The sequence below is a fragment of the Nostoc sp. DedQUE04 genome, from assembly GCF_034530995.1.
In the GTDB taxonomy this organism is placed as follows: Bacteria; Cyanobacteriota; Cyanobacteriia; order Cyanobacteriales; family Nostocaceae; genus Nostoc.
In genome coordinates, this window is record NZ_JAVRCA010000023.1 from 63617 (window position 1) to 115346 (window position 51730).

At 41.0% G+C, this 51730-nt stretch carries 47 protein-coding genes, 1 tRNA gene and 3 pseudogenes; 18 read left to right on the forward strand and 33 right to left on the reverse strand.

The features are described 5' to 3' along the window. On the forward strand, positions 1-227 hold a 227-nt coding region (locus RM049_RS17575), incomplete at its 5' end, for a hypothetical protein (protein WP_322705076.1). Positions 228-262: 35 nt separating this feature from the next. Here RM049_RS17575 and RM049_RS17580 read toward each other — a convergent pair. Beyond that, positions 263-772, reverse strand: a pseudogene (locus RM049_RS17580) (XDD4 family exosortase-dependent surface protein); the annotation flags it as partial. Between RM049_RS17580 and RM049_RS17585 the strand changes: the two are divergent. Next, positions 738-1043 carry a hypothetical protein gene (locus RM049_RS17585; protein WP_322705077.1) on the forward strand — a complete coding sequence of 102 codons (306 nt, stop codon included), beginning with the start codon at positions 738-740 and terminating at the stop codon, positions 1041-1043. The pseudogene RM049_RS17580 and the gene RM049_RS17585 sit on opposite strands and share 35 nt — an antisense overlap. 478 nt (positions 1044-1521) lie before the next feature. Here the strand turns inward: RM049_RS17585 and RM049_RS17590 are convergent, their stop codons facing one another. The 7 genes from RM049_RS17590 to RM049_RS17620 all read right to left on the reverse strand — a co-directional run bounded on the left by RM049_RS17590 (position 1522) and on the right by RM049_RS17620 (position 10805). Next, positions 1522-2403 carry a 2OG-Fe(II) oxygenase gene (locus RM049_RS17590; RefSeq protein ID WP_322674394.1) on the reverse strand — a complete coding sequence of 294 codons (882 nt, stop codon included), beginning with the start codon at positions 2401-2403 and terminating at the stop codon, positions 1522-1524. A 434-nt stretch (positions 2404-2837) separates the two neighbouring features. After that, positions 2838-4583 (reverse strand): GTPase HflX, encoded by a 1746-nt coding sequence (gene hflX, locus RM049_RS17595; RefSeq protein ID WP_322674430.1) that lies wholly within the window; start codon positions 4581-4583, stop codon positions 2838-2840. Positions 4584-5013: 430 nt separating this feature from the next. Continuing rightward, positions 5014-6732: a tetratricopeptide repeat protein gene (locus tag RM049_RS17600; protein ID WP_322705078.1), complete on the reverse strand. Its 1719-nt coding sequence runs from the start codon at positions 6730-6732 to the stop codon at positions 5014-5016. Then, positions 6713-8074: an ATP-binding protein gene (locus RM049_RS17605; protein ID WP_322705079.1), complete on the reverse strand. Its 1362-nt coding sequence runs from the start codon at positions 8072-8074 to the stop codon at positions 6713-6715. The genes RM049_RS17600 and RM049_RS17605 overlap by 20 nt, the downstream gene beginning before the upstream one ends. 352 nt (positions 8075-8426) lie before the next feature. Then, positions 8427-9407, reverse strand: a complete 981-nt coding sequence (cofG, locus tag RM049_RS17610) for a 7,8-didemethyl-8-hydroxy-5-deazariboflavin synthase subunit CofG (protein WP_322705080.1) — start codon at positions 9405-9407, stop codon at positions 8427-8429. Between the two features lie 113 nt (positions 9408-9520). Continuing rightward, positions 9521-10282 carry a beta-carotene ketolase CrtW gene (crtW, locus tag RM049_RS17615; RefSeq protein WP_322705081.1) on the reverse strand — a complete coding sequence of 254 codons (762 nt, stop codon included), beginning with the start codon at positions 10280-10282 and terminating at the stop codon, positions 9521-9523. A 331-nt stretch (positions 10283-10613) separates the two neighbouring features. Then, complete coding sequence (locus tag RM049_RS17620; RefSeq protein WP_322705082.1) at positions 10614-10805, reverse strand: chlorophyll a/b-binding protein; 192 nt, start codon at positions 10803-10805, stop codon at positions 10614-10616. A gap of 350 nt (positions 10806-11155) precedes the next feature. Here RM049_RS17620 and RM049_RS17625 point away from each other — a divergent pair, with 350 nt between their 5' ends. Further along, positions 11156-11974 carry an SDR family oxidoreductase gene (locus tag RM049_RS17625; RefSeq protein WP_322705083.1) on the forward strand — a complete coding sequence of 273 codons (819 nt, stop codon included), beginning with the start codon at positions 11156-11158 and terminating at the stop codon, positions 11972-11974. A gap of 28 nt (positions 11975-12002) precedes the next feature. On the opposite strand, the gene RM049_RS17630 is transcribed toward RM049_RS17625, so the two are convergent. The 11 genes from RM049_RS17630 to RM049_RS17680 all read right to left on the reverse strand — a co-directional run bounded on the left by RM049_RS17630 (position 12003) and on the right by RM049_RS17680 (position 22898). After that, a complete protein-coding gene (locus RM049_RS17630; protein ID WP_322675667.1) occupies positions 12003-12446 on the reverse strand; it encodes an SRPBCC family protein in 444 nt (147 codons plus the stop codon). A 19-nt stretch (positions 12447-12465) separates the two neighbouring features. Beyond that, the gene (locus RM049_RS17635; protein WP_012411100.1) at positions 12466-12654 is read right to left on the reverse strand and encodes a CPXCG motif-containing cysteine-rich protein; all 189 of its coding nucleotides are present in this window, start codon (positions 12652-12654) and stop codon (positions 12466-12468) included. Between the two features lie 11 nt (positions 12655-12665). Then, positions 12666-14312: a radical SAM protein gene (locus tag RM049_RS17640; RefSeq protein ID WP_322705084.1), complete on the reverse strand. Its 1647-nt coding sequence runs from the start codon at positions 14310-14312 to the stop codon at positions 12666-12668. 21 nt (positions 14313-14333) lie between these two features. Beyond that, positions 14334-14588 (reverse strand): SemiSWEET transporter, encoded by a 255-nt coding sequence (locus RM049_RS17645; RefSeq protein ID WP_322702654.1) that lies wholly within the window; start codon positions 14586-14588, stop codon positions 14334-14336. Between the two features lie 112 nt (positions 14589-14700). After that, complete coding sequence (locus RM049_RS17650; protein WP_322705085.1) at positions 14701-16563, reverse strand: hypothetical protein; 1863 nt, start codon at positions 16561-16563, stop codon at positions 14701-14703. A gap of 128 nt (positions 16564-16691) precedes the next feature. After that, entirely contained in the window at positions 16692-17780 is a 1089-nt protein-coding gene (aroC, locus tag RM049_RS17655; protein ID WP_322705086.1) for a chorismate synthase, read from the reverse strand. A 168-nt stretch (positions 17781-17948) separates the two neighbouring features. After that, positions 17949-19031, reverse strand: coding sequence for a photosystem II q(b) protein (gene psbA, locus RM049_RS17660; RefSeq protein WP_322689587.1), 1083 nt, complete (start codon positions 19029-19031; stop codon positions 17949-17951). 255 nt (positions 19032-19286) lie between these two features. Further along, entirely contained in the window at positions 19287-19958 is a 672-nt protein-coding gene (locus tag RM049_RS17665) for a hypothetical protein (RefSeq protein ID WP_322705104.1), read from the reverse strand. Positions 19959-20149: 191 nt separating this feature from the next. Then, positions 20150-20827, reverse strand: coding sequence for a DUF2834 domain-containing protein (locus RM049_RS17670; protein WP_322705087.1), 678 nt, complete (start codon positions 20825-20827; stop codon positions 20150-20152). Positions 20828-20948: 121 nt separating this feature from the next. Next, a complete protein-coding gene (locus tag RM049_RS17675; protein ID WP_322682479.1) occupies positions 20949-22100 on the reverse strand; it encodes a heat-inducible transcriptional repressor HrcA in 1152 nt (383 codons plus the stop codon). Positions 22101-22565: 465 nt separating this feature from the next. Beyond that, positions 22566-22898: a rhodanese-like domain-containing protein gene (locus RM049_RS17680; RefSeq protein WP_322673985.1), complete on the reverse strand. Its 333-nt coding sequence runs from the start codon at positions 22896-22898 to the stop codon at positions 22566-22568. 158 nt (positions 22899-23056) lie between these two features. On the opposite strand from RM049_RS17680, the gene RM049_RS17685 reads away from it, so the two are divergent. From RM049_RS17685 to cysE, 3 genes are all read left to right on the forward strand, one after another. Next, entirely contained in the window at positions 23057-24718 is a 1662-nt protein-coding gene (locus RM049_RS17685; protein ID WP_322705088.1) for a DUF3352 domain-containing protein, read from the forward strand. Positions 24719-25035: 317 nt separating this feature from the next. Further along, positions 25036-25527 (forward strand): hypothetical protein, encoded by a 492-nt coding sequence (locus tag RM049_RS17690; RefSeq protein ID WP_322673983.1) that lies wholly within the window; start codon positions 25036-25038, stop codon positions 25525-25527. Positions 25528-25688: 161 nt separating this feature from the next. After that, the gene (gene cysE / locus RM049_RS17695) at positions 25689-26453 is read left to right on the forward strand and encodes a serine O-acetyltransferase (RefSeq protein WP_322705089.1); all 765 of its coding nucleotides are present in this window, start codon (positions 25689-25691) and stop codon (positions 26451-26453) included. Positions 26454-26616: 163 nt separating this feature from the next. Here the strand turns inward: cysE and RM049_RS17700 are convergent, their stop codons facing one another. After that, positions 26617-27201, reverse strand: coding sequence for an Npun_F5749 family FMN-dependent PPOX-type flavoprotein (locus tag RM049_RS17700; protein WP_322705090.1), 585 nt, complete (start codon positions 27199-27201; stop codon positions 26617-26619). Positions 27202-27435: 234 nt separating this feature from the next. Here RM049_RS17700 and RM049_RS17705 point away from each other — a divergent pair, with 234 nt between their 5' ends. Continuing rightward, positions 27436-28716: an AAA family ATPase gene (locus tag RM049_RS17705; protein WP_322705091.1), complete on the forward strand. Its 1281-nt coding sequence runs from the start codon at positions 27436-27438 to the stop codon at positions 28714-28716. Continuing rightward, the gene (locus tag RM049_RS17710) at positions 28673-30352 is read left to right on the forward strand and encodes a tetratricopeptide repeat protein (protein WP_322705092.1); all 1680 of its coding nucleotides are present in this window, start codon (positions 28673-28675) and stop codon (positions 30350-30352) included. Before RM049_RS17705 ends, RM049_RS17710 begins: the two co-directional genes overlap by 44 nt. 447 nt (positions 30353-30799) lie before the next feature. Here RM049_RS17710 and RM049_RS17715 read toward each other — a convergent pair whose 3' ends face one another. Continuing rightward, positions 30800-31561 carry a Uma2 family endonuclease gene (locus RM049_RS17715; protein WP_322705093.1) on the reverse strand — a complete coding sequence of 254 codons (762 nt, stop codon included), beginning with the start codon at positions 31559-31561 and terminating at the stop codon, positions 30800-30802. A gap of 96 nt (positions 31562-31657) precedes the next feature. Here RM049_RS17715 and RM049_RS17720 point away from each other — a divergent pair, with 96 nt between their 5' ends. Further along, the gene (locus tag RM049_RS17720) at positions 31658-31858 is read left to right on the forward strand and encodes a hypothetical protein (RefSeq protein ID WP_322705094.1); all 201 of its coding nucleotides are present in this window, start codon (positions 31658-31660) and stop codon (positions 31856-31858) included. Positions 31859-31899: 41 nt separating this feature from the next. Further along, on the forward strand, positions 31900-33243 hold the full coding sequence (locus RM049_RS17725; protein WP_322705095.1) for a TMEM143 family protein: 1344 nt from the start codon (positions 31900-31902) through the stop codon (positions 33241-33243). 85 nt (positions 33244-33328) lie between these two features. On the opposite strand, the gene RM049_RS17730 is transcribed toward RM049_RS17725, so the two are convergent. The 9 genes and pseudogenes from RM049_RS17730 to RM049_RS17770 all read right to left on the reverse strand — a co-directional run bounded on the left by RM049_RS17730 (position 33329) and on the right by RM049_RS17770 (position 40117). Continuing rightward, positions 33329-33637 carry a KGK domain-containing protein gene (locus RM049_RS17730; protein WP_322705096.1) on the reverse strand — a complete coding sequence of 103 codons (309 nt, stop codon included), beginning with the start codon at positions 33635-33637 and terminating at the stop codon, positions 33329-33331. A gap of 299 nt (positions 33638-33936) precedes the next feature. Continuing rightward, on the reverse strand, positions 33937-34998 hold the full coding sequence (gene ccsB / locus RM049_RS17735) for a c-type cytochrome biogenesis protein CcsB (protein WP_322705097.1): 1062 nt from the start codon (positions 34996-34998) through the stop codon (positions 33937-33939). A 241-nt stretch (positions 34999-35239) separates the two neighbouring features. Then, positions 35240-37009: a DUF3352 domain-containing protein gene (locus RM049_RS17740; RefSeq protein ID WP_322705098.1), complete on the reverse strand. Its 1770-nt coding sequence runs from the start codon at positions 37007-37009 to the stop codon at positions 35240-35242. Between the two features lie 434 nt (positions 37010-37443). Then, positions 37444-37551: pseudogene (locus tag RM049_RS17745) on the reverse strand (IS5/IS1182 family transposase); the annotation flags it as partial. 59 nt (positions 37552-37610) lie between these two features. Further along, positions 37611-38174 (reverse strand): Uma2 family endonuclease, encoded by a 564-nt coding sequence (locus tag RM049_RS17750; RefSeq protein WP_322687107.1) that lies wholly within the window; start codon positions 38172-38174, stop codon positions 37611-37613. Positions 38175-38267: 93 nt separating this feature from the next. Continuing rightward, positions 38268-38831 carry a Uma2 family endonuclease gene (locus tag RM049_RS17755; protein ID WP_322687107.1) on the reverse strand — a complete coding sequence of 188 codons (564 nt, stop codon included), beginning with the start codon at positions 38829-38831 and terminating at the stop codon, positions 38268-38270. 42 nt (positions 38832-38873) lie between these two features. Continuing rightward, the gene (locus RM049_RS39310) at positions 38874-39026 is read right to left on the reverse strand and encodes a hypothetical protein (protein WP_409883748.1); all 153 of its coding nucleotides are present in this window, start codon (positions 39024-39026) and stop codon (positions 38874-38876) included. Positions 39027-39230: 204 nt separating this feature from the next. Next, positions 39231-39854, reverse strand: a complete 624-nt coding sequence (locus tag RM049_RS17765) for a chorismate lyase (protein ID WP_322705099.1) — start codon at positions 39852-39854, stop codon at positions 39231-39233. A gap of 182 nt (positions 39855-40036) precedes the next feature. After that, a tRNA-Leu gene (locus RM049_RS17770) sits at positions 40037-40117 on the reverse strand. Positions 40118-40593: 476 nt separating this feature from the next. Here RM049_RS17770 and accC point away from each other — a divergent pair. Then, positions 40594-41937, forward strand: a complete 1344-nt coding sequence (gene accC, locus RM049_RS17775; protein ID WP_322673968.1) for an acetyl-CoA carboxylase biotin carboxylase subunit — start codon at positions 40594-40596, stop codon at positions 41935-41937. A gap of 63 nt (positions 41938-42000) precedes the next feature. On the opposite strand, the gene RM049_RS17780 is transcribed toward accC, so the two are convergent. After that, positions 42001-42294: a YggT family protein gene (locus RM049_RS17780; RefSeq protein ID WP_094350101.1), complete on the reverse strand. Its 294-nt coding sequence runs from the start codon at positions 42292-42294 to the stop codon at positions 42001-42003. Positions 42295-42582: 288 nt separating this feature from the next. Between RM049_RS17780 and psbX the strand changes: the two genes are divergently transcribed. The 4 genes from psbX to RM049_RS17800 all read left to right on the forward strand — a co-directional run bounded on the left by psbX (position 42583) and on the right by RM049_RS17800 (position 45090). Beyond that, positions 42583-42702 carry a photosystem II reaction center X protein gene (psbX, locus tag RM049_RS17785; protein ID WP_174709687.1) on the forward strand — a complete coding sequence of 40 codons (120 nt, stop codon included), beginning with the start codon at positions 42583-42585 and terminating at the stop codon, positions 42700-42702. A gap of 248 nt (positions 42703-42950) precedes the next feature. Continuing rightward, positions 42951-43868 carry a Ycf66 family protein gene (locus RM049_RS17790; protein WP_322705100.1) on the forward strand — a complete coding sequence of 306 codons (918 nt, stop codon included), beginning with the start codon at positions 42951-42953 and terminating at the stop codon, positions 43866-43868. A 47-nt stretch (positions 43869-43915) separates the two neighbouring features. Further along, positions 43916-44476 (forward strand): hypothetical protein, encoded by a 561-nt coding sequence (locus RM049_RS17795; RefSeq protein ID WP_322673966.1) that lies wholly within the window; start codon positions 43916-43918, stop codon positions 44474-44476. Between the two features lie 89 nt (positions 44477-44565). Then, positions 44566-45090 (forward strand): Tol biopolymer transporter periplasmic protein, encoded by a 525-nt coding sequence (locus RM049_RS17800; RefSeq protein ID WP_322673965.1) that lies wholly within the window; start codon positions 44566-44568, stop codon positions 45088-45090. Positions 45091-45224: 134 nt separating this feature from the next. Here RM049_RS17800 and RM049_RS17805 read toward each other — a convergent pair whose 3' ends face one another. Further along, positions 45225-46232, reverse strand: coding sequence for a succinate dehydrogenase/fumarate reductase iron-sulfur subunit (locus tag RM049_RS17805; RefSeq protein WP_322705105.1), 1008 nt, complete (start codon positions 46230-46232; stop codon positions 45225-45227). A gap of 1472 nt (positions 46233-47704) precedes the next feature. Between RM049_RS17805 and RM049_RS17810 the strand changes: the two genes are divergently transcribed. Both RM049_RS17810 and RM049_RS17815 read left to right on the forward strand, forming a co-directional pair. Continuing rightward, positions 47705-48142 (forward strand): AbrB family transcriptional regulator, encoded by a 438-nt coding sequence (locus tag RM049_RS17810; protein WP_094350106.1) that lies wholly within the window; start codon positions 47705-47707, stop codon positions 48140-48142. Positions 48143-48290: 148 nt separating this feature from the next. Next, the gene (locus RM049_RS17815; protein WP_322705101.1) at positions 48291-49166 is read left to right on the forward strand and encodes a type II CAAX endopeptidase family protein; all 876 of its coding nucleotides are present in this window, start codon (positions 48291-48293) and stop codon (positions 49164-49166) included. Between the two features lie 127 nt (positions 49167-49293). Here RM049_RS17815 and RM049_RS17820 read toward each other — a convergent pair whose 3' ends face one another. Then, the gene (locus RM049_RS17820) at positions 49294-50256 is read right to left on the reverse strand and encodes a M48 family metallopeptidase (protein ID WP_322705102.1); all 963 of its coding nucleotides are present in this window, start codon (positions 50254-50256) and stop codon (positions 49294-49296) included. A gap of 167 nt (positions 50257-50423) precedes the next feature. Between RM049_RS17820 and RM049_RS17825 the strand changes: the two are divergent. Further along, positions 50424-51680, forward strand: a pseudogene (locus RM049_RS17825) (ATP-dependent DNA helicase); the annotation flags it as partial. Between the last annotated feature and the right edge of the window lie 50 nt (positions 51681-51730).

Here is a 51730-nt window from a genome sequence, read left to right on the forward strand (position 1 = left end):
CTGGAGCAGGTGCTGGAGCAGGTGCAGGTGCTGGCGCAGGTGCTGGAGCAGGTGCAGGTGCTGGAGCAGGTGCGGGTGCTGGAGCAGGTGCTGGCGCAGGCGCGGGTGCAGGTGCTGGTGCTGGAGCAGGCGCGGGTGCTGGCGCAGGTGCTGGCGCAGGCGCGGGTGCAGGTGCTGGTGCTGTGGCAGGTTTTATACTAGTTTCGCTTAGTGATGTACCGTACTGAAAACGGATGTTGCCAATCTTAGTGATGTCAAAGTCGGAGGCTAGCCCTGATAGCAGGAAAGTAGCTGAACTTTGAACAAAAGTCCCCGAACTCACGGCTGGATTTGCATCATTAGCGTAACCACTGATGATGCCGTAATTGAATTGCTGTCCACCGCCACCTTGGAAAATGCCTAAGCCAGCTGTACCCAGACCGTAGTGTTGGTCAATGCCAGGAAGTCCTCCAGTATTACTCGTGTTTGGCAATTTCCATTCCTTTAGAGCTAGAAGATCAACATTCTTTGTAGTGGTAGAGCCTGCGCTTGAGGTTACTGTCGGAGCTAGAGCCGAAACCAGCGATAAGTTGTTTAGGGGAGAACCAGCATAGTCCCAGAAAACTGAGGTCAGAACATCAGAAGGATTTGAGATTCCTACAGAAGATTTGTTAGTCAGGGTCAGTGACAATAAACCATTGTCTAGGTAATTAAAAAGAACCGACGCTGCCAGAGGATCGTTAGATTTGTCGTAGGTATTGGTTCCTGTAGCTGAAAAACTTATAGAACCCAAACTCTTGGGTGCAGGTGCTGGAGCAGGTGCTGGAGCAGGTGCTGGAGCAGGTGCTGGAGCAGGTGCTGGCGCTGGCGCTGGCGCTGGTGCTGGCGCTGGTGCTGGCGCAGGAGCAGGTGCTGGCGCTGGCGCAGGTGCTGGTGCTGGAGCAGGTGCTGGTGTATTTTTGTTGCCGTTGCCGTTACCATTACCGTTACCGTTGCCAGCCTGTGCTTGGGGTAGTTGTGACCCTAAAGCTAAGGTGAATGATAATAGACCACAACTTATATAACCAATTACTTTTTTTGAATAAGCTTGAGACATGTAAATTAAACCTCTTTGTCTTAAACAAGATATGAAAAAGCTTCCTAATAATGATGTTTATACGAGCATCATGGACATCATTTTCTTATCTAAATTGACATAAAAAAAAAGATTTAGTACTGCTTTTTTTAAGCTTTATCAAAAATTTAATACACGATCAAAAAATGACTTGTTTTTAACTAATTATACTTATTAAGTATTTATACTGTGAGAAAAGTTTTATTATAATTACGTAATAATTCTAGTTTTAATTAGAGAATTAAATCTTTATTTAAAAATAATAAATAAATTACTTAATCAATATTGATAAACTATTTATAAGTCAATGAAAGATATTACTTAGAAAATCGATTAGCTATGAGTTTGTAAGAAATTAGGGAAGGCGATCGCCTTCCCTAAAGTTAAATATTCATTGTGGTAGTGTATAGTGATTATACTGAATTCGCTTATCGACGCACCCAGCCATTGATAGTAAATCGACTATCTCCAAAAGCTTGAGAGGGACAATTCACAGGCAGTACTTCGTGCATATAACGGCTGAGAAAGAATACAATGCTGTTGTTGCGAGGTTCAACTGTTTTGAACGTCTCAGCATTTACATATACGTTATTTTCAATTTTGCTGTCGTAGATCAGCAACTCTCCACCAGAAAATGATTTTGGTTCTTGATAAAAGTAATAAACGTATGTTAGCTCTCTAGTAGCAGTATCTGAACTGCCATTATCATTATGAAGTTTGTAATAGTTACCATCATTATGTGCAGTGAGTTGACTTTCAATTTGTGATACAGAAAATGATGGTAAGTTTAATTTGCTCAAGATATCAGGAATCATTGCTTGAATTCTCTTTAATATCAGTTCTGAAAATTCAGGGAATGAGTAGATAACCATTGATTGGCGATAATTAATGTCGTTGGTAGAAGTATTGCTTGGCAAAAAATCCGACTCTTTTTTAAGGATGTATTCAACTAAATTCTTGTGTTCTTCTGGTTTAAGAAAATTATCTATTTGTATATAATCAGAAGCCAAAATATAATCATTTTGCAGTTGTATTTTATCTGATTGCTGTACAAAAATTGGGGGTTCTGTAACTACGCCTATAAGATGTTCGCTAGGAAAACACAAAACCGAGCGACCTTCATTGATGGGAATTTGGAATAAATTCTGTAACTCAGATTCTTGTTTGTAAGCACGAGCCACAACTGTTGTTAAAAGGCTATGCAGTATAGGTGCATCTGATTTTAAATAAACGGTGTATTGATGTCCTCCAGTTAAAAGAACCTGTACTTTGACATCTTTTGACTCAAATTGCTGTGAAGCTAATTGCATATACCTCTCTTTCTATAATGTTGATAAATGAGATAACTCTAAAAGTCATACTGAAAGGTTAATAGAGTACTTATAGCAGATTTAAAGTTGTGAGATAGACAAGCTAAATCTGTTACCCAGATATAAAGCATGTTTTACTCCTAAATTCTAAATTCTGCTGTATAAAATTAAGTAAGAACAAGTTCAATGCTTAAATCTTTATATGTAATTGAGTTTATTTAGTGATAAATTCAATTACTGTATCAGCTACGAAACAGAAAAATACCATTAATCAATTGTTCTAGCACGTCTTTTATAATATTGTCATTCAGCAAATTCCACATAAACCGATAAAGCTTTAGTAAAGTATAAATATCTATTATTTCAATAAAAAATGCCATAGTTACTATTAACTACGGCATTTTCAATTAGAAATTAAAAATTTATTTCAGTATTTACTGGGAATCAACGGCGTATTCAATGAGCTTGGCAAGGCGTTGACGTAGGGTTTCTAATCCCAAACGCTGACTCGCAGAAATAAATACCGCGAGAGGGAATTCTTCTCTAGCTAGGGCTAGTGTCTCACTATTGGCTTGATCGATCTTATTAAAAATCACTAGCGCCGGACCAGGAGTTATTGGCATTTGTGCCAAAATTTCCCTGACTGAGCGAATATGACGCAACCAAGCAGGGTGAGATAAGTCCACCAAATGTAGTAGGGCATCGGCTTCTGTGACTTCCTCTAAAGTGGCACGGAAGGCATCCATTAACGATGCAGGCAGTTCGTGTATAAACCCTACTGTATCTGTAATCAGAATTTCCTGATGTTCATTAGTTTCGCCATAAGGAATCGCCAAACGGCGGGTAGTCGGATCGAGAGTGGCAAATAACTGGTCGGCTGTATAAACTTCTGCATTAGTGAGAGCATTCAGCAAAGTGGACTTACCAGCGTTGGTATATCCAACTAAAGCAACTGAAGGAACTTCTCGATGCTGTCTTCGTTGCCGTAACCGCGAACGATGAGCTTGCAACTGAGTTACTTCTTTTTGCAGTCGAGAAATGCGCTGCCCAATTGCACGGCGCTCAGTTTCCAGTTTGGTTTCACCAGGGCCACGAGTCCCAATACCACCACCCAATCGGGACATGGTGCGACCTCTACCAGCTAGTCGCGGTTGCATGTATTCTAACTGTGCTAGTTCTACTTGCAACTTACCGGCACGGGACTGAGCGCGTTGGGCAAAAATATCCAAAATTACTTCGGTGCGGTCAACCACCCGGATACCAATTTGCATTTCTAAGTTGCGGACTTGGGAGGGTGAGAGGTCGCGGTCAAAGACAACAAGGTTGACTCCTAGTGTTTGGGCGGTTAGGGCAATTTCTTGCACCTTACCTTCGCCAACTACGGTTTGGGGATGAACGCGCGATCGCTTTTGTTGTATTGTTTGTAATACATCTCCCCCAGCAGTATCAACTAAACGTGCCAATTCTAATAGGGTGTCTTGGAATTGTAGGGGAGTCATTTCACTAGTCATCAGCCCCACAATCAGCACGCGATCGTGGTCAGCATCTACTTCCTGGGCGATAAATTCACGCTGGAATTCCGCTTCCAGATTTTCTACCAAGTCTACTAAATCCTGGTCTGCCAGATCGTCCAAGTCCAAAGGTGGCGATATATTCCAACTTGGGGATTGGATTTGGCTTTCGCCTATCTTGGGAGCCGCAGGACTAGTAATCAGGGTGCGAGACTCTTGGGGTGTCAGATGAGCTAGATAAGCTTCTTTGACATATCCAGTCGAACCGCCTCCCCGCCGTGTAAAGCCGGTTCCGGTAATATTTAGGACAACTAGGGCATCTAAGCGTTGCAGTGCCATAGCCGTGAGTGCCGCTTCGTTGGGCGGTTCTGGCTTTAGATGGGTGGCAATACAACGAATACCACTGAGTCGTTCTGCACCGTAACGGGGCAATTCCATCGGTGGTATTTGCGTTTGGCGTGGTGTGCCTACCCCGACGCGAATCACTTGTCCGCGACGGTTGATGTAGGCGCACACAGGCTGATTGACTTCTGTGCTAATTGCTGCCAGACGCTGGGAAAACTCAGGCGTGGTGATGCGATCGCCTGGTATGCGCTGGTGATACAGCCGCTGTAGTTGCTTCAGCTGGCTGGACTTCAGACCTTGGAGATTTCCAAAAATAGTTTCTATAGGCGTTTATGACCAGTTAGATGGCCCCCCGAATCCTTATATGTCTATTTTACAACAGGGTTTAGGCTCCTATCTCTCTCCTTTGAGGGATGCGTTAGGAATTAGTTCACGGTGGGTATTTATTTGAAGCTATTTTGGCGATAGTAACTCACAAATCGAGCAATGGTAACAACACGTGCCGCCTCAGAACAAAACTTAAGAATCTATTTCACCAGTTTGTTGAAGTGCAAAATTGATAATAGTTTCACTTAGCCTAATTCCACGAGCAATCATTCTACCAATTGCTTGTTTAATATTAATAGGATATCCTTCTCGGTGTCTGTCCACACAATAAAATACCGATAGTACCCGTAACAGAAAGACCGCTTAACCTGGCAACTCGTCTACCAGCTGCTTCATGAATGTAAACTTTAATAGCAAGGTCGCTCAATCAACGTCTAAATCCAATTAGCCTCAAAAAACTTATCCAAATCCGAACTACCTTTTGTAATCCCAATTTTTGCTGAAACCAATTGATAATGTGTTTCTTCTGTATATCAAACAGAGCGTTCATAAAATCTGGATTAATTTCAATAGCCTTGCTAATACTATTATTTCCTTCTCTCCAGCGACTTAATTTAATTAATGCAACCCCCTTATAATACAAAGCTTTGTAGTCATCTGGTTTAATCTTTAGTGCTTGGTCGTAAGATGCGATCGCTTCTTCATAACGTTGTAAATTTAATAGTAGATTACCCATTTCATTCCATCCGCTTTGACAGCTTGAGTCAATTTTTTGAGCTTTGTTGTAGCTAGCTAACGCCTCCTCACAACGTCCTTGACTGTACAATAAATTGCCATGATTATGCCACACCTGATGATAATCAGGTAAAAACTTCAGTGCTTGCTCGTAGGATGCGATCGCTTCTTCATTGCGTCCTAAAGCAAATAGGGCATTACCTTTACCGTTCCAAGCTTCGTAGTCATCAGATTTAATTTTCAGTGCATGGTCATAAGATGCGATCGCTTCTTCATTGCGTCCTAAATTGCGTAGCGCAATAGCCCGGTTATACCAAGCATGAGGATGGTTGGGATTAAGGGCAATGGCTTGGTCATAACAAATTATTGCTTCTTCTGATTGGCCTAGTTTATCTAAAGCATTTCCTAGCCAGTTTAAAGTTGAGTTGTCATTTGGTTTTATTTCTATCGCTTTTTTCCAGCTAGCGAGAGCTTCCTTCCATTTACCTAAGTCCTTGAGCGCGATACCTCGGTGATACCAAGCTAAGTGATAATCTGGTTTAATTTCTATCGCTTTGTCGTAGGATGCTATTTCTTCCTCGTAGCGTTCTAAACTGCCCAGCCCAACACCTCGCCTATCCCAAGCTTGGTGTAAATCTGGTTTCAATTTCAGTGCTTGGTCGTAGGATGCGATCGCTTTTGTATAATCTTGTTCACTAGAATGCAAATTTCCCAGTTCAAACAGTAATTCTGCTTGGCTACTAATTACTTGATGATTTTCTGCAAGCAATTCCTGAATTTTTAGTATTTTTTGAGTTCTTTCTTTTGGTGTTAGCGTGAGATATTTTTCATAGTCTCCATCCTGGAGTATACGTGATGATTCCTGCTTGAGAGTTTCTGCATCTATAGGAAAGTCAAATAACCCCGAACGCCAGTCAAAGAAGTCTGGGGCGCGTTGAATAAAATATTTAATAGCAAATAGAGGTAGAAAGAAAACAAAACAAATATTAAAGCTATCTCTAAAACGTTCTCGCTGTTGATTCAGGTTAATTAAAACAGGCGGTACACTCTTCCAACTATATGAGTAAATATCTCTAGTATTCCAGCCTGTCAATCTTTTAGACTCTTCATATTCATAAAATGAATGCTCTAAACCTGTAATAAATAAAATATCTATCTGCTCTTTATTATCTAATTTATCTATAATTTCATATAAATTATTAACAGCTTGCTTTAATTGCAAAACCTCAATATTTTTATTATTAATTTCTTCTTTAACTTTGCCAATTAACTGCTCACCCTCAGCCGGAGAACAACGAGCAAATAACAAGCCAAAGCCTTCTGTAAAGTTAAGAGTACGGACTAAGGCTTGATATTCTTCATCTGGTTCCAGTGGTAAATCTTTATCCCAATCAGTCAGTTCCAGTTTCATCAAGCTGTGTCTCACTAAGGTTCAAATTATCAAAAGCATCCTGAAATTCTTTAATTCCTTTAATTAAAGGATGAATATCATACCAACATTGAATTTGTTCTTCTTTATCACGGTGGCGATATTCCAAAATACAGCGATTGAATAATAAGTTACGGTGTTGTTCATCATTTACTATTCGTTTAGAATGATAAACTTTGGCTAGTGCTTGCCATTCATCTGCATAAACTGTATTGCGGTAGGTAATTCTAGTTTCGCTAATTGACCGTTGTAAAGCTCTATTCGTAATGGGTAGATTATTAGTATATTTAATTGCTTCCTTCATTAATAATAGCAAATTGCGTACATGACCTCCACTCATTAAGCATAGTTGCTGTAAAGCTTCCGGCTGCTCAAACATATTTGAGATAGAAAGGTTAGGGTCAATCTGACTCACCCGCTTTTGCAACAATTCCTGGACTTTATTAATTCCTCGTTGATAACTTTTATTTTCAGGAGTTTGCACCATAATCATTGGTAAAACTTGAGCATCACTACCATAGATATCTCGTAAATCTGTAGCGCGGTTAGAGAACACCAATGAAATCGGTACTGTATAAATTAGATGGCAATTTAAAGCTTTGAGTTGTTCGCTACGATCTAAAAAAATATGTTCGTGATTGCTGCGTCCATCTTCTTGGGGTATGGGTACAATCCGATCTAGATTATCAGCGATGACTACTAGTTGAGAATATTCGGAAGGTAAGCGTTTTTTTGCATCTTCAACAAATTGATTCAAAGCCAAAATCAAAGTTGTGGTGTGCGGGTTAACTCTTTCGCGGATTTTGTGGCGGAGACTAGGTTCGGTTCTCAATTTGGCTGTGATTTTGGCAAAAAGAGGAATTTCCTTCTCTACCTCCAGACCTTCTAAAGATACGTCAGGTAGCAAATCTTTTAAATCATGCCAGCGGCTTTTCAACCATGACACCAAAGGTTCAGGATTAGCGTTATCTTTTAATGCTTCTAATAAACGTCGTGTACAAGCAAGGAGAATATCTGTATATTGGGCATCTTCTGGCTCGATATCTTGTTCATCAGCCGCAAAATAGACAACAAAACAACCTTGTTCATTTAAATATTTCTGAAGACGCAGCAATTCTGTTGATTTACCTGCACCACGATGACCGGCATAAAGTTGACAAGTCTTTCTGTCTGAGTACAAAATCTCTCTACCCACCTCTACCAAAATGTCGCCATCTCCTCGCACTTCCTGACAATCGACATAAACCGGATCTCCTGCGGGCAAGGGTCGAAATGGGTCAAAAGCGTTGTATATCTTTTTTAAAGTTGCGAAATCCTGAGCCATAGGTAGAATTTACTAGATTAGTGCGATAATAACGCAAGTTTACATAGGGATTGGGTAATCAGCAGCCCTAAAATTCATTAATGAAGCTCAAAGACTCGTCGGCGAGTATCAAAGACTCATTCACGAGTAAAAAAGACTCGTCGGCGAGTATCAAAGACTCATTCACGGGTAAAAAAGACTCGTCGGCGAGTATCAAAGACTCATTAACAAAAACACTAAGCTAAAAAACATCTAACTTCTATAATCGAGTTAAGTATAACTCTTGTGGGGTGGGCATCTTGCCCGCCCAGTATATGCAATTTAAATGTGGAGCAGCTTAACAGGGAAGAAAAAAATCTTTACTTCTTTGTCATTACACAAGAAAAGCCGGAGTTAAAGTTTTTCGCCACCGATTCACCAATTTTTGCAACTCCCCCGACAACCAGCCATCAAACTGGGGATATACTGGTAAACGCGCCATCAACTCCCACCCCGCAGGCTGTAAAATTTCTCTCAATGTTTGCTCCTGAACATGAGGATAATCGGGATTCACCTCATCTTTTGGCCCGATTCCGCCCAAATCTCGCGCACCAGCTTCGATACAAGCGAGTAACCATCGGTCATCTTTAACTAAATTCGGCGGAATTTGAATAGTAATATCTGGCGGTAAAATCTGACGTGCTTTAGCAATTACTTCTGGTAACTGATGAGGGTCAAAAGGTGGTGCATCAAAGGTTTGCTGATGTCCTGGACTATGAGGTTGTAAAATAACTTCTTGAATGTGGTGATAACGTTGATGCAGTTCAGATATAGCTGTTAATGTTTCCCACCAATCATCAACTGTTTCCCCAATTCCTAACAGTAACCCAGTTGTAAAAGGGATCTGCAACTCTCCCGCCCATTGCAATTGCTGTAAACGGACTTCTGGTAATTTACTCGGTGCGTGCCGATGTACACTATTTAACAATGTTGGCGTTAACTGTTCCAACATCAGCCCCATCGAAACATTTACACGCTTGAGCTTTTGCATTTCTTCAAAACTCAGTGGCCCCGCGTTTGTATGAGGTAAAAACCCCATTGAAAGCGCTAATTCACACAAATCATAAATCCGCTCAAACCACGCCTGACGCTTTGGCGAATGGGGATGCACTTCACCACTGAGTATAAGAATTTCACAGACTTTTTCGTTTTGAAGTGGTTTTAAAATACTGTCTGCATCTGAAATACTCATCCACGGGCTTTTACCCGGTTCGCTGCGAAAGTTGCAGTAACTACAGCGATTAAAGCACTCGTAAGTGGGAACGATTGTATAAGCAGGGCTATAAGTGACAAGACGAGAATTATTAATTGGCATAAGCAGAACAAATTTGCTCTTAGTAGGCAGCCCCAGACTTATTTTAATAGCTGGAGACACTGACTACAAACCTTTAGTTATTCACGTCCACTTATTTACTAGATGAATAAGAACTATTTTGCTTTGTAAATTTCTGGTAACTGCCACCAAGAAACATGAGGATACTCGTGATGTTCTTCGTGATAGCCGAAATGATAGCATGTGAGAAATGACCACCAAATTGGACGGCTAATCGTTTGGGCACAATGAGGCTGAATATACCCTACGATTGGTTCGCTATGTGGAAGGAAAGTACCAAAATAAAATAATTGGAATGAACTTAAAAGCGAAGGAAGTACCCAAAAAGTTATTAGATTAGCATGGGGTATATGAAGGATGCGATTAGCAAACTGATATATAAGAGTTAAAGCAATAACTTGTCCCCAACTCCAGTAACCTTTCATAAAATGGAAATACCAAGCAAAGAAGTTTTTGTGTATACCATTATGAAAATCTGGGTCGATTTGAGTTGCTGGATTTTGGTGGTGTAACCAATGCTTTTTTAATAATTTTTTATATGGTAAAAGACCATAAAGAGATAGAGTTAATGTCCCAATAAAATGATTAATCTTATTGTTTTGGGAAAACACTACCCCATGCATGGCATCATGAGATGTAATAAATAATCCCGTATATAAAAATGTTTGCCATAGTATAACGGGCAATAGCATCCAAAATTTTAACTTGGAGATATCAAGGGAAAGCAATAAACTCAGGCTAATGATCCATGCGCTAACAATGACAATAGCAATCAAAAGTCCTTTAAAGTGAGATTTACTTTTCACTACTAAAGTTAATTTTGTTTGATGACTGGGTGGTTGTTCTAACTCGATCACACTTTTACTCCGCCTAACATTCAGATGAAAATTCCAAAAAGAAAATATAGTAATTACATAAACTACTAACTACTAGCCGGAAAACTGTATTAGTGGTAAATGTTTTACACTGGACAATGCCAACAAACAAAAATATGTATAAATATTGAGATACTTTAACTATTATTACACAAGCCGATACTATTCTAAAAACCGTTTTCAGTTAAAAGGTTGGGTGATATGGATAAAGACACTGGTAAGATTAGTATTTCTTATAACCAGTGCCTTGTATTTGATACTTTCGGATAGAATCTAAGCCTGCAACAAAGACGCTCAATAATTAACGGGGAGTTTAAGAAATCAGGTGAAGTACGTCCCGCACGACGCTATAACCATTTAGATCCCAAAGTAGGTAAGCTAGAAAACCGATCATAGCCAAGCGACCGTTCCAAAGTTCAGACTGAGGAGTTAGCCCAAGTTCACCAGCATTGCGGTCTTTGCCATTGTATGCAGTTTCAGTTTGATCGCTAGGATAATTTGCCATTGTGAAGTTTCCTTAAGAAGCTAATTACATTGTTCATATTACTTAAATTACCCATGTGAAGCTATCTGTCTCTAGTCCTAAAGTAGAAACAACTCTAAAGAATGAGATTTTGAAGATGTTTAGGAAATACTTATCTAGCAAAAGTTCAATAATAGTTTTTATTACCCTTTAGAGTAGAGGTATTTTTACCAAACAACTGCGAATGAAAACTTATAATCTCGCTAAATAACTATTTTGGATATCATAAAAAATCTAACGAAAGTTAGAAGGTTTCTGGAATGTTATTGCTCAAAATAATAATAAAGAAAGAGCAAATAATATTTTTAAATTTACTACTTATATATAATAGTATGGCTCCTACGGTATTGATTACAGGTGCTTCTGAAGGTATTGGTAAAGCAACAGCTCTTTTATTTTCTCAGCAAGGATATGACCTTGTAATTACAGCTCGTCATGCTGACCGTTTGGAAGCTGTAGCGCAGGAGTTACAAAGCCTTGGTCGTGCAGCACCATTGACTGTTACTTGTGATGTCACTGACGCATCTCAAGTACACACCTTGGTACAAAAGGCATTGGAGCATTATGGTTATATCGATGTGTTGATAAACAATGCAGGCATCTTCGCATCAGGCCCAGTAGAGCAGTTTTCTCTCAGTGATTGGCATCAAATTATAGACACTAATTTATGGGGATATATCCACACAATTAATGCCCTTCTACCTCATTTCCTCCAGCGGGGTAGTGGAACTATAGTTAATTTAAGTTCCATTGGCGGTAAGGTACCAACTGCTTACTTAGTGCCCTACTGCACTAGTAAGTTTGGGGTGACAGGGTTGACGGAAGCGTTACAAGCAGAACTACAGCCAAAGGGGATTCATGTTTGTGGGATTTATCCGAATTTGATTAAGAGTACTTTAATGGAACGGGCAGTTTTTCGGGGCAAGGATAAGCAAGATGCTCAAACTCGTCGTGGACAGCTTGAGGTTGTGCTGAAAAATCCGGTAGTGGAGAAGCCTGAAGATGTGGCAAATGCTATCTGGGATGCAGTCAAGAATAAGAAATCGGAAGTGATGGTTGGTTCGGCGAATTTCTCGCAAGCTTTGTATCGCTTGTTTCCTGGTTTGATAAAGTGGGTTTCGCGGCAAGGGTTGAAAAATCAGGATAATTAATTTTTGCTGCTAGCACATTCTGCTATTGTTACTCGCATTCTCGTTTTGTTACATAGTGGCGATAGCGAAACATAGCTTCTAGTTGCACTTGCACTAACCAACCACTGACAAATTCAACTGTTCCTCCACCAGGCATAGAAAAAGAAATAGCATCAGTCAGCCTAGTTTTACCATTTTCCAGTTCAAATTCATGTCGATGTATCCAAGATTCAAAAGGCCCAGATATCTGTTCGTCGGCAAACAGACGATATTTTTCACATTCAGTATGACGTGCTAACCAAGTTAAGGGTAATGGGCCGAGAAATAAGCGAAATTCAGTGATAGCACCCACGTTCAGCCCTCCTTCACGACGAACCACTTGAACCGGCTGCCAAGGTGGATTCAAGAGTTGCAAAATATCTGGCCTTTCGTGAAATTTCCAAACTACTTCTGGTGAGGCATTAATGATTGAAGAATGTTTAAAGTGCAGCATGGAAAGAAAAACCTAAAATTCAGCTTTCAGATTCAGTATCAATTTCGATATCTAGGGTATCTTCATCAACCCGCACATACAAAATATTTGGGTTACAACAAACTTGACAATCTTCAACGTAAGATTGTTGTCCTCCAGCACTCAAATCAATAAAAGTTAAGTTTGGTTCGCCGCAATAAGCGCAGTAATACTCAGCTGTGTTTTGCATCAAGTTTTCAGCTATGAATTCAATGGCTGTAATTCTTTTGGAGATGGATTGATATAACTTTTAGCATCAGCCAAATGCTTTAGTAGTGTAGACTGTGGCAGAGGCCCTTGCAAGTGGCTCCAGGGTAATACTTGTTCTGTTGACCACTCGGTATGGACGTAGAAATCTAAGTCGGGGATTTGTCCTTTGAGTTGCTTGAAAGCACGTTTGTAACTACCCAAGGAATCGCCAAAGTCACGAGTAAGTTCTAGGAGTTGGGAGAGTCTGCGATCGCCTCTCGACAATAAAGCCTGTATAATCGACCAATTATAGCTTTCTGGGCGAAATTCTATTCCCTGCGGTTTTAGCTGTTTTTGTAAAAATTGCAACCGCTTTTCGGCTTGACGATTCACTCCAAACCATTGAAATGGCGTATGTGCTTTGGGTACAAAGGTGCTGCATCCGTATGTTAACCGCAATCCTGGCGCAGCTTTTTTGATATTACGCATCATCGCCACGGTTTGCTCTAAATCTTCTGCTTCTTCACCAGGAATTCCTGCCATTCCGTAGAGTTTCAAGCTTTTTAATCCGCCAGCTTTGGCATTTATCGCCGCTTGGATAATTTCATCGTTATGCAGCTTTTTGTTGACGATTTGCCGAATTTTTTCGGAACCACTTTCTACTGCAATGGTAAGCGATCGCGTGTCTCGTTTAGTCAAAGTTTCTGCTAACTGGACTGTTACAGTATTGGTTCGCACTGAGGCAATACTGAGACGGACATCATCGTACTTTGGCTGACTGATATAATCTAGCAACGCCTCAAATTCTGGATGTTGAGTTACTGAAGCCCCTAATAATCCTAGCCGATTTGTGACTTCTAAACCTTTGGCGATCGCTGGAATTAATGAATCTTCCAGACTGGCTGTTCTAAAAGGCAGTGTGAGATAACTCGCCAAACAAAAGCGGCACATTTCTGGACAGCTTCTCACCACTTCCACCATATAAATATTTTCCCATGCCGCTTTTTCGGTGACTACAGTAGAAGCCGATAGAGTATTTCCTCGGTAAGTTTGCTTTTGCACCACTGCGGGAATTTCAGGAGAAATTGGTTTAATAGACTTTACTTCACCATCTCTTGTGTGATATTCCACCTCATACAAACTGGGTACATAAATTCCTGGTATTTGTGCAAGTCTTTTTAGTTGAGTTTGTCTGGAGGCATTTCTGACTTCTTTGTAAGCCTCAATAAAATTTCCTAACAGAGTTTCGCCATCCCCCAGCAAAATTACATCAAAAAAATCTGCAAAAGGTTCGGGGTTAGCAGTGAGAACGGGGCCACCACCAAAAATTATCGGATGAGAATCATCACGAGAGGTTGCCCGAATAGGAATTTCTAAAGATTCCAGCAAATTTAGAATATTCACATAATCCAGTTCCCACGAAATAGAAAATCCCACAATTTCCGGCATTCTGGGGAGTTGTTCGTGAGTATCGGTAAACAGGCGACTCACCTGCACATCATCACGCATTGCCAAGGTTGCCCAAACTACCTGATAGCCAAGGCTAGTGATACCTACGCTGTACTCGTTGGGAAAGGCAAAGATTATGGGGATAGCGTTGGTGTCTGGGGTAGTAGGTGTAAATAGAAGGCGTTCAGAGTCAAATACAGATGATGTCACAGGTGTTTGTTAGAGGCAAGTTTATCTATATTTAATTTTAAGCCATAGAATAATTAAGTTAAAAACCAATGTTATAGCGTTAGCAAGAATAATTGGCAAGGATTGTAAATAAATTCCATAGATTAGCCACAAAAAAACACCACTTATGAATGTAATCAGGGTAACTAAAGAAACATCTTTTGCTGATTTTGTTTGCCAAGTTTTAAACATTTGTGGCAAAAAAGAGATTGTGGTTATTGTGGCGGCAGCTAATCCTAAAATTGTTATAAAATCCATGCGATGCAACCAGAGCAATTCATTTTTAGTGTAACGCTAGAGAAACACTTGCATTACATTAAATTTTACCTAGTTTCTCTTTTAGTTTTCTGATGTGATTTTATTTTTTCATTCAGATTTTATTCTTTGGTTTTTTGATATAAGACTTCGCCCAAGCATACCGTTGTGAATCTTTGTTTAGTAGGTAGTTTATCACTTGCTGACGCTTATTTTCATCATTAGCATTTTTCACTACTCGCTTGATTTCAGAATCCATATCTCTAGGATTAGCACCACGTTTGATTGCTTCTTGAAACCAATATTCACCATCTGAATATTGATGTCGTTCAAAACAAATGGCTCCCATCAAAGTATAAGGGTGATGGCTTTTTTGTAGATGCTTAATAGCTTGACGGGCGCAATTTTCTGCTTCATCTAATTTTCCAAAATCTCGAAAAGCTCCACCTCTGGTAGTTAGCAAAGCTGATTTGAGTTTATTTTCTTTAATTTTGTCGAGTTGTAAATTATTCGTCAGTTGCAATGCCTGTTCTGGTTCATCTGCTTTGCGCCAATGACTGCTGGCATTTGCTAAGTTCCATTTGTTATCAGTGCGCTGAAACTCCTGTTCATAAAAATTTGCTTCAATTGTGTGGTAAGCAATCCAAATCTTACCAGAGAATAATTTAGTCCCTTGATGCTGAGGTTCTTGTTGCCACCTATCATAACTATATGTTGCTAGAGGCACTTCAACTTTAGTCTCTTGAAGCCAAGCAACATCTGTTGCTTCAAGTCGCTCTTTTAACTCCAGCTTTTGCAAAATTGTGTATAAAAGACTGGTGTGTGATTTATCTTGATAGCGTAAAACATCATATTTTGATTTCAAAGCTGCGAAGTGCTTTTGTTTGGCAAAGATAATGATATCTTCATGTCTATTATTTTTCAACCACTCAATTTCTGATTCATTAAGTAGTTCTTCTGAATCTATTTTAGATTTTAGGATGGAGACATATTTTTCATTTGCAATTTCTATAATCTCAGTCAGCTTGCGTTTTTTGAGAAAGTTAATATCCTGTTCACCTAACTGATTCGACAACTCAAGTCTTTTAAGAATTTTATACAGGTGGCTCTTGGGCGATGAATCCTGATACTCAGTTGCTTTATACTTCAGTTTCAAGGCGGCAAATTCTCGTGTTTGTTCCAACTCTTGAGCAATGGCAATTGTTTCGCTAAGTTTTTCCTGTTCCAACCAGTTAATCTCGGAATCACTCAAATCATTTTTGGCATCAATATTTTGTAGTATTGGATATAATGGACTTGATAATAATAAATCAGAGTGTAGATTCGCTTGATATTTATCTTTTAACTTAGCAAATTGAGCTTCTTTTTCTGATTCCTGTTGCTGAAAAACTTCTGCTGTTTCCAAGAGTTGATTATTGAGCAGCCAATTATATTCAGAATCACTTAAACGTTCTGTAACCTCTAACTTTTTTAGTATTTGATACAGAAAACTATCAGGATATGAGTCTTGATATTGACTAGCTTTGTATTGAGATTTAAGTTGAGTAAATCGCTTTACTTCTTGAGCAATTTGATTTGTTTCATATAAACCAGTTCTTCTCAGCCATTGAACTTCTAAATCAGTGAGTAAAGTTCCTGATTCAAGTTTCAAAAGTATAAAATACAGACGAGTAGATTGCCAAGAAACGTTATAATTTGTGGCTTTGTACTTAGACTTTAATTTAGAGAATTCAAATTCTAGATTTCTGAATTCTTGTACTTTATGTTTCTGCTCTTGCTTGATAGCTTCTAAAGTCTCCTCAAGCTGAGACTCTCCCAACCAAGTAGATTCTAAGTCAAGGAGTTCAATTCCTAAGTCAAGTTTTCGTAGTATGAGATACAGCAAACTAGCAGGTAATGAATCTTCATATTGAGTCGCTTGGTATTTAAACTTTAAAGCAGCAAAGTGTTCTAAGCAATTTTGAGACTCTTTATCCATATTGATAGTAGATGCGATCGCACGTAGTTAAATGTGTTATCTGCTACTATAGCAATACAGATAAAAAAGGGCGAGTCAGACACCCACCCTCGAAGCATAAATATTTTATGAAAGTCCAAGTATAATCCCTACAACACCTTACACTGTCCATGATGCCGTAACAAATGGTCACACAACACCAGCGCCACCATTGCCTCCACCATTGGAACTGCACGCGGTAACACACAAGGATCGTGTCGTCCTTTTGCCGCTAATAGGGTTTCTTCACCTTCACGAGTTACTGTTTTTTGCTCTTTTCTAATTGTCGCCGTCGGCTTAAATGCAACTCGTAAAATGATATTTTCTCCATTGGAAATTCCCCCCTGAATACCACCAGAACGGTTAGTTACAGTGCGAATTTCACCATTTTCATCAATATAATATTCGTCGTTATGCTCAATTCCGGTTAACAGCGTTCCGCCAAAACCGGAACCAATTTCAAAGCCTTTGCTAGCCGGGAGAGACATCACACCTTTAGCGATATCAGCTTCCAATTTATCAAATACTGGTTCGCCCAAACCTTTCGGCACGTTACGCGCTACACATTCTACAACACCGCCGATAGAATCACCTTGCCTCCCAACTTGCTCAATTAATTCAATCATGCGATCGCTACATTCAGCATCGGGACAGCGCACGATGTTGCTTTCCACTTGTTCTAAGGTAACGGTATTTGGATCGACTACACCTTCTAGATCCTTGATCCGCTTCACATAACCGATAACTTCAACATTGGCAACTTGACGGAGAATTTTTTTAGCGATCGCACCTGCTGCTACTCTGCCAATTGTCTCACGCGCTGACGACCTACCCCCGCCTTGCCAATTGCGAATGCCATATTTTGCATCATAAGTTGCATCCGCATGAGAAGGGCGATACTTCTCGGCCATTTCGTCGTAGTCTTGCGATCGAGTGTCCTTGTTCCGTACCAAAATCCCTATAGGCGTTCCTAGTGTTTTGCCTTCAAATACACCCGATAAAATCTCGCAGGTATCGGCTTCTTTGCGAGGTGTCGTAATTTTACTTTGTCCTGGACGCCTTCTATCTAATTCTACTTGGATTTCTTCTGCCGAAATTTCTAGTTGTGGAGGACAACCATCAATCACAACCCCCACACCGCCACCGTGAGATTCACCAAAAGTAGTTATACGAAATAGATGACCAAAAGTGTTGCCCATGATCTTAAAGAAAAAGGATGAGGCTTATGTATTTTACCTAGAGTTTGTGCAAAAGTTAATTTTTATGCTTTGGCACTTGGAATGTTTGACGTATAGCCTTTACCTATACAAATAAGAAAGCGCCCTCTGGTAACGGAGGGCGCTTTCTTATTTAGCTAAACTTCAGAATTAACCGTTGATAGCAGGAGCGCTTATTGCTACAGGAGCAGAATCGCCAGCAGCCAAATCCAGAGGGAAGTTGTGAGCATTACGCTCGTGCATAACTTCCATACCCAGGTTAGCGCGGTTGATTACATCCGCCCAAGTTGAAATCACACGACCTTCAGAGTCAATGATTGACTGGTTGAAGTTGAAACCGTTCAAGTTGAACGCCATTGTGCTTACACCCAAGGCGGTGAACCAGATTCCGATTACAGGCCATGCTGCGAGGAAGAAGTGCAGCGAACGGCTGTTGTTGAAGGAAGCGTATTGGAAGATTAACCGACCGAAGTAGCCGTGAGCCGCAACGATGTTGTAGGTTTCTTCTTCTTGACCGAACTTGTAACCGTAGTTTTGAGATTCGGTTTCGGTGGTTTCACGAACCAAGGAGGAAGTTACCAAAGATCCGTGCATTGCAGAGAACAAACTTCCGCCGAATACACCAGCTACACCTAATTGGTGGAAGGGGTGCATCAAGATGTTGTGTTCTGCTTGGAACACGATCATGAAGTTGAAGGTTCCACTTATTCCCAAGGGCATACCGTCAGAGAATGAACCTTGTCCGATGGGGTATACCAAGAATACTGCGCTTGCTGCTGCTACTGGTGCTGAATAGGCAATTGCAATCCAAGGACGCATTCCTAAACGGTAGGATAATTCCCATTCACGACCCATGTAGCAGAATACGCCAATCAGGAAGTGGAAAATTACCAACTGGTAAGGACCGCCGTTGTACAACCACTCGTCAAGAGATGCTGCTTCCCAAATTGGGTAGAAGTGCAAACCGATGGCGTTGGAGGAAGGTACTACTGCACCGGAGATGATGTTGTTTCCGTAGATCAAAGAACCTGCTACTGGTTCGCGGATACCATCGATGTCTACTGGAGGAGCAGCGATGAAGGCGATTACGAAGCAAGCGGTGGCGGCTAGCAAGGTGGGGATCATGACTACGCCGAACCAACCGATGTAGATCCGGTTATTGGTGCTGGTGATCCATTCGCAGAATCGATCCCATACATTGGCGCTTTGGCGCTGTTGGATGGTTGTTGTCATTGTTTTATAAATGCGATTATTTGCAGATGAATTTAGGTAGGTTTGACTACCTGTTACACATCTTAAAGAATTTATTGCGTTTTGTAAAGTACTTTCAGAAAAAATTTTCTCTTGGGATTTACGCACCCACAACAGAAAGTCCCCAATTCACTGAAAAAAGGGAGGCTCTACACTTTTATCATCTAGGTGCATTGCCCCCAAAACTCCCACACTTCTTTCTGGCAGTGAACCTTGGCGATCAATAGAAGAAATTTACTACCGATTAGCTATCAACGATTCTTCACGAATAGTTGATGGTAAGGGCGGGCGCAAGCAAAGATAAACAAGTGGGCCGAGTAGCGGGACAAACGCTATTGCCCAAAACACCTGGGGATTATTCCAGTGATGACGAGCCATATCATCGCCAAGGATTGTGGGGAATAAAAGACAAAAAAGGCAAAATGCCAAGCTCATGCCATTAATAAAGCGATCGCCTTGAAACTGCTGCACAAAATCTCCCCAGTCACCTAAGACAAACCCATAGGTGAGCAAGCCAACAGTACTTAAACTCAAAACAATCCCAAAAAAACGAGAATCTAGCAGTCGTAAAAAAGTATCCTTTTGTCCAGAAAATTCTTGATTTTGTTCGCGAAAAGCCAAATATGGTAATAAACCAAGCACTCCCGATCCGACTGATGCCAAGGCAAAAGGCCAAAAAGGAATTCGTTGCATTCTGCCATCAATGAACAACAAACCACTGTAAATTAGTAACCAGATCCCGACTAAAGAAAACAAGGAAAGGATAATTGGATTTATGTCAAGCCACTGAAGAGTAAATATATTTTTCAGCAGAATTAGGGTTTCCTGTAAATGCAAGGGCGGTGCTAACAGTAAGATATAGGCGATAAATCCAAGCCATAGTAACCACAATGCAACTTTTCTATTGATCATTTTTAGATGGGTGCATTTAACATAATTACTAATTTATAGTTCGTATTTTTTGCGTCTAAATCCACCTTTTTGTAGAACGCTGCCCTTAGCTTGTTGAAAAATAGGGGTAAATATATACGTGATTTTTGTTTCAGTTGGAGATTTAGTCCCCAACTGAAACTGTCTTTAATTAGGAATTAAAAAGTGCTTTAATTTGCAGCTGTTTGCTGACTGCGTATTGCCTCAACACCTACGTCTGGTAGAGGTGGACGTACACACAAATAAATCAATGGCCCTAATAGCGGTATCAACGCTATTAGCCAGAATATCTGTGGATTTTTCCAATCACGACGCGCCATATCATCCCCTAGCACAGCTGGGAATAATAGGCAAAGTAGACAGAAATCTAAACTCATCACATTGATGAAGCGGTTGGTTTGCCACTGTTGCACAAAATTACTCCAATCTCCTCCTCTTAAACCATAGACAGCTAGAATAACCGTGGCTACCATCAAGACAACCCCAGTCACACGAGAATCTAACAGCTTGAGGAAGGTATTCTTTTTACCGACAAACTGATTATTTGGTTCTCTAAAGGCTAAGTACGGCAAAAATGCAAAAGCACCAACTCCGAAAGAGACAGTAGCAAACAGCCAAGCAGGTATTTTTTGTCCTCTACCATCAATAAAAACTACTGCGCTGTAAATAAGAGGCCAGATGCCCATGAGGTTGAATAATGCTATGACTAACGGGTTAACGCCTTGCCACTGGCCAATAGAAAGGTTTTTAATTAACTCGAATGTACCAGGTTGCTCAGGAGGTGCGAGAAAAAAACCATAGACAACAAATCCCAGCCACAGTAGACTAAAGGCAATTTTTCTAAGCATGAAAGATTTAAGTAGTATTAATTATTGATTTTGCCGTTACAAATACGGCTATGTGCTTGCTATGTGGTATTGTTTCCTCCCCTAGAGGCGTAGCGGCTTGTTCCTAAAGATTAACCGCTAATTAAGGATTGAAATAACTGAAAGCTTCTGAGAGATAATCAGCAGCAGATGCTACTACTGCGATCGCACTTTCATAATCTAGACGCGTTGGCCCCAAAACTCCTACACTTCCTACGGGTATCGAACCTCGGCGATAGTTAGAAGAAATCAAGGTGCAGGTGCGTATCGGTTCTAATGGATTTTCTGCGCCAATGCGAACCGTTACTTTTGGTTTTCCACCATCCTCTAGTTCTGGTTCTTCAAATATTAATCGCCACAGTTGGTCTTGTTCTTCTTCCAGCAGGTGGATAATTGTTTGTACTTGCTGTAACTGGGAAAATTCTGGCTGGCGCAAAACTTCTGACACACCCCGAACCATAATTTGGGTTGCAGTCGGTGCAAGAGTGCGACGAGTCAATTCGGCAACTGAGTTTTTCAAAAATTCCCCGTAGCGTTGGAATTCTTGATCTAGTTCGCTCCAGTTGAGGTGGCCTAATTCCAACAGACTTCGCCCCCGCAGGTGACTATTCAAAAAGTTAGAAACAATCTGCAACTCGCGATCTATTACCTCTGAATCCCGTTGGCTTTCTTCTGGTGTTAGCGACAAATCCATCAATTTAGAATGTGTCTCATAACCATCTGTCACCACAATCAGCATAATCCGTCCGGCTTCAATTTGCATTAATTGCAGATGTCGCAATAGCGCTGTGGTCGTTTGCGGTATAGTAATCAAGCTAATACAACCACTCAAGGTTGCTAAAATCTGCGCGGCTCCTTGCAGTAGGGTTTCTAAACTCCGATCTTGCCACTGTAGCTGCTTTTGCAATGCCACCTCTACTTCTCGCCCTAAAATTTCCGTAGCACTTTGTGGAAGCAAGCTCCGCGTAGCGTCTGTCTGCGACACGCTGCGCGACCGCAGAGAAGGCGTAATTAGCTGGTCAACATAAATGCGATAGCCCGAATCTGAAGGTACACGTCCAGCAGAAGCGTGTGGTTGGTAGAGCAATCCAGACTTTTCTAAAACACCCATGACATTGCGAATTGTCGCCGAGCTTACACCCAGATCGTACTCCTCAACCAAAGCCTTTGAACCAACTGGCTCTGCCGTAGCAATGTAGTGACGTACCGTTGCCCAAAGTATATGCTGTTGTCGATTTGTTAACTGAACTTCCATTATGGTATGTTTTGCTGAAGGCAGATTTTAATCAAACTCTCAAAAAATTTGTGGATTTAATCGAAACAGAAAATATTAATAATTTATTAAGATATCAAATTATATAACTATATTATGATAAGTATTTTTAAAGTTTATATACAAAGCATTTTTTAAGATTAGGGTTGAACTAGTAGCTCAATTTTTTTGCAAAAGCTGCTAGTTATAATGTACCCCTCCGATGCTTTTTTCTAACCGTACTTTTGCATAAATTTATGCTTGCAACAGTATTATTAGATACGTATTTTCTTCAGGGGTTACTGCCGAACTGTAATTTAGAGCAATCCAACATTTTTATGCAGATGTAGGTGATGCCCAAATTTCAAACTTTCCGGCAAGCCTCTAAATAGATGTACTTCTATGTTTAGCATAGCAAAATTCAGATGGAAGAGTAAGTTCCATCTGAATGATCTATCCGAGCATAAGCTAATACTGGGGAATTGAAGAGTCTACTAATTGGGAATAGGCATCAATACCACCCGAAATATTTTGCACATTTGTAAAACCTTGAGCAATCAACCACTGGCACATTTGGGCAGAGCGGATGCCGTGGTGGCATAACACCAAGGTTTCGGCTTCGGGATTGAAGAGGGTCGGTACTCGATCTCCCCATTCGGCAAATTGACTTAAAGGTAGGTTAACAAAGCCCTCAATGCTAGCGATCGCCAATTCTTCTGGTTCACGCACATCTACTAGCTGAATACTTACATCACTAGAAGAAAGACGTTGCGCCAGTTCTTCTACACTAATTTGGTTCATGGGTTGACTAAAAGAATTCCCGATAAACAGTCTTAATCCTATTTATGGTGACAGAAAATCTCTGCCTTTGCATGAGTATCCATTCTCAAGAAGGTTGATTAATTCTGCTAGGCTTTCTGCTTAAATGGCTGTAAACCGTCTTTTTTAATAGGTTTAATGTGAATAGGCAACGTTCATTTATCGGTTTTATCGTCGCTGGGGCGATCGCCCTGCTAGTAATTGCGATCGCAGGCTTTTACTGGTTTTTCGCTAAAAGTCCGGCTAACCTCATTGCTTCTAGCTCTGGGCCTGGTGCAGCCATATTCGTGTCGAAACTTTCTCCTGCAATGGTTTCATTATTGACCAATCCTGACCGTTTGCAGGCGTTGGAGCGCGAAGAAGAACTATCTAAACTCAAAACCAGTTTATTCGCCAAGAGTGGCATAGATTACAAACAAGACATTCAACCCTGGTTAGGGGACGAAATTACATTAGCTATTACTACCTTAGATATCGATCGCAATCCAGAAAACGGACAGCAGCCAGGATATCTGTTAGCATTAACAACCAAGCAACCAGAGAAAAGTCGCGAGTTTGTCGAATTGTTGTTTTCCAAACGAGCCTTAGCTGGTGCAACCTTAGCTGTTGAACAATATAAAGGTGTAAAACTGATTTCTGACAATTCTCAACCAGAACAAGACTTGCTTGCTGGTTCTGTTGTCGGTGAAAACTTTGTCTTATTTGCCAACGATCCCAAAGTACTAAAAGATGCTATCAATAACGTCCAAGCGCCCGATCTGAATTTGACTAGCTCACCCGAATATCAAAAAGCTGCCAAAGAACGGCTCAAAGGGGGATTAGCTGTAGCTTTCTTGAATCTTCCCATCGTAGCAAAATGGCAAGGGTTAGAGTTACCAGAACAACTTTATAACAGTCAAATCATATCCTTATTGTTGAATCCCCAAGGATTGCTGGCAGAAACCACCATTTTGACTTCATCGGAAATTGTCCCTCCATCTGCACCGCTATCTAAACCTGTGGGAGCATTGCAGTATGTTCCAGCATCCGCAGGTTTAGCAATTTCCGGCTCGAATTTGAGTAACTTGGCTGACAGTGATTTAGCCAAACTCTGGAAACAAGCAACAGCAACTATATATGGTTCTGGGGAAGATGTGGTTTCTCGGTTAGCAAAACCTTTAGCAGATGTTCAAAAACGCTGGGGTATAAATTTACCAAAAGATATTTTCAGTTGGGTAGAAGGAGAATATGCCATAGCATTGTTACCGGCGAAAGAGCAAACAACTCCTCATTGGATTTTTGTAGTAGAAAAATCTGAGAGTGTGGAAAAAGGTGTTGCTCGATTAGATGCGATCGCCTCATCCAATGGACTCAGTATTAATTTCTTAACTATAGACAAGCAAAAAATATCTGCTTGGACAGAGTTAACCACAGCAACAAAAAAAAGTGATGTCAAAGAAGGAGAATCTTTCAGCATTGAAACAAAAGTGCGGGGATTGCACACAACTTTAGGAAATTACGAAATTTTCGCGTCTGACTTGGAGACGATCGATGAAATTCTCACAACCAAGGATAATTCCATAATTGACAATCCTAATTTCAAAGATAGTATCGCGGCAATTCCCCTACCAAACCAAGGTTATGTATATCTCGATTGGACAAAGAGCCAGAATTTGTTAGAGCGTCAAGTACCGATTCTCAAACTAGTGGAAGTTTTAGGTAAACCATTTTTTAACAACCTGCGATCGCTCACAGTTAGTAGTTATGGAACTGACACGCGATCGCTCAAAGGTGGTGTCTTCTTCAAACTCCATAATTCGTGAGATTTTCATAAAAGCTCAAAGTAGAGAAGGGAAAAAATTCTTTTCTCTTCTCTACTTTCTTGCCTCATAATATTTACGTAGATATTCTGTAGCATTTGGTAATTAATGTCTTGATTGCAAAAATTCCCCACTATCAACGGGCGTGATTTAATGTTGCTGTCTAGATCCAGAAATAACCAAGCAATTAACAGTCCACTTTCAAAAACATCAACTGTGGCACATTTGATTGTGGCACAACCAACTGAAATTTCACTGGAATTTTTTTATTAGAATATGTATATATCACTACTTATTTAAAAGCCTGTTGGAGGGCTACTATGAAATACTGTCGCCCCCGACTTCAGTTTCGCGGCGGTTGGCTGTTGGCTATACTTACCGCCATTACAGCTACCCCTGCAATCGCACAGACAGCAAACTTTGCCACTTTGAATTTATCAACAAACTTTGATTCAGCACAAGGAACAGTACAGGGGTTTACAGGTGGTTCTTACTCATTGTCTGCCATAAGTAACCGCGATCGCGATCAAAAAGCTTGCATTGGCTTTGCCGATCCCAAACCAGATCACATTATGGTTTTGGAAAAAGACTTTCCTCAGCTAACAATCCAAGTTGATAGCAACAACAACGACACCACTTTAATTATCCAAGGCCCAGATAAAACAACAATTCGTTGCGGCGATGATACTGGCAAAAGTAAAGATGCTAGCGTTAGCGATCGCGACTGGAAAAAGGGAACCTATCGGATTTGGGTAGGTACATTTAATCCTGGAGTCAAGCGTGATTATACTTTGAAAGTGGAGCAACAGTGAAGTGGAGAGTGCTGAGTTAGGAGTTAGGAGTTAGGAGTTAAGTGATTAATAACTAATGCCCAATTCCCAATGCCCAATGCCCAATGCCCAATTTTTAGGTGTAACACCTGAGAGGATAATATGGGAGAGTAGCTTGTTGTGCTTTCCGAGGGTGCTATCTCGTGCTATCTATACTGTGTGCTGACTTTCGTATCATATTTGAACGTGACCCAGCTGCCCGTAACTGGTTGGAAGTTTTATTTTGTTACCCTGGTTTGCAAGCCTTGTTATTCCATAGGCTGGCTCACTGGCTGTATAGTGTTGGTCTTCCCTTTATTCCGCGCCTGATTTCTCACTTGGCTCGGTTTTTTACTGGAATTGAAATCCACCCTGGTGCAACAATTGGGCAAAGTGTGTTCATTGACCACGGCATGGGTGTAGTAATTGGTGAAACTGCGATCGTCGGAGACTATGCTCTAATTTATCAAGGTGTCACCCTTGGGGGTACTGGTAAAGAATGTGGCAAGCGCCATCCTACTGTCGGTGAAAACGTCGTAGTTGGAGCTGGAGCGAAGGTACTGGGCAATATCCAAATTGGCAATAATGTCCGTATTGGTGCTGGTTCTGTTGTTCTCAGAGATGTGCCTTCAGACTGTACTGTGGTAGGTGTGCCTGGGCGCATTATGTATCGTTCTGGAGTTCGGGTTTCACCTCTTGAACACAATAACTTACCAGATTCAGAAGCTCAAGTAATTCGTGCTTTAGTAGACCGGATTGAAGCGTTGGAAGAACAAATACAAACCCTTCAGCGCAACAATTCTTCAGAAAAAACTCCTGTTTTAGTAGGTGGTTTAGCAACGAAAGAGGATGAACCAACCCACGATACTCGCTGGTGTAACCTCAAGGATAAGACCATCCAGGAATTTCTAGATGGTGCTGGCATTTAAAAAAGTGAGAAGTTAAGAGTGAGGAGTGAGGAATAAAAAACTCCACGCCACTTGCGGGATGGAGTTTCCCGTCGCTTTCAATAAAAATCATAAATGTCAGGTTTGCAGTTTCCAACTCCTAACTACTGTAGAGACGCCATTAATGGCGTCTCTACTCGAATATTTAAGGATTAATCGCTTGGCTAGACCACTCTTGCTGGTCATCACGGTGATAAAGACATCGATTTTGTGGTTCGCCGCGTAATTCTAAGTGATCTACCTGCACCGGATCGAGTAGCAGTAAACAAAAATTAGGCACTGGCTGCACGGGTTCGGGTGCTGGTGGTGCAAAAGCTTCTGGGTTTTCAACTCTGAGTTTACCAGGATGCGGCCAAGCAAACTGTAAACGCGCCGCATCACTCAATTCTTGCCACATTGCGATCCGCGCTGGCTGGAAAACCTGGTCAGAATCATCACCGCTTACTAGGGTTAAACAGCCAGCGATGCGGAATTGTTCTCGTGTACCGGGGAAATACCAGCAAACTTCTGCCCAAGGTTGTTGCTGTATTTGGTCGGCTTTGGCGCTACGGTTATCCGTGATAAATTTTAGCTGGTTTGTATTGTCCAGAAAGCCGCGAAAGACTAGGGTACGATTGGCGGGGCGACCATTCGCTTGTAGCGTTGCTAGTTGCAAGTAACGAGCATAAACAAGGCTGCGGTTGCGATGGAGTGCATGAGCGATCGCACCTCGCCAAGGAGCAAGAGACATTATACAATTCTGTTGGTAATCTAACGTTAGGTATTCCTGAACATACTACCACTTCAATACTTCTGGTTGAGCGCTAGTGATTTTTAAAAGTTATCTAACGCCTAGAAGCTTTAAGATTTTGCTGCTGTAATATATATAAATTCTTAATATAAATAGTACCTAATGAGTTCCTTACCTGCTAATCGTGCTAATACGCTCAAAGCTGCTTTTCGTGTTTGTGATGTAGCTCCTCTAGTGAGTAATAAAGACATTGAACGTTATTATGTTAATTTATCGAAAGTTCGCAAGACAGAGGCAATTAATACTATTAAAACTCGCTTAAGTTTTCTGGAACCCGCCGAATTTTGCAGCCTTTTATTTACTGGACATCAGGGATGCGGTAAAAGTACAGAATTAAGGAAGATTCAGCGAGAATGGGAATCTCAATATAAAGTTATTTATATAGAAGCCGACGCTGAACTAGATATATTAGACGCAGAATACACAGATTTATATTTGGTAATTATTAAAAAAGTTGCTGATGTGCTATATGCATCGGAATTAAATTTTGATACACAACTTTTAAAGAATTTTGAGTCTTGGTTTAAAGAAATTACTCAAGAAACCGAACAAACAGTTGAAAGATCGGTAAGTATTGGTGCTGAGGCAGAAGCAGGTATAAAGATTCCCTTTATTTCAAAGCTATTGGGTAAAATCCAGGCTCAAATTAAAGGTGCTGACAAACAAAGAAAGACAGTTCGTCAGAATTTACAAAAAGATATTGGTCGTTTACAAGCAGATATAAATTTGTTGCTAGGTGATGCTTTTGTCAAGCTTAAATTAAAATACCCAGAATATGAAAAAGGATTTTTAATTATATTTGATAACTTAGACAGGGTATCTCCAAATGTAGCTAAACATTTATTTTGTGATTATGCATTTCAACTACAAAGTCTACATTGTACAATTATCTATACAGCGCCAATTTCTATAGTCTATTCGAAAAATAATTTGAGTAATTCCTTCGATACACCCAATATTGTGCCGATGGTTAACATATATGAGTTTGAACAAGATAAAAACGATCTAGCTCATAATGATGAGGGAATAACAGCAATTACGAGTTTAATTGAACAAAGAGTTGAAGTAGACGCAGTGTTTGAATCGCGTAAACTATTAGTAGATTTAGCAAAAGCAAGCGGCGGTCACATCCGTCAATTGATGCAAATAGCATCAAAAGCATTTATTACAGCAGCAACTCGCGAGCATGAGAAAGTTACTGCTGATGATATCACTTATGCAATTAAGCAAGAGCAGTTTAATTTTGAGCGAAGTATACCAACAGAATACTATTCTGCTTTGGCTGCGGTATATATCAATAAAGATGTTTCTAAAGATGAAATCGGCAGGTTAATGCTGTTCAATCTTTGGGTTTTTGAATATAACGGCAAAAATCGCTGGAATTATGTTAATCCAGTTGTGAGGCAAATCCATGCTTTCCAAGAAGCAGTCAAATCAGCCACAAGTAACCCCTGAGTTAAATTTAAAAAAAGAAACTTTTGTGCAAATAAATCAGCAGTCATTAGCAGAACTGTTAACCTTTATTGACTTTGCTGATAATCAGTTAACGATTGGATTTGTTGCTGTTAATTTTGCTGAAGATAGAAATACTTTAATTGAAATTCTCAACAACCATTCTCGATGTCATGATATTCAGTTTGAACTTCTCAATTTTGCCGATCCTAATTTGCGTTTTTTAAGGGATGAGATTATTCGTGAAAAAGAAATTCATTTAGAATTAGATAAAAAACTAGTTTTAATTGTTATCGGATTAGAAAAGTCCATTGGTTTATCTGGAGAATATCCCCCTGTACTACAAGACTTGAACTTTGTCCGAGACGCTTTTACTAATAGTGTTCCTCACCCTATACTGATATTTCTGCCAGATCATGCCCTAACACGTTTAGCAAAATATGCCCCAGATTTTTGGGCATGGAGAAAAGGAGTATTTTATTTTCAAACAGTCCAGTCTACTCAAGAGTTGGCTATTGAAAAAACTATTCAATCGGAGAGAATATTAGGAAGTTTAGATTTACCAGAAAGGCAAGAGCGGATTGATTTACTTGAACGCTTGCTAATGGAAGAATCAACAGATGTACGTACCCACATTAATATTTTAAAGGAGTTAGGGGTAGCTTATAGGAGTATTGGTGAGGTAAGAAAAGCAGAAGATTTTTTGCAAAAAGCTTTGAAGTTGACTAAAGAGGATGAAAATTTAGCAGGAATAAAAGCCAACGTTCTGTACGAACTGGGAATAATCTACGCCGACAAAGGGGATGTGGATAAAGCGATCGCACTCTACAATCAGTCTTTGGAAATAACTGAACGCATTGGTAATGTCCAAGGCAAAGCGGCAACGTTACACAGTCTGGGAATTATCTACGCCAATAAAGGGGATGTGGATCAAGCGATCGCACTCTACAATCAGTCTTTGGAATTAAAAGAACGCATTGGAGATGTCCAAGGCAAAGCGGCGACGTTGTACTATTTGGGAATTATCTACGCCAATAAAGGAGATGTGGATCAAGCGATCGCACTCTACAATCAGTCTTTGGAATTAAATGAACACATTGGTAATGTCCAAGGCAAAGCGGCGACGTTAAACCAACTGGGAAATATCTACGCCAATAAAGGGGATGTGGATAAAGCGATCGCACTCTACAATCAGTCTTTGGAATTAAAAGAACGCATTGGAGATGTCCAAGGCAAAGCGGCGACGTTGTACTATTTGGGAATTATCTACGCCAACAAAGGGGAAGTGGATGAAGCAATCGCACTCTATAATCAGTCTTTAGAAATAAATGAACGCATTGGTAATGTCCAAGGGAAAGCGGCGACGTTGCACTGTCTGGGAATGATCTACGCCAACAAAGGGAATGTGGATGAAGCAATCGCACTCTACAATCAGTCTTTGGAAATAACTCAACGCATTAGTGATGTCCGAACTCAAGCAATGACTCTGCGGAGGTTAGGAGATTTGGCAGAACAGCAGGGTGAATACACTAAAGCAATATCCTATTTGCAACCAGCTTTAGAGATTTTGCAGCGATTGAAGTTACCGGATGCTGAAGGTGTGAGTGCAAGTCTTGATAGGGTAATGCGTAATTCGTAATTCGTAATTCGTAATTACAGGAGCGAAGGTTTTTTATCTCATGCAGAGGCGCACAGAAGAAGGCGAGAGTGTGATTTAAGTGAATGAAAATTGCTGTAATGACGCTTTGAACTCCTTTAATGAGGCTTTGAACTCCATTAATGAGTCTTTGAACCCTTTTAATGAGGCTTTGATACTCATTAATTAGTCTTTGAACTCCTTTAATGAGGCTTTGATACTCATTAATGAGTCTTTGAACCCCTTTAATGAGGCTTTGAATACTCATTAATGAGTCTTTGAACCCCTTTAATGAGTTTTTACACCAATTTAATACAGTACTGCAAAAATCCACAACGAACCATGAAAAATATTTCTTCCCTACTCCCTTTTTCAAGTGAGAGAATCTGGATCTACGCCGAGCGATCGCAATCGTTCTGGTTTATTTCGTTAATGAATTTTGATAGCAATTTAAATGAGAGAATCAGGATCTATGCCGAGCGATCGCAACTGTTCTGCTAATAATTCAGCACGTCGTCGTGCTTGTTGAGCTTCTTGCTGTGCTTGCTGCGCTTCTTGTTTTGCTTGCTGCGCTTCTTGTTTTGCTTGCTGGGTTTCTTGTTTAGCGAGTTTTGCGTCTTCTTCTGGTGTTAAAAGCTTTTCCCCTTCATGGTTATACCAATACATCCACTCCCGTGGTATGCCTAGATAAATTCCTCGTTCGATGCCAATTCCTAAATCAATTTCTGGCAACCAAACTGGATTACCATCATGTAATTCATAAACATTGTTAACTAATTTGTAAACTTCTAAACGTGGCTTGCGGCGACGAAATGGGTTGTAAACTACATAATACAAAATTCCCAATCTTGCATACTCTGCTTTCTTGGTTGAGTACTCACCACGATATGTTTTAGATACTACCTCCAACACAAATATTGGTAATTTCTTCTCTTCCCAAAGCACATAACTGGGGCGGAGGTCTTCATCATAGAATCGCTCTACGCCCAAACTCAAAAATCCATCTGGGACTATTGCTGGTAAGTCTGGGTCATAATAAATACCCATATCTACGCCAAAATACCAATCCATGCGTTCTGGCCAAGCCATTGCCAGAAGCGCTTTAAGTAAACCGGGAATCAAATCTTGTAATTCATTATCCACAGGGGTATCGTCAGAGTCAGGTAGCTCCTCAGATGAGGGCAAACAAGCTAATGGATCGTAATTTAGCATGATTGATTTCCCATTCCTCAGTTATGAGTACATCTTTATTTTATAAATGAATCTTGATAGTAATTTAAATGAGAGAATCAGAATCTATGCCAAGCGATGTCTACGACGGGCAACGCCTACGCACTTTTCAATCAGTCTTTGAAAATAACAGAACGCATTGGAGATGTGCAAGGCAAAGCAAATATCCCTACTCACTTTTTCCCTTGGCTCAGGAAAAAACTGCGAGATTTACCACCCAAGATACTAGAATTTAATTACCAATTAAAACATAATGTCTCATCGCCGCCGTTTCCGTGAGATGTGGCAAACCCTAGTTAGATTCTGATTCATCTTTGAATATGGCTGTTTCCGAAAATAGAGAAGCATTTATTCCCTACACTCGCAGTGATATTATCAAACTTTGCCTACAAGACGGTCAGCTAGATAAAGCTGATGTCAAAAAATTTCAAGATTTCTGCCAAATCCTCATTGCATACTATCACTTTCGCTTCCACAAAACCTTAGAAGTTATCAAAGATAACTACGTACCCTTTAACCCTAATGCAGAGATTCAACCAATAACTCCACCAACATTCGAGCAATATGATGACATGGAGTTGAAAGTAGTTGAAGCCTTTGGGCATATTGTTGAAAGAGCTAATTATATTCTTTTGCCTGAATCGATTCTCAAACGAGCGCTGGCAACCAAATCTCTCATTGAATTGAAAACTCAAGTAAATTTTGAGGATTTTGACCGCTTGATCTGTTATTACCGGGGTGATAGTTCTAAGAAAATTTCGGTAAAAAAATTCTTCTTTTGGCAAGAAGAAAAGATGATTGATATTTTTGAACGGATAGTTTTGTTAGTCAAGTTCAAAGAAGCAGCTTACTTTCGTGCGAAGAAAGACAAGATCCAAGAATTAAAATTCATTCCCGGTAAGATGTATGTTTACTTCTACAAAAATATTCCTAAACTAGATGTTGACTTAATCTTTCCCAATGTAAAAACAAGTATGACCTGGAAAGATCGGTTACTATTTGGAATTCCGGCGATTGGCGCGGCAATTCCTTTAATATTAAGAACATTGCCGAATTTATTATTAATAGTTGCTGCAATTTTACTAGTACTAAACGTTACTTTTTGGGTTGAATCATTAAATGTAGAGTTGGATAAAGTCAGAAATTTTATGCCCGTCTTGGTGGCAGCTTTATCATTAGCGATCGCTTTGGGTGGATTTGCCTTTACGCAATACACTAATTACAAAAATAAAAAAATTAAATTTCAAAAAATTGTCACTGATACGTTATTTTTCAATAATTTAGCTAGCAATAATAGCGTTTTTCAAATGTTTCTGGAATTAGCAGAAGAAGAAGAATGTAAAGAAATTATTCTGGCATATTATCACTTACTGACTAGCCCCATACCATTAACTCCTCAACAATTAGATTCTCGCATTGAAACTTGGATGGACAATAAATTAGGCACAAAGATTAACTTTGATATTCAAGGGCCTCTAAGCAATCTAGAAGATATTCGTGGCCAAGTAATTCAAAATAGCAAAACAACAGACAAAGTACCAGAAATCCCTTTACTAGCCTACGATCGCCAAGGAGCATGTCACGTTTTACCTTTGGATGAAGCTAAAGCAGTGATTGATTATGTTTGGGATAATGCTTTTCGATATAACGGGATAATTTTGTAGTTTAGTCTCTCGGTTATTTGTAAACATCAAGAGGCTCATATCCCCGAATTCTTGAAGAAGTTGGGGATATTTTGCTTATTGAGTATTAATTTTCCACTTGTTTGAGTCTTTGAAAAATTTCATCAAGTGGTGACTCAGATTCATCAGGACAAAATTCTAAAGCAAGTCTCACTTTTCCTTTTTTCCATCCCAAAGTACTAAATTGTAAAACTTCACAATTTAACCCTTGAGTATACAAATTTACTTCATCCGTTTCTTCTGCTCCAACATATTCCTTAATTGCTGTAATCAAATCGCGGACTTTAAAAGTTTTAGCAATATTTAACTTATTAAAAGTGTCCGGTTGTATAGAGACAACTTCATCATGATTTAGGATCTCGAATCCATCTTCCATAAAAATCTCCTGTTAATCAATTTATATTTTCCAGAGATATAACAGTTCATCCGAAATAAAATGATAATTTAGTTATTGGTCATTGGTCATTGGTCATTGGTCATTAGTCATTGATCGTTAGTCCTTGGTTATTATCGTAATAATTTGTGTATTGCACAAAGGGGCAAAGAAAACTCTTCACCCCTCTGCGTTTCAACTTAAATACTCCACTCACCATAGTTTGACGCAAAACTTTACTAAGTCTTGAGTTATGAGTAAAAGTAAAATACTCAATACTCAGCACTGTCTTAGTAAGGTTCTTAGAAAAACCAACCGTAAGAATGCAAACCTTTACCCAAAAGATTCACACCGAGATAGCAAACCCAAACAACAAGCAAGCCAGCAGAGGCTAAAATTGCGGGACGGCGCCCTTGCCAACCGCGAGTAATTCTGGCGTGAAGGTAGGCAGCAAACACTAACCAGGTGATTAATGCCCAAGTTTCTTTCGGGTCCCAACTCCAGTAGGAACCCCAGGCTTCGTTAGCCCAAACGCCACCGGCAATGATGCCAATTGTCAGCAGGGGAAATCCTAGTCCGATGATGCGATAACTAATGTTGTCTAGGGTTTCGGCAAGGCTAAGGCGCTGGGGTGAAAGAGGTTCAGCAGATGCAACGGCTGGAGATTCAGGAGTAGTTACTAAATTCAAAACAGCCGTATTACTGTTACCGTTGCCATTGCTACTAGTTTCAAAACGAGCAAAGCCGTTATTTTCGACAGCAGGGGTTGGTGGTTGAGAAATTAGTTCAGATGCTTTGTGCAAGCGGTAGCCGTTGCTGCGATAGCCACCAGTACCAACAGAACTACCTTGTAGTTGAATATTTTGACCGCGAGTGACAATTAAGAAAGCGATCGCTAATAACGAACCCACCATTAAAGCAGAATAACTCAGCATCATAACGCTGACATGCATCATCAGCCAATTTGACTTCAAGGCAGGTACTAAGGGTTCTGACGCTTGCATCTGGGATGGTAGTGTCATAGTAGCAAAAGCAGTAATAGCCATTGCTACCGGAGATGTCACAACTCCTACTAAGCGACTACGGCTACTATTTTCGGCAATCAGATGAACAGCGGTAATTCCCCAAGCTAAGAAAAACAGAGATTCATAGAGATTACTTAAGGGAAAGTAACCAGCTTCGATCCATCGTGCCCCTAGTAGAGTAGCTATACACAAATTTGCGATCGCCATCCCAGCTGTCCCCAAAGCGGCTAGATAAGGCAGATTTGGAAAAGCCGCTCCTCCCCAATACACCAGCATTGTCAGGAATAATATGGCAAAGGACGCATTGTCCAGCCAGTTCTGGAGTACAACCAAATTCATAAAGTCTTCTCTCCGTGAATAATTTAAAATATCGATTCTGACTGTTTTGATCCTATATGTTAAGAGAGGAATCGGGAATGGGGGATTGGGGATTGGGGATTGGGGATTGGGCATTGGGAGTTAGGAGTTAGGAGTTAGGAGTTAGGAGTTAGGAGTTTTGTTTATCTCCTTGTCCCCTCACTCCCTCATTTCCCCGCTCCTCTGCCCCCCTGCTCCCTGCTCCCCTGCTTTCCTCTCTCCTCTATCTAACAGAGTTACTCTTACTTCCTTCTGGACTAGGCAATGTAGTAGTGTTAGTAACTTTTTTCAGTTCGATAAAAATATCGTAACGGTTACTGCGATTGTCGCTGACAGCAGATGTCATCCCAATTGTGCGCGTTGCATCTAGTAAAGTTTCTTGATTGGGAATTAGAGTTGGTAAAGGGAAATTTTTCACAGTTCGTTCCACATCCAGAAAAAATTGACCGTTTGTCGGATTGGGTTCTGTAGGAACTGTTTGTTGGAAGGGAAGAGTGCCAGCTAGTGTGTAGTTAGGTTTGGGAACAATTTTATCGGTGATCGGAGCGCCCACTACCAAGAAAGCGACATCTCCATCTAACCAACCGTGGGTAGCAGTTAACGTACCATAAGGTGATACCCAGTTAACAACGGGTTGACCTGCGACTTTCCCCGATTGCACTTGGAATTGGTATTGATTTTTCATCACTTCATCCAGCTTACTGATGGATGCTTCAGCTGATTTGCGTAGGCTTTGCCCGCCGTAGTCATCGCTTGTCTGTACCATGAACAGCAAACCCGCACGAAAATCATTTGGTGAACCTTCTTTTGGAGTAGCAGGAATCACTGATAAGGAAAACTCCCCTTTCATCCAACTAAGCAAATCCTTCTCCAAATCGAGATCGGTAAGAGATTTTATCCCACCTCTAATCTGTTCTGGTGCGATCGGTGATAAAGGATTTCCCTGAGATGTTAAAACATAGTCTCTCCACAACCTCTGTAAGTTACCGCCAGTAAGCATCATTAAGGTTTCGGCTGGTATGCGGCTTTGCATTTTCCCAGCTTTGTTTTCCACTGTCAGCACGCGTTGACTATTAGGGTTTAACCAAGAAACACCCTTAAAGCGGATTCCTTCTGACTCTAAAGTTATTGTCCCTGCTAAACCCTGGTTATTTTGCAGTTGAGCCAAAACTTGAGCAGGTAAAGGGCGGTTTGGAGAAGCCGCGGCTATTTTCGCTGCTGTTGGCACATTGATATAAAACTGTCCAAAGGGTTGGTAATTGGCAATTTTTGGGAAATTCTCAGCAAAGCCGCCTGTTGTAGCTAGGGATGTTTTATTTTTGTAAGCATCGATCGCTCGTTCTGTGGCTTTAAGACTATCAGTTATGACTAAAAAACGCCCATCTAATAATGCAGCCAAGAAGTTTTGCCCTGCTTGTCCCTCACTTTGTTTAATGGCGATCCCTTGATAAGTGCGATCGCTCCATTTGCCTTGTTTAAGAATTTTGGGTTGTGCCAAAATGTTTTTGGCGATTTCTGAATTTTTTACTGGCAATACCATTACCATCGACTGCTGATCGCTAGCGGCATTTTCATTGGTGGTAACTGGTTTGGGTGCAGGTTTATTTCCTGTAGTTGGGGCAAGAATTGCGATCGCCACTTCATCGCCTACCCAAGGAGCGATATCTTTTTGGAAGTCGTAACCATTATTAGTCAGAAAGCGATCGCGTAACTGGACTAAATTTTTGTCCAGTTCTGTTTGGGTTTCTTTTGTCCCAAACTGCCGCAATTTCTGCCACTGCTGGGGATCTGTTGTTAAGGAAACCGCAAACAGGGCATCACCAGGAATAATATTTGCACCTACTAGCAAATCGCTAGAAGATATTTGTCTCTGGGCTAACAACCAGTAGCCCACACTCCCTGCACCAATCAATAACCCAGCAGCCGAGAGCGTCAGCACCAGAGACGGTTTCTTATTTTTATTCATCTGAACAGACACAAGAGGCGGTGCCATTGAAACCTGTACCTTATACTTGCAAACTTATTACTTGCTTGATTAGTCAAGTACACCAACAGTATTACCCATTCTTTAGGGCAGTTAATTATATTAAATTTTTCTACCCTAGATGGTTGATGGTACTTCGATAATCAACTTTCCGTAGTCTTTTAAAAGCTATGTTTTTGGCTCAGTTACCATTTTTAACATGCTTTGTTGAATTTCGTAGGACGTTTCCCTGAGATTAATTCCTCTGTCGGAAAGTTTCCACAAGTAAACTGTTATTCCAAGCAATAAGCGAGAATATAACATTTTTTTCGGAGTTACAGAAATTATATATAATCAGAAAACTCTAGGTATTGTAATGGTTTTAGGGATTTCTCTCAATTCTCCTTAAAGTATTACCCCGCCCTAAGAACTCTATTTTTAGAGACCATTTATAAAGTAAATCTTTAGACGACAAGACGACGCAGCATGAGACGAGTCATAACAGCATAGATGGCAGCTTCACTCATTTCAGGGAGACGTTCATAATCCTTACTGAGACGACGGTACAGGTTTTACCAGCAATCATGTTCTCTCTACTACTCAACGTTTTGGCATGGTCGCGATCGCCTACCTACACTTGCAACTCAAATCCAGGTAGTATATCTTCTCCAGAAACAATCGCTGGCATTTGCACAACTTCTACAGCTTTTAAAAGTCGATAAATTTCAACTTGGCGATCTTGAGGATTAATCAGCCAACCCAAGCGCAGACCATTTTTAATGTATTCCTGCATTTTCTCTTGAATCGGTGCAAGGCGATCTGTCTCCGAACGCAGTTCAATCACAAAGTCGGGTACAAGTGGCGGAAATTTTTTTCGTTGTTCTGGTGTTAAAGCTTCCCACCGCTCCAATTTTACCCAAGCAGCATCAGGAGAACGTTTTGCACCATTGGGAAGTATAAAGATAGTTGAAGAACTAAAAACTTTCCCTAATTTAGCTTGACGATTCCAAATTTCTAAATCAGCAATCAGTCCAGCTTCCTGATTTCCGCTTTCTCCTCCGACTGGTGGCACAATTATTAATTCTCCAGATGCGTTCATTTCCAGGCTGACATCACGATTGGCAATACATAATTGATAAAATTGCTCATCGGTTAAATGAGCAATCGGTTCTAGATTTAGCACAACAGTATTCATTAAACCTTTCCTCGCGTCTTTATTGCTAACATCAGTAGGAAATTATTGCTTGTTGGAAGATTTATTGAAGTGTAATTTGAAACCCTCCTATACTTATACTTGCAACTCAAATCCAGGTAGTATATCTTCTCCAGAAACAATCGCTGGCATTTGCACAACTTCTACAGCTTTTAAAAGTCGATAAATTTCAACTTGGCGATCTTGAGGATTAATCAGCCAACCCAAGCGCAGACCATTTTTAATGTATTCCTGCATTTTCTCTTGAATCGGTGCAAGGCGATCTGTCTCCGAACGCAGTTCAATCACAAAGTCGGGTACAAGTGGCGGAAATTTTTTTCGTTGTTCTGGTGTTAAAGCTTCCCACCGCTCCAATTTTACCCAAGCAGCATCAGGAGAACGTTTTGCACCATTGGGAAGTATAAAGATAGTTGAAGAACTAAAAACTTTCCCTAATTTAGCTTGACGATTCCAAATTTCTAAATCAGCAATCAGTCCAGCTTCCTGATTTCCGCTTTCTCCTCCGACTGGTGGCACAATTATTAATTCTCCAGATGCGTTCATTTCCAGGCTGACATCACGATTGGCAATACATAATTGATAAAATTGCTCATCGGTTAAATGAGCAATCGGTTCTAGATTTAGCACAACAGTATTCATTAAACCTTTCCTCGCGTCTTTATTGCTAACATCAGTAGGAAATTATTGCTTGTTGGAAGATTTGTTGAGGTGTAATTTGCAGCCCTTCAAATAATGAATCTTCTCAACTATCAGTACCGCGTTTGGTTTGGTGATATCACCTTCGGGAAGTGCGATAAATTCTTTGAGGGTGAGTTGGGTTTTGAGTTGAATCATAGTCGATCTTGAGGAATGACTCTATTTTAAAGAGGATGCGATCGCTAAACAACGGCAAACTATCACCGAAAACTCATTAGTTTATCGGCACTACTATCTAAAAGCGATCGCTGCAACAATAATTCAACGTTCCTTTGATAATTTCATTGGATGATTTCAGCTACTTAGTTTTACTCGATAGCGATCAACCTACATCATGGCTTCTTACTGATTTTTGGCATTTAATTGCATAGGCCCTAAATATTTGGTTAAATAAGGTGAAAAAACTTCATAAATTAATGTCAGCGGCTGCCCATGATGCCAAAACAAGTAATGGCGACCCCAAAAAGGCCCAGTTACACCAAAACCGGACTCTAGTGCCAATGAGTCTCCGTAGTAAATTCCTCGAACATCTCGATACAATTCTGTGCGAAGACGAGCTAAACTTGCCCAAATTGGTAATGAACGGTTTTGTAAATACTCATCGACATGACTGGCTTCCCACCACGAAGTAGCATAGGCTAATCTTTGACCAGAAGCGGTACGCAGCCATACTTGTCGCCGTAATCGCGGTTCTGGGACAGCTTGGATTAACTCAGGAGCAGCATCCAAGTCCATGCCAATCAATGACATATCAATAACATCTACTTCTACAGGCTCACCTGTGAGCAATTCTAAGTGACGTGTTGGAGAGCCGTCACCCAAAAGCATTAGCTGCCATGTAGGTGCTAGCTGAGTGTGAGGTAAACTTTGTTGAATTATTTCCTCCCCTCCTTGCCAAATCGGAGTGAGGCGATGCCAAGCTGGTGGCAGTGTTAGGTTGTTTGTCGGCGGAAAAGAAATAGTCAATGCTTTTTACAAAACTTCACCTATTTCTATAAAAGCATAAAGGACTAGTACTTTGACAAGGCAACTTGACTTAATATCTAGTAAGCACTGAAGTGCTTCGGAAGCAAACTTAATATTTAAGGGTCAACAGTCTAAGGTTTTTTGACCTGTGACTATTGACCCTATGCTTAAACAAGCAAAAATGCGGATGGGGAGACTCGAACTCCCAAGGCAAAGCCACACGCACCTCAAGCGTGCGCGTATACCAATTCCGCCACATCCGCATGGTTTCTCTAAAAATAGACTATAGCATAAGAAAATAATTATAGTAAGGTGATATCTAAATTCAGTTGCTCAAAAAATAAATTTTCTCAAGGCGGTATCAGACTGACAGAAATTTAGCAGCTGTACAAGTGATATTGATTGAAAAGGGTAGAGCTACTGTGTTCGGCAGGGTGCGATCGCGTATCCGTCTGCGGTAGGTGGTGTCGACGACAGGCTATGACGCTCGATAGCGACGTAAGAGCATCTGACTCGCTATCGGCTTCGCAAAAGCCCAGCTTGGTAGTCTAGCCAAGACTTACAGCAGCAATGTTGTTAGTGTAGTAAGACCCGTAGAGGCAGCAAGCCTGCAATGTGCAAGCTTACTTAGAATCAGGGTGGCGAATCTCCTGCAATAATTTGAAATAATGTGGAAGCATTGTTTCAAGTTGGATCGGAGAAAATGTCAATCTACTGGTAATGATATCGAAACTAAAAAATGAAGTTTGACAAAATATTAATTGCCAATCGGGGAGAAATCGCCCTTCGCATTCTCCGCGCCTGTGAAGAAATGGGAATTGCCACAGTTGCGGTTCACTCCACCGTTGACCGTAATGCTCTCCACGTCCAACTTGCTGATGAAGCAGTTTGCATTGGCGAACCTGCTAGTGGTAAAAGTTATTTGAATATTCCCAATATTATTGCTGCTGCACTGACGCGCAATGCTACTGCCATTCATCCAGGCTATGGTTTTTTGGCAGAAAATGCCCGGTTTGCGGAAATCTGTGCCGACCATCATATTGCTTTTATCGGCCCAACTCCAGATGCTATGAGACGGATGGGCGATAAATCCACTGCCAAAGAAACCATGCAAAAAGCTGGAGTACCGACGGTACCAGGTAGTGAGGGATTGGTAGAATCCGAGCAAGAAGGATTAGGATTCGCTAAGGATATCGGCTATCCAGTGATGATCAAAGCTACAGCAGGTGGCGGTGGACGGGGTATGCGCCTAGTTCGTTCTGAAGACGAATTTGTCAAACTTTTTCTCGCCGCCCAAGGCGAAGCAGGAGCAGCTTTTGGGAATTCTGGCGTTTACATAGAAAAATTTATTGAACGTCCCCGCCACATCGAATTTCAAATTTTGGCGGATAACTATGGTAATGTCATCCACTTAGGCGAACGGGATTGCTCAATTCAGCGCCGGAATCAAAAGCTGTTAGAAGAAGCTCCAAGTCCAGCTCTCGACCAAGACCTACGTGAAAAAATGGGACAAGCTGCGATCAAAGCTGCCCAATTCATTAACTACAGTGGGGCGGGTACTATTGAGTTTCTCTTGGATAGATCCGGTAAATTCTACTTTATGGAAATGAACACCCGGATTCAGGTAGAACATCCTGTAACAGAAATGATTACTGGGATAGACTTAGTTGCCGAACAAATCCGCGTTGCTCAAGGTGAAAGACTCAAGCTTACCCAAGACCAAGTAGTATTACGAGGTCATGCGATCGAATGCCGAATCAACGCCGAAGATCCCGATCGTGACTTTCGCCCTTCTCCTGGACGGATTAGTAGCTATCTGCCCCCCGGAGGCCCTGGTGTGCGAATTGATTCCCACGTTTACACAGATTACCAAATCCCACCTTACTACGATTCTTTAATCGGCAAGTTAATCGTTTGGGCGCCAGACCGACCCACTGCTATTAACCGGATGAAACGCGCGCTGCGGGAATGTGCCATTACTGGATTACCTACCACCATTGGGTTTCATCAAAAAATTATGGAAACTCCGCAGTTTTTACAGGGTAATGTCTATACAAATTTTGTACAGGAAATGAACGGGTAGGAAAGTAGGGAAGGAAAAAGGTTATAGGTTACAGGGGCAAGGTTATAACCTGTAACCTGTACCCTAATTAACACGAGATAGCATAGTCAACAATCCTTGTTGACCTAACAGGATTTCTCGCAGCAGGCTGAAGATACCAACCCAAATAATAGGTGTAATATCTACCCCACCTATAGGTTGCACCAGCTTTCGCAAAGGTATTAAAAATGGCTCAGTTGGCCAAGCTATTAAATTAAAGGGCAAACGATTCAAATCCACTTGCGGATACCAAGTGAGAATGATACGAAATATAAATAAGAATGTCATAACCCCTAACACAGGGCCAAGAATCCAAGCAGTCAGGTTAACACCAGTCATCGGTTTTAGGTACTATCTATCTGTAAAAAAAGAAAAACTTAGGCACAGGCAAGTTGCGCTTTGCATAGACATAGCTACAAAATTTTAAGCTTTGTAAAGCACTCCGATCGTTATTTTAACTAAATGCTGTCACTTCTTTCTGAAATAGAAAAGCGAACTCGCCCATGTGGTTAACTCAATAACTGGTGAAAGAAGTTACCAAGTTTGGCAGTTCAGAGTTAGAGGCTTCTCAAGAAAGTAATACACTATTAAAATTAGGATGAAGTGTGTAAAAAAAGGTTGAGAAGTATGACGCCTTCTTTAGCAAATTTTCTTTGGAGCCTGCTATGGGGTACCGCAATTGTTGTAATACCCGCTACTGTTGGTCTAATTTTCATTAGCCAAAAAGATAAAATACAGCGTTCATAATGCTTATGAGAGTTAAATTAGCTCTCGTAATCGATTGTCTGTCAGCTATTTACTTAAATTGCACTAAAAGCAGCATAAACTGCGACTGGTGGCAATTGTAGCTGACAGACATAGACGTTTTTACTTTTCGGTGAATAGCTTCAGAGCTTCTTTGCCAGAGGCTTTGAAGCTTCAATATATCGTGCCTAATTACAGTAGTGATTTTAATTGTGACTCGCTAACATAGATTTGATATTGGGAAAACAGCAATGATAAATTTTGGGCTGAACTCAGCCAGTTTTCTGGCTCAGGTAAATTTTGGGGCAAACTCAGCCAGTATTCTAGGAATTTTCCTGGCTGTGGCTGGGGCAGCACTGTATTTTCTCCGCACTGTGCGTCCGGAATTGTCACGGGATCAAGATATCTTTTTTGCGGCAGTCGGCTTACTTTGCGGCTTCATTCTCGTCTTTCAAGGATGGCGACTAGACCCGATTCTACAATTTGGTCAACTGCTTTTAGTTGGCACAACTGTGTTTTTTGCAGTTGAAAGTATTCGTCTGCGAAGTATAGCTACTCAGCAAGCAAAGCGCAACACTCCGATTGTGGACGAAGACCGACCGGTTAGCGATCGCTATTCGTACAATAATCGCAGAAACTATCAAGCTGAAATGGAGGCAGACTTAGATCCATTGCCTTATGAAGACGAGGAAGAACGCCCAGTGCGTCCCCGGATTCGCGGTAGCAGGGATGAGATTTCAACTCGTGATGACTACTATCAGGAACAACCTCCCCGTCGTACAGAACGCCGCAACAGCAGCACTAGTGAAAGACAGGCTCCATCTGATAGAACGCGCCGGCGGACTTCTGGGCGTCCTGTAAATCGCCCTTCTGAAAGCTTTGAAGAAGAGAACTGGGGTTCTTCATCTAGGCAAGTTGATGATTGGGAAAATTCGGGTGGGGAAGTTAGAAAACCTTCTCGCCGTAGTAATAACGGATCGCAGCGTCCCGAAAGTCGTGAAGATGATGTTTCTCCCAGACCGAGAAGGCGTCGTCCGCCCACTGACTCAACTTCTCGAAGACCGCGCGAAGATGATGATGCGATCCCAACCGATTATGTGCCATACAACCCAATTGAAAAACCAAATGAGGGGCCAGATAATCTAAGTGACTTTGATGACAATGTTTAAAACAGTTGGCGTGCAAGTAGGTTTAAAGGCGACGGAAAACAGTTGAGGTGGAAAAATTTACGCCTGCATTTTGGCTCCAAAGACCAATTCATTGGAGCCTGGTTTTTGGTTTAACAAGTTTGCTTGTATCTTGTGGTTCTAACGATATTCCCATAGGGCCTACTTCTCTTAACAGTCGCTACACCGAAGAGCAACCTGCTTTGAGTGGAAATGGACGCTTTTTAGCGTTTGTATCTAATCGGAATGGTAATCAGCAGCTACTAATGTACGATTTGGAGAGGCAACTGTTTATTAGTACACCGGGAATAAACCGACAGGAGACAATTGCCGAAAGTCCTAGTTTGAGCTACACCGGGCGTTATATTTCTTATCTTACTAGTGACCAGGGAAGACCAGTGGTAGCGCTTTACGATCGCGCTACGCAACAGTCGCAAATTGTCACACCGATTTATCGCGGCTGGGTTAGAAAACCAAATATTAGTCCAGATGGGCGTTATGTTGTCTTTGAAACCGCTACTCGTGGTCAGTGGGATATTGAAGTCCTAGACCGGGGGCCAAATATTGAGTTAGATATTCCCAATGGTGCAACCGTAGGTTCACCTCCGTAGGAGAGAAAGTTAGGAGTTGGGAGTTGGGAGTTGGCAGTTGGGAGTTAGGAGTTGTGAGACTATTGACTAATGACTAATGACTAAATTATATGAAACGTGTTTTTTTTATACCTATATTTTTCTGTTTAAGTTTATTGACTGGGTGTTTTGGCTACCCTCGGATTTTGAGTTATCCGTTTGATCCAGGGGGTCGGAGTCTCAATAGTTTAGCGTCGGAATTAAACCCCCAAATTTCTGGGAGATACATTGTTTTTATTACTGACCGACGCGGTAGCCAAGATGTTTATATGTTTGATACAGTAACTCGTGATTTGGTTGATTTGCCAGGTTTAAATTCCTTTGACGCGATCGCAAATCATCCTAGCGTTTCACAAGATGGTCGTTATATTGTATTTGCGGCTAGCCGTCAGGGGCGATCGGCTATTTTTCTCTACGACCGAGAAACACGCCAATCACGGAATTTGACCAACAACCTGCAAGCCGAAGTCCGCAACCCTACAATTAGTGCTGATGGTAGCAGGATTGCTTTTGAGTCTAGTAACAATGGTCAGTGGGATGTTTTAGTATATGACCGTTACGGACAACCGTTGAATATACCTCAAGAACCGCGTTGAGATAAGGGGATAAGGGGACAAGGGGACAAGGAGATAAGGGGACAAGGGGACAAGGGGACAAGGGGGAATTATTAGAGAAGTCTCTCCCTTGTATCTTCTCGATGCCCAATGCCCAATGCCCAATGCCCTATTCCCTATTCCTTATTCCCTTCAATTTGTTGAACAGATTCAATCAGCGATCGCACTTGTTCCGTACCCTCAGAAGATTCAAATGATAGGGGAAACTTACCCCGAAGGATCATCCGCAAACCGAGGGGTGCAAGACTGAGTAACCCTTTTAAATCCTGAAAGTAGTTACCAACTACTTGTAAACCAAATTGGCGTTCATCAATCCAACCACCTTCTTTAACCAAATCTATTAATACTTTCCGGTGACGAATTGAGCGACTATCGCTGACTTGTTTCTGAGTGAGAATTTCTTGTTTAACTTTGGTGATTTGTTCTAATGGTGCAACTTCCATTGGACAAACAGAATCACAGTACAAACAACGGGTGCAACCCCATACGCCTTTAGTACCTTCGTTATAGCTTGCTAAACGATTTTCGGTATCGCTATCGCGGGAGTCTGCTACCATTCGGTAAGCTTTGGCAAGAGCATGGGGCCCTACAAAATCTGGATTAACTTCACGAGCGTTGCATTCAGAGTAACAAGCACCGCACATAATACAGTTACCAGTTTGATCGAGGCGCGATCGCTCTTGTGGTGTTTGCAAAAACTCTCTTTCTGGTACTTGTCGTGCTGCCGTACTCACATAAGGGGCAACTGCCTCTAGATTATTCCAAAAGCTGCTCATATCTACAACCAAATCTTTAATCACGGGCATATTGCCAAGAGGTGCGATCGTGATTTCACCAATAGCATTTACTTTACTTTGAGATGATGGTATTTGTTGTAATCTGGCAAGTTCGCTCCCAACATTTTCTTTACAAGCTAAAGCCGAACGCCCATTAATTCGCATAGCACAGCTACCACAAATAGTATTGCGGCAATTTTTGCGAAATGCCAAAGTTCCATCTTGCTCCCACTTAATCTGATTGAGGCAATCCAAGATTGTATTACCTGGTTCGGCCTCCACAAGATAGGTTTGTACAACAGGGGAGGAATTTTGTTGCTGTCGAATGACCTTAAAAATAACTTTCATCACTACTAACCAAAATTTTAAAATTACTTCACCAGCCTCAACAATCATGGTCAAAGCAGGTAGTTGCGAAAAGTGAGTTATACTTTTTGCCCCTAATTCAAACCCTGGTGTTAATAGGCTGACGATTAAAGGGCGACTGATTCTAGTTTAAGGATAACCATTAAAATTTTACTTGTAGTAGCGTTGTCGGCAAGATTTTTGTCAAATTCTGAGTTAAAACGCCAAAAATGTCATCGCAGCTTTGCATTGAATTTATCTGTTTGGCAATGTAAAGGAAAGAGAGTTTGCTTCAAAAGTAACTTCAGTTGATCTTTGATCTAGCGATCCTATCCAAATGAAATGCATCTGAAGTTAGCAACATGTCTTGATGTCAACTTTAGTCAAGCAGTCCTGACAGTAAAATTCCACCTTCGCCACCACTTGACAGAATTTTTTGATTATATAGAAGTCTGAAAGCCCATGTTTAATATATAGTAGTGGCAATCAAGCACTAAGCAGATGTTAAGAGATTTGTTCATCCCATAGACAGACGTGCAAAATCCTCTGGCCGCTTTTGACCTGAAGATAATAAACCGAGGAAAAATCCTCACCACTTTCAAAGAAAAGTTAGAGTAGCGCGAAACCCGGAGGTGCGTGACTTTTCACTTTTTGGCTTGCTCTCAATCAACAAAATATGCGATTGAACTCATTGGTCAAAATTGCTCGTCTCAATATATAAATTTTTATAAAAGCCAGATAGCAATGCTCGCGCTTGCAATAATAAAGGGTTAAGAAAATCGTCACTGCTTTTTTCAACTTTCAAGTCCAGGAATTTAAATAAAAATTTACCAGCAACTTTAATTCAAAATTAAACAACTATTTTGCTATTATTAGTCCATGCTAGTATTTAATATAAAATTACGAAGTAGCAAAACCAGAATCAATAGCCGTATCAGCGCGGTTACTACTGCTTTGTTGATTCGTAATGTAGAGACAAGAAAATTCGCGTCTCTATTGGTAGGACAAAAGGGTGTATGCCCGTAGGACTCTATTGAAATACTATGCTGTCCTAACCTTGAGAGGACGAGTGGAGAAAACTCTACTTGCTCATTGGCAAGAAAGGCAAGCACTGAAAGTGAAAAACCTGCAATTTTTTGGGTCTATGACTTATTTGCAGTAGAACCTAACCCCATTTGTAATGGTGGCTGAAAGTTACACCGCTACAGTAGCGCTAAAGAAGAAAATAGTTTTCTTTCTGATGGCGAATAATGGTTAAAAGTGCCGTAACATCACCAAAATTAATGTCTGTGGCAACTATGGCCTCTAGTTGGTTGTAGACAACCATATATAGAAGTGCTTTTGGCTCCTATCGGCAGGAATTCACCCGTTACACTAGGGTCTTCAGTAGCTCTATGCAAATGCTAAAAAATTAAATGCTGGCATGAGACTACATAGTTTATCAGTTTGGAGAGAGTAAGGAAAATTTGAGCATAATGACTGAAACTGCAACCGCGCCATTAACTGGAAAAGCACTACTTGCTAAAGTAAAAGAACTTTCCACATTACCACGCCGAGAAAGAGCTAAACAGTGCGGCTATTACACTGTTACTAAGAATAACCAAGTTCGTGTTAATCTCACCGATTTTTATGACGCTTTGCTATCTGCTAGGGGAATTCCTCTAAGTCCAGAAGCACCTAAAGATGGTCGTGGTCGCGAACCGACATATCGGGTTAGTGTCCATCAAAATGGTCAGATTGTAATTGGTGCTACATATACCAAAGCAATGGGCTTGAAGGCTGGAGATGAGTTTGAAATTAGGCTGGGATACAAACATATTCACCTGATTCAACTAGGTGAAAGCGATAAAAAACTAACCTCACAAGATATAGATTCTGACGAATCAGACGAAGATTTAGAAGACGAAGAGTAAATTTGCTGATGGTAAGGATAAGTTTCAGGTGATGATAACTTGTCCTTACCCCGACAGTAAATTGATAGCCAGGTAAAAAATACGATTAGACCCCTTGCAGAATTCACCAAATTTAGTAGAGTCTTGATTAATCAGCAAGAAATCTATAATGCAAGAAGTCTATCGTGTTTTTTTGTTTATTTTGATAAATTTCTTTGAGTCTTCGGTCAACGCCTTACTGGCGTTTAGAGAAAATGCACCGCCACTAGTTATAGTGACGGCATTTTTTGTTTGCTGGATAGTTTGCTGGTTGCCAGTAGCAACAGTATCAGCAATATTGCTTAATTGGCAACCTTCTAAACCTTTACAGCCAGAGCAAAAAATGCCGTTATTGGTGTCACTTTACCTATTAGCTCCCCCGATACTGTGGGGAGTTGTTTGGTTGAGTAATAAATCTTTTTCAGATTACGGCTTTGTTGCCAATTTTTCAACTCTTGGTTTTTTAGCGCTAGGTTTTGGTTTGGGAGTGCTGAGTCTAGCTATTGTATTTAGTGGGCAATTCGGGTTAGGTTGGTGTTCTTTTGAAAAGTCTAATTTCAAATTACTACTACCCATATTGCTACCGATTTTCTTGATAGCGTTATTAGTCGGTGGGATAGAAGAATTAGTTTTTCGCGGTTTCCTGTTCACAGAATTAGCACAGGATTACCCAGTTTGGTTAGCAGCAGCAATTTCTAGCTTGATTTTTGCCTTGTTACACTTGGTTTGGGAGCAACGCGAAACTGCACCCCAACTTCCTGGATTATGGCTGATGGGAATGGTGCTGGTGTTAGCACGCTTTGCCTCTAGAGGTAATTTGGGTTTAGCTTGGGGATTGCACGCAGGATGGGTATGGGCGATCGCTACCATAGATACAGCAGAACTAATTACTTACACTGGTATTGTCTCTGACTGGTTCACAGGTAAAAATAAGAAACCCTTAGCTGGCTTGGCGGGAATTATTTGTGTATTGGGAACTGGAGTAATTATTTGGTTCAACTCTTAAGTATTGTAATTTCCCATAGAGATGTACGTTAACGCAGATCCCCGACTTCTCCAAAAAATCGGGGATCTAAATCCAACGATTTAGTAGGCACTATTCCACCCTACTAATCTTTATTTAGTACTCAAAACTACTCAGACCTTCGGATTCTGTCAATTTCTCGTTGTAATTCTTCAATTTGGCGGCGTAAAATTTCTGTTTGATTTTCGGAAGATTCTGCTGCAACATTTACCGATCCGGAAGCAGGCGATCGCTGATAATTTCCTCGGCGAATTTGCTGATATTCTTCGGATACAGCCCACGACCGTAAGTAATGCAAGCGTTCAACAGGGAAAGGATGACTCAACATCATACCCTGAGCGCCATTGTAGATTAAAAACTTATATATCTGATTCAGTCCATCCTCGTCCAATGCCTGATAATTTTCTGACTGCTTGATAAACTCTTGTAAACTACATTCATTGGCATATTTGTTACTACCGCCAGAAAGTTTCATCATCGTTGACATCACAGGATTCAAGTCATCCATTACTAGTAGTGCAGCGCGATCTGACGATAACTCGGCTTTGCGCCGCCATTCAAAAAAGGCGTAAATCAAGCCTTGGGTAACAATATTACCGATGCCGAAGGTCAATTCTCCCAATGCCGAAGCAGCACTCATCGCCCACATCGCCATTTGAATTAAAATAGTATGACCACATTTAATATGCCCCAGTTCATGGGCTAGCACCGTCCGAATCTCGGCTTCGTCTAGTAAGTCTAGTATCCCTGTATTTATGACTATGTAAGGATTTTCTTGCCCCAAGGCATAGCTATTTACTTGGGGATTTTGCGAGACAAACAGTGTTGGTTCTGGGTAAATGTCCAAATCTCGGACGCATTCCCGAAACATCTGGTAAATAGTGGAATATTGACGCGGCCCAACTTGGATGCTGTTACCCATTAGATAGACTAATTGAGGGCGTTCGTAGATAAATTCCACAAATTTACGAGCGATTAAATCAAATCCTGGCAAATTTCGTAAAGCTTGCTCTGCTTGGCGATCTAGTGGATGCCTGAAGGCTTCGCTGGAAATTCCTGTATAAGTTGGCATAATTTAGGGTATTGGATGATTGGTCATTGGTCATTAGTCATTGGTCATTGGTCATTGGTCATTAGCAAAGGACAAAGGACAAAGGACAAAGGACAAATGACAAATGACAAGATAATAGAAATGGGGCAATTGGAAGTAAAAATCACTTTGTATGGAATTGAAAGCGTGTGATTGAGGCAGAAGTTCATTTGTCACTACATAACTTTTTGCGATCGCAAGCGGGGTTCCCTTCCTGGCCCCATCATTTGACGATGGCACGGTTGGTAGCACGCGCCTTGCGCCTGGGACGTAGCGCCCTAATTCAAGTAGGGGCAGTTAGTGGCTATCAAGGGCGGTATCGTACTAGTTTCGTAGCATCAGCCCTGATGTGGCATGGCCCTGTAATTATTGTTGCTCAAGAAACAGTGCAGCAACTTCTGCTGCGGGTTGAAATTCCCCGTCTACAGCAGTGGCTACCAACCAATAAATCGATTAGGACAGGTGATGCTTGGCCTGATGCCCAGTTCCAAGGGCTACTGCTGACCTCCCCAGAAGCTTGGTTAAAAGGACAGTTAACTGGTGGCTCACGCTTTCCCCAAGGCATTCCCACAATTATTGATGGGGTAGACGATCTTGAAGATTGGGTGCGTCATCAACTTACCCAAGATATTCAACCCGATGATTGGGATCAACTCATGCTAGCTTGTCCCAACCAAGCTGAGGCAATTCGTGAAGCACGGATACAACTAACACACGAACTTTTTCAGCATCCTGCTAATCCATATCAGTGCTATCTAATTTCCCAGCCAGAAATAGAAATTTTAAGCCGTCTCTATTCTGCTTTAGAGTCAGTACAAGCACTGCCAGAACCTTGGAAACAATTCTGGCAACAATTTCAAACCCTCAACGAAAATCTTTCCTCCCCTGCTCTCTTCTGGGCGACTATTGCCCATCGGCAAGGTTTATTTTCTTTGCACTACGCCCCAATGGAATTAGGGGAAATACTCTCGCCGATTTGGCAGCGACAACCAGTAGTTTTAATTGGCAGCGCTATCGAACCGGAAACTGAGGCTCCCCTTTTTCGCCAGCGCCTGGGTTTGGACGATTTAACTTGCCTGAAGTTCTCCTCAGAAAGCCAAGCAGAAGCAATTCAACTGTATGTACCTTATAAGTTGCCCTTACCCAACACGCCAGAATTTCAAGCGGCATTTATTCACAAAGTCCGCACACTGGTTTGTCTAAGTGCGACAGCGCCAGGATTAACTGTTGTCTTGGTGGGGGATGTACCACTAAAGGCTCAAGTAGCGGCAATTCTGGCTTCAGAGTTTGGTTCGCGGGTGCAAGTAGAAAAAACTTGTTTAGATGAAAATGGTATTTTGATTAGCGGTTGGGAATTTTGGCGAGAACATCAACGAGTTTTGCCAGCACCCCATCTGTTAATCATTAGACTTATCCTTAATATAAATAACATGGGATAATAAAAAGCTGGAGTAAA

Excerpts from the sequence above, each read along its gene's own strand:
- RM049_RS17645 (WP_322702654.1), bottom strand. The coding sequence starts at position 14,588 with ATGGATTTTATAACAATTTTAGGATTAGCTGCCGCCACAATAACCACA.
- RM049_RS17800 (WP_322673965.1), top strand. The coding sequence starts at position 44,566 with ATGAAACGTGTTTTTTTTATACCTATATTTTTCTGTTTAAGTTTATTG.
- psbA (WP_322689587.1), bottom strand. The coding sequence starts at position 19,031 with ATGACAACAACCATCCAACAGCGCCAAAGCGCCAATGTATGGGATCGA.
- RM049_RS17590 (WP_322674394.1), bottom strand. The coding sequence starts at position 2,403 with ATGCAATTAGCTTCACAGCAATTTGAGTCAAAAGATGTCAAAGTACAG.
- aroC (WP_322705086.1), bottom strand. The coding sequence starts at position 17,780 with ATGGGCAACACTTTTGGTCATCTATTTCGTATAACTACTTTTGGTGAA.
- accC (WP_322673968.1), top strand. The coding sequence starts at position 40,594 with ATGAAGTTTGACAAAATATTAATTGCCAATCGGGGAGAAATCGCCCTT.
- RM049_RS39310 (WP_409883748.1), bottom strand. The coding sequence starts at position 39,026 with ATGATTCAACTCAAAACCCAACTCACCCTCAAAGAATTTATCGCACTT.
- RM049_RS17740 (WP_322705098.1), bottom strand. The coding sequence starts at position 37,009 with ATGGCACCGCCTCTTGTGTCTGTTCAGATGAATAAAAATAAGAAACCG.
- RM049_RS17750 (WP_322687107.1), bottom strand. The coding sequence starts at position 38,174 with ATGAATACTGTTGTGCTAAATCTAGAACCGATTGCTCATTTAACCGAT.
- RM049_RS17715 (WP_322705093.1), bottom strand. The coding sequence starts at position 31,561 with ATGCTAAATTACGATCCATTAGCTTGTTTGCCCTCATCTGAGGAGCTA.
- RM049_RS17670 (WP_322705087.1), bottom strand. The coding sequence starts at position 20,827 with ATGCTTAGAAAAATTGCCTTTAGTCTACTGTGGCTGGGATTTGTTGTC.
- RM049_RS17680 (WP_322673985.1), bottom strand. The coding sequence starts at position 22,898 with ATGAACCAAATTAGTGTAGAAGAACTGGCGCAACGTCTTTCTTCTAGT.
- RM049_RS17805 (WP_322705105.1), bottom strand. The coding sequence starts at position 46,232 with ATGAAAGTTATTTTTAAGGTCATTCGACAGCAACAAAATTCCTCCCCT.
- RM049_RS17815 (WP_322705101.1), top strand. The coding sequence starts at position 48,291 with ATGCAAGAAGTCTATCGTGTTTTTTTGTTTATTTTGATAAATTTCTTT.
- RM049_RS17820 (WP_322705102.1), bottom strand. The coding sequence starts at position 50,256 with ATGCCAACTTATACAGGAATTTCCAGCGAAGCCTTCAGGCATCCACTA.
- RM049_RS17605 (WP_322705079.1), bottom strand. The coding sequence starts at position 8,074 with ATGGCTCAGGATTTCGCAACTTTAAAAAAGATATACAACGCTTTTGAC.
- RM049_RS17620 (WP_322705082.1), bottom strand. The coding sequence starts at position 10,805 with ATGGCAAATTATCCTAGCGATCAAACTGAAACTGCATACAATGGCAAA.
- RM049_RS17675 (WP_322682479.1), bottom strand. The coding sequence starts at position 22,100 with ATGGAAGTTCAGTTAACAAATCGACAACAGCATATACTTTGGGCAACG.
- cofG (WP_322705080.1), bottom strand. The coding sequence starts at position 9,407 with ATGCCAATTAATAATTCTCGTCTTGTCACTTATAGCCCTGCTTATACA.
- RM049_RS17780 (WP_094350101.1), bottom strand. The coding sequence starts at position 42,294 with ATGACTGGTGTTAACCTGACTGCTTGGATTCTTGGCCCTGTGTTAGGG.
- RM049_RS17810 (WP_094350106.1), top strand. The coding sequence starts at position 47,705 with ATGACTGAAACTGCAACCGCGCCATTAACTGGAAAAGCACTACTTGCT.
- RM049_RS17700 (WP_322705090.1), bottom strand. The coding sequence starts at position 27,201 with ATGTCTCTTGCTCCTTGGCGAGGTGCGATCGCTCATGCACTCCATCGC.
- RM049_RS17630 (WP_322675667.1), bottom strand. The coding sequence starts at position 12,446 with ATGCTGCACTTTAAACATTCTTCAATCATTAATGCCTCACCAGAAGTA.
- RM049_RS17730 (WP_322705096.1), bottom strand. The coding sequence starts at position 33,637 with ATGGAAGATGGATTCGAGATCCTAAATCATGATGAAGTTGTCTCTATA.
- RM049_RS17725 (WP_322705095.1), top strand. The coding sequence starts at position 31,900 with ATGGCTGTTTCCGAAAATAGAGAAGCATTTATTCCCTACACTCGCAGT.
- psbX (WP_174709687.1), top strand. The coding sequence starts at position 42,583 with ATGACGCCTTCTTTAGCAAATTTTCTTTGGAGCCTGCTATGGGGTACC.
- RM049_RS17720 (WP_322705094.1), top strand. The coding sequence starts at position 31,658 with ATGTCTACGACGGGCAACGCCTACGCACTTTTCAATCAGTCTTTGAAA.
- RM049_RS17710 (WP_322705092.1), top strand. The coding sequence starts at position 28,673 with ATGCTTTCCAAGAAGCAGTCAAATCAGCCACAAGTAACCCCTGAGTTA.
- RM049_RS17790 (WP_322705100.1), top strand. The coding sequence starts at position 42,951 with ATGATAAATTTTGGGCTGAACTCAGCCAGTTTTCTGGCTCAGGTAAAT.
- ccsB (WP_322705097.1), bottom strand. The coding sequence starts at position 34,998 with ATGAATTTGGTTGTACTCCAGAACTGGCTGGACAATGCGTCCTTTGCC.
- RM049_RS17600 (WP_322705078.1), bottom strand. The coding sequence starts at position 6,732 with ATGAAACTGGAACTGACTGATTGGGATAAAGATTTACCACTGGAACCA.
- RM049_RS17690 (WP_322673983.1), top strand. The coding sequence starts at position 25,036 with ATGAAATACTGTCGCCCCCGACTTCAGTTTCGCGGCGGTTGGCTGTTG.
- RM049_RS17650 (WP_322705085.1), bottom strand. The coding sequence starts at position 16,563 with ATGGATAAAGAGTCTCAAAATTGCTTAGAACACTTTGCTGCTTTAAAG.
- RM049_RS17625 (WP_322705083.1), top strand. The coding sequence starts at position 11,156 with ATGGCTCCTACGGTATTGATTACAGGTGCTTCTGAAGGTATTGGTAAA.
- RM049_RS17635 (WP_012411100.1), bottom strand. The coding sequence starts at position 12,654 with ATGCAAAACACAGCTGAGTATTACTGCGCTTATTGCGGCGAACCAAAC.
- RM049_RS17755 (WP_322687107.1), bottom strand. The coding sequence starts at position 38,831 with ATGAATACTGTTGTGCTAAATCTAGAACCGATTGCTCATTTAACCGAT.